Annotated in this window: 38 protein-coding genes (2 of these 38 cut by a window edge); 19 read left to right on the top strand and 19 right to left on the bottom strand. The window is 70.7% G+C overall.

Annotated elements, in window-relative coordinates; genetic code table 11:
* The 3 genes from AB0E02_RS04620 to AB0E02_RS04610 form a co-directional block, all read left to right on the top strand.
* On the top strand, nucleotides 1-11,371 hold the 3' portion of the coding sequence (locus AB0E02_RS04620) for an amino acid adenylation domain-containing protein (protein WP_362135934.1). It extends 2,318 nt beyond the left edge of the window; the window shows 11,371 of its 13,689 coding nt (coding positions 2,319-13,689); its start codon lies beyond the left edge, outside the window; its stop codon occupies nucleotides 11,369-11,371.
* Nucleotides 11,368-18,519 carry an amino acid adenylation domain-containing protein gene (locus AB0E02_RS04615; RefSeq protein ID WP_362135932.1) on the top strand — a complete coding sequence of 2,384 codons (7,152 nt, stop codon included), beginning with the start codon at nucleotides 11,368-11,370 and terminating at the stop codon, nucleotides 18,517-18,519. The genes AB0E02_RS04620 and AB0E02_RS04615 overlap by 4 nt, the downstream gene beginning before the upstream one ends.
* Before the next feature lie 76 nt (nucleotides 18,520-18,595).
* On the top strand, nucleotides 18,596-18,823 hold the full coding sequence (locus AB0E02_RS04610) for an MbtH family protein (RefSeq protein WP_362135930.1): 228 nt from the start codon (nucleotides 18,596-18,598) through the stop codon (nucleotides 18,821-18,823).
* Between the two features lie 86 nt (nucleotides 18,824-18,909).
* On the opposite strand, the gene AB0E02_RS04605 is transcribed toward AB0E02_RS04610, so the two are convergent.
* The 4 genes from AB0E02_RS04605 to AB0E02_RS04590 all read right to left on the bottom strand — a co-directional run bounded on the left by AB0E02_RS04605 (nucleotide 18,910) and on the right by AB0E02_RS04590 (nucleotide 24,932).
* Nucleotides 18,910-19,629, bottom strand: coding sequence for an aspartyl/asparaginyl beta-hydroxylase domain-containing protein (locus AB0E02_RS04605; RefSeq protein WP_362135928.1), 720 nt, complete (start codon nucleotides 19,627-19,629; stop codon nucleotides 18,910-18,912).
* A 212-nt stretch (nucleotides 19,630-19,841) separates the two neighbouring features.
* On the bottom strand, nucleotides 19,842-22,604 hold the full coding sequence (locus AB0E02_RS04600; RefSeq protein WP_362135926.1) for an alkaline phosphatase family protein: 2,763 nt from the start codon (nucleotides 22,602-22,604) through the stop codon (nucleotides 19,842-19,844).
* A 4-nt stretch (nucleotides 22,605-22,608) separates the two neighbouring features.
* A complete protein-coding gene (locus AB0E02_RS04595; protein WP_362135924.1) occupies nucleotides 22,609-23,994 on the bottom strand; it encodes an ABC transporter permease in 1,386 nt (461 codons plus the stop codon).
* Nucleotides 23,991-24,932 (bottom strand): ABC transporter ATP-binding protein, encoded by a 942-nt coding sequence (locus AB0E02_RS04590; RefSeq protein WP_362135922.1) that lies wholly within the window; start codon nucleotides 24,930-24,932, stop codon nucleotides 23,991-23,993. The genes AB0E02_RS04595 and AB0E02_RS04590 overlap by 4 nt, the downstream gene beginning before the upstream one ends.
* A gap of 467 nt (nucleotides 24,933-25,399) precedes the next feature.
* Here AB0E02_RS04590 and rph point away from each other — a divergent pair, with 467 nt between their 5' ends.
* Complete coding sequence (gene rph / locus AB0E02_RS04585; protein WP_362135920.1) at nucleotides 25,400-27,997, top strand: rifamycin-inactivating phosphotransferase; 2,598 nt, start codon at nucleotides 25,400-25,402, stop codon at nucleotides 27,995-27,997.
* Between the two features lie 126 nt (nucleotides 27,998-28,123).
* Nucleotides 28,124-28,648: a hypothetical protein gene (locus AB0E02_RS04580; protein ID WP_362135918.1), complete on the top strand. Its 525-nt coding sequence runs from the start codon at nucleotides 28,124-28,126 to the stop codon at nucleotides 28,646-28,648.
* 147 nt (nucleotides 28,649-28,795) lie between these two features.
* Here AB0E02_RS04580 and AB0E02_RS04575 read toward each other — a convergent pair whose 3' ends face one another.
* The 8 genes from AB0E02_RS04575 to AB0E02_RS04540 form a co-directional block, all read right to left on the bottom strand.
* On the bottom strand, nucleotides 28,796-29,323 hold the full coding sequence (locus tag AB0E02_RS04575) for a S26 family signal peptidase (RefSeq protein WP_362135916.1): 528 nt from the start codon (nucleotides 29,321-29,323) through the stop codon (nucleotides 28,796-28,798).
* Nucleotides 29,320-31,203, bottom strand: a complete 1,884-nt coding sequence (locus AB0E02_RS04570; RefSeq protein WP_362135914.1) for an ABC transporter ATP-binding protein — start codon at nucleotides 31,201-31,203, stop codon at nucleotides 29,320-29,322. The genes AB0E02_RS04575 and AB0E02_RS04570 overlap by 4 nt, the downstream gene beginning before the upstream one ends.
* Nucleotides 31,200-31,760, bottom strand: coding sequence for a TlpA disulfide reductase family protein (locus tag AB0E02_RS04565; RefSeq protein WP_201804465.1), 561 nt, complete (start codon nucleotides 31,758-31,760; stop codon nucleotides 31,200-31,202). Before AB0E02_RS04565 ends, AB0E02_RS04570 begins: the two co-directional genes overlap by 4 nt.
* A gap of 55 nt (nucleotides 31,761-31,815) precedes the next feature.
* Nucleotides 31,816-32,376, bottom strand: coding sequence for a MauE/DoxX family redox-associated membrane protein (locus tag AB0E02_RS04560; RefSeq protein ID WP_362135912.1), 561 nt, complete (start codon nucleotides 32,374-32,376; stop codon nucleotides 31,816-31,818).
* Between the two features lie 92 nt (nucleotides 32,377-32,468).
* Nucleotides 32,469-32,633, bottom strand: a complete 165-nt coding sequence (locus AB0E02_RS04555; protein ID WP_201804471.1) for a hypothetical protein — start codon at nucleotides 32,631-32,633, stop codon at nucleotides 32,469-32,471.
* Nucleotides 32,634-32,750: 117 nt separating this feature from the next.
* On the bottom strand, nucleotides 32,751-35,654 hold the full coding sequence (locus AB0E02_RS04550; protein WP_362135909.1) for a BTAD domain-containing putative transcriptional regulator: 2,904 nt from the start codon (nucleotides 35,652-35,654) through the stop codon (nucleotides 32,751-32,753).
* Between the two features lie 318 nt (nucleotides 35,655-35,972).
* Nucleotides 35,973-36,227, bottom strand: a complete 255-nt coding sequence (locus AB0E02_RS04545; RefSeq protein ID WP_362135907.1) for a hypothetical protein — start codon at nucleotides 36,225-36,227, stop codon at nucleotides 35,973-35,975.
* 182 nt (nucleotides 36,228-36,409) lie between these two features.
* Nucleotides 36,410-36,697, bottom strand: a complete 288-nt coding sequence (locus AB0E02_RS04540) for a hypothetical protein (RefSeq protein ID WP_362135905.1) — start codon at nucleotides 36,695-36,697, stop codon at nucleotides 36,410-36,412.
* A gap of 234 nt (nucleotides 36,698-36,931) precedes the next feature.
* Here AB0E02_RS04540 and AB0E02_RS04535 point away from each other — a divergent pair, with 234 nt between their 5' ends.
* A complete protein-coding gene (locus AB0E02_RS04535) occupies nucleotides 36,932-39,802 on the top strand; it encodes an AAA family ATPase (protein ID WP_362135903.1) in 2,871 nt (956 codons plus the stop codon).
* A gap of 133 nt (nucleotides 39,803-39,935) precedes the next feature.
* Here the strand turns inward: AB0E02_RS04535 and AB0E02_RS04530 are convergent, their stop codons facing one another.
* The 3 genes from AB0E02_RS04530 to AB0E02_RS04520 form a co-directional block, all read right to left on the bottom strand.
* The gene (locus AB0E02_RS04530; protein WP_362135901.1) at nucleotides 39,936-41,075 is read right to left on the bottom strand and encodes an RICIN domain-containing protein; all 1,140 of its coding nucleotides are present in this window, start codon (nucleotides 41,073-41,075) and stop codon (nucleotides 39,936-39,938) included.
* A 180-nt stretch (nucleotides 41,076-41,255) separates the two neighbouring features.
* Complete coding sequence (locus tag AB0E02_RS04525; protein ID WP_362135899.1) at nucleotides 41,256-41,537, bottom strand: hypothetical protein; 282 nt, start codon at nucleotides 41,535-41,537, stop codon at nucleotides 41,256-41,258.
* 164 nt (nucleotides 41,538-41,701) lie between these two features.
* Nucleotides 41,702-43,219, bottom strand: coding sequence for an FAD-dependent monooxygenase (locus tag AB0E02_RS04520; protein ID WP_362135897.1), 1,518 nt, complete (start codon nucleotides 43,217-43,219; stop codon nucleotides 41,702-41,704).
* Nucleotides 43,220-43,514: 295 nt separating this feature from the next.
* Here AB0E02_RS04520 and AB0E02_RS04515 point away from each other — a divergent pair, with 295 nt between their 5' ends.
* From AB0E02_RS04515 to AB0E02_RS04485, 7 genes are all read left to right on the top strand, one after another.
* Nucleotides 43,515-44,486, top strand: a complete 972-nt coding sequence (locus AB0E02_RS04515) for a GlxA family transcriptional regulator (protein WP_362135895.1) — start codon at nucleotides 43,515-43,517, stop codon at nucleotides 44,484-44,486.
* Complete coding sequence (locus AB0E02_RS04510) at nucleotides 44,483-45,085, top strand: DJ-1/PfpI family protein (protein ID WP_362135893.1); 603 nt, start codon at nucleotides 44,483-44,485, stop codon at nucleotides 45,083-45,085. Before AB0E02_RS04515 ends, AB0E02_RS04510 begins: the two co-directional genes overlap by 4 nt.
* 124 nt (nucleotides 45,086-45,209) lie before the next feature.
* Nucleotides 45,210-45,749, top strand: coding sequence for a 2'-5' RNA ligase family protein (locus AB0E02_RS04505; RefSeq protein WP_362135891.1), 540 nt, complete (start codon nucleotides 45,210-45,212; stop codon nucleotides 45,747-45,749).
* Between the two features lie 166 nt (nucleotides 45,750-45,915).
* Complete coding sequence (locus AB0E02_RS04500; RefSeq protein WP_362135889.1) at nucleotides 45,916-47,214, top strand: erythromycin esterase family protein; 1,299 nt, start codon at nucleotides 45,916-45,918, stop codon at nucleotides 47,212-47,214.
* Between the two features lie 275 nt (nucleotides 47,215-47,489).
* Nucleotides 47,490-48,047, top strand: coding sequence for a hypothetical protein (locus AB0E02_RS04495; RefSeq protein WP_362136118.1), 558 nt, complete (start codon nucleotides 47,490-47,492; stop codon nucleotides 48,045-48,047).
* A 277-nt stretch (nucleotides 48,048-48,324) separates the two neighbouring features.
* Entirely contained in the window at nucleotides 48,325-48,537 is a 213-nt protein-coding gene (locus AB0E02_RS04490; protein ID WP_362135887.1) for a helix-turn-helix transcriptional regulator, read from the top strand.
* Nucleotides 48,506-48,913: a hypothetical protein gene (locus AB0E02_RS04485; RefSeq protein ID WP_362135885.1), complete on the top strand. Its 408-nt coding sequence runs from the start codon at nucleotides 48,506-48,508 to the stop codon at nucleotides 48,911-48,913. Before AB0E02_RS04490 ends, AB0E02_RS04485 begins: the two co-directional genes overlap by 32 nt.
* 225 nt (nucleotides 48,914-49,138) lie before the next feature.
* Here the strand turns inward: AB0E02_RS04485 and AB0E02_RS04480 are convergent, their stop codons facing one another.
* The gene (locus tag AB0E02_RS04480; protein ID WP_362135883.1) at nucleotides 49,139-50,431 is read right to left on the bottom strand and encodes a hypothetical protein; all 1,293 of its coding nucleotides are present in this window, start codon (nucleotides 50,429-50,431) and stop codon (nucleotides 49,139-49,141) included.
* 560 nt (nucleotides 50,432-50,991) lie between these two features.
* Here AB0E02_RS04480 and AB0E02_RS04475 point away from each other — a divergent pair.
* The 3 genes from AB0E02_RS04475 (at nucleotide 50,992) to AB0E02_RS04465 (ending at nucleotide 52,448) form a co-directional block, all read left to right on the top strand.
* A complete protein-coding gene (locus AB0E02_RS04475; RefSeq protein ID WP_362135881.1) occupies nucleotides 50,992-51,342 on the top strand; it encodes a peptidoglycan-binding domain-containing protein in 351 nt (116 codons plus the stop codon).
* A 236-nt stretch (nucleotides 51,343-51,578) separates the two neighbouring features.
* Complete coding sequence (locus tag AB0E02_RS04470; RefSeq protein WP_362135879.1) at nucleotides 51,579-51,842, top strand: hypothetical protein; 264 nt, start codon at nucleotides 51,579-51,581, stop codon at nucleotides 51,840-51,842.
* A 192-nt stretch (nucleotides 51,843-52,034) separates the two neighbouring features.
* Complete coding sequence (locus AB0E02_RS04465; protein WP_362135877.1) at nucleotides 52,035-52,448, top strand: cytidine deaminase; 414 nt, start codon at nucleotides 52,035-52,037, stop codon at nucleotides 52,446-52,448.
* Between the two features lie 131 nt (nucleotides 52,449-52,579).
* Here the strand turns inward: AB0E02_RS04465 and AB0E02_RS04460 are convergent, their stop codons facing one another.
* Nucleotides 52,580-53,200, bottom strand: coding sequence for a TetR/AcrR family transcriptional regulator (locus tag AB0E02_RS04460; RefSeq protein WP_362135875.1), 621 nt, complete (start codon nucleotides 53,198-53,200; stop codon nucleotides 52,580-52,582).
* A 106-nt stretch (nucleotides 53,201-53,306) separates the two neighbouring features.
* Here AB0E02_RS04460 and AB0E02_RS04455 point away from each other — a divergent pair, with 106 nt between their 5' ends.
* Together AB0E02_RS04455 and AB0E02_RS04450 are read left to right on the top strand one after the other, a co-directional pair.
* Nucleotides 53,307-53,984, top strand: a complete 678-nt coding sequence (locus AB0E02_RS04455; protein ID WP_362135873.1) for a DUF998 domain-containing protein — start codon at nucleotides 53,307-53,309, stop codon at nucleotides 53,982-53,984.
* A gap of 91 nt (nucleotides 53,985-54,075) precedes the next feature.
* Nucleotides 54,076-54,288 carry a DUF4287 domain-containing protein gene (locus AB0E02_RS04450; protein ID WP_362135871.1) on the top strand — a complete coding sequence of 71 codons (213 nt, stop codon included), beginning with the start codon at nucleotides 54,076-54,078 and terminating at the stop codon, nucleotides 54,286-54,288.
* Nucleotides 54,289-54,549: 261 nt separating this feature from the next.
* On the opposite strand, the gene AB0E02_RS04445 is transcribed toward AB0E02_RS04450, so the two are convergent.
* Together AB0E02_RS04445 and AB0E02_RS04440 are read right to left on the bottom strand one after the other, a co-directional pair.
* Nucleotides 54,550-55,830, bottom strand: a complete 1,281-nt coding sequence (locus AB0E02_RS04445; protein WP_362135869.1) for a GNAT family N-acetyltransferase — start codon at nucleotides 55,828-55,830, stop codon at nucleotides 54,550-54,552.
* Nucleotides 55,831-56,203: 373 nt separating this feature from the next.
* Nucleotides 56,204-56,857 carry a TetR/AcrR family transcriptional regulator gene (locus tag AB0E02_RS04440; RefSeq protein ID WP_362135867.1) on the bottom strand — a complete coding sequence of 218 codons (654 nt, stop codon included), beginning with the start codon at nucleotides 56,855-56,857 and terminating at the stop codon, nucleotides 56,204-56,206.
* 129 nt (nucleotides 56,858-56,986) lie between these two features.
* Between AB0E02_RS04440 and AB0E02_RS04435 the strand changes: the two genes are divergently transcribed.
* Nucleotides 56,987-57,671, top strand: the 5' portion of a protein-coding gene (locus AB0E02_RS04435) for an alpha/beta hydrolase (RefSeq protein ID WP_362135865.1). It continues 278 nt past the right edge of the window; 685 of the gene's 963 nt are visible here — the first part of the coding sequence; it begins with the start codon at nucleotides 56,987-56,989; its stop codon lies off the right edge, out of view.

Raw genomic sequence — 57,671 nt, 5'->3', positions numbered from 1 at the left:
GGAACCGGGGAAGGTGGCGGAGTGGTTCCGACGGCACCCGGTGGATGCGCCGCGGCTGGTGAACATGTACGGCATCACCGAGACCACGGTCCATGTCACCTACGCCCCGCTCGGCGCGGACGACGTGGCGGGCGGGCCGTCCCGCAGCGTGATCGGTGAGCCGATTCCTGATCTCCGTGTCTATGTGCTGGACGCGGCGCTGCGGCCGGTACCGCCCGGCGTCACCGGAGAGCTGTACGTGGCGGGTGTGGGCCCGGCGCGCGGATATCTGAACCGCACCGCCCTGACCTCGGAACGGTTCGTGGCCGACCCCTTCGGCGGGCCGGGCTCCCGGATGTACCGCAGCGGTGACCTGGCCCGGTGGACCGCCGACGGCCGACTCGACTACGTCGGGCGCGCGGACGGCCAGGTCCAACTGCGAGGTTTCCGGGTCGAGTTGGGCGAGACAGAGGCGGTGCTGGCCGGTTGCGAGGACGTGTCCCGGGCCGTGGCCGTCGTACGGGAGGACCGTCCCGGTGACCGGCGGATCGTGGCGTACGTCGTCGGCGCAGGGGCAGCCGCACCGGACCCGGCCGCGCTGCGTCAATTCGCCGCCCGGAGCCTGCCCGCGTACATGGTTCCGTCCGCGATCGTGCCGCTCGATGCGCTGCCGCTGACGGTCAACGGCAAGCTCGACCGTGCCGCGCTGCCCGCCCCGGGCCCCGTCGCACCGGCCCCTGGCCGGGCGCCGCGCTCGACCGAGGCGGAGCTCCTGTGCGGCCTGTTCGCCGAGGTCCTCGGTGTGGACCGGGTCGGCGTCGACGACGGATTCTTCGATATCGGCGGGCATTCGCTGCTCGCCACGCGCTTGGTCAGCCGCATACGGGCCGTACTGGGGGCGGAGCTGTCGGTGCGGGATGTCTTCGAGGCGCCGACGGTGGCGGGGCTCCTGGCACGGATGGGTGACAAGGGTGAGCGGCGGCCCGCCCTGCGTCCGGCCGACCCTCGCCCGGAGGTGGTGCCGTTGTCGTTCGCGCAGCGCCGGCTGTGGTTCCTGCACCAGTTGGAGGGGCCCGGTCCGACGTACAACATGCCGTTCGTGCTGCGGCTGGCGGGGGATCTGGACGTCGGCGCGCTGCGTGCGGCCCTGAACGACGTGGTCGCCCGGCACGAGAGCCTGCGCACGGTGTTCCCGGAGGTCGGCGGGGCCCCGGGCCAGCGGGTGCTCGCACCCGACGAGGCGGTGGTGGAGCTGTTGGCCCACCAGGTGACCGAGGCCGGGCTCGGCGAGGCGCTGGGTGCCGCGGCGGCCTACCGGTTCGACCTGACCACCGAACCGCCGCTGCGTGCGGACCTGTTCGCGCTCGCCCCGGGCCGGCACGTGCTGCTGCTGGTGCTCCACCACATCGCCGGTGACGGCTGGTCGAACGTGCCGTTCGCCCGGGACCTGTCCGCCGCCTACACGGCCCGCTGCTCCGGCCGGGCCCCCGACCGGGCTCCGCTGCCGGTCCAGTACGCCGACTACGCGCTGTGGCAGCACGACCTCCTCGGCAGCGAGGACGACCCGGACAGCCTGATCTCCGCTCAGGTCGCCCATTGGACCCGCACGCTCGACGGGCTGCCCGAGCAGCTGGACCTGCCCACCGACCGGCCCCGGCCGGCCGTGCCCTCCCACCGTGGCGGCCGGGTGCTGTTCACGCTGGACGCTGACCTGCACCGGCGGCTCGCCGAACTGGCACGGGAATCCGGCGCGACCCTCTTCATGGTGCTGCAGGCCGGACTCGCCGCCCTGCTCGGCAAGGTCGGCGCGGGCACCGACATCCCGCTCGGCAGCGCCATCGCCGGCCGTACCGACGAGGCCCTCGACGACCTCGTCGGGTTCTTCGTCAATACGCTCGTGGTGCGCCTGGACACCTCCGGCGACCCGGCCTTCGCCGAACTGCTCACCCGCGTACGGGAAGCGGACCTGGCCGCCTACGCGAACCAGGACGTGCCCTTCGAGCATCTCGTCGAACTGCTCAACCCGGTCAGGTCGGCGGCCCGGCACCCGCTGTTCCAGGTGATGCTGACGCTGCAGAACAACGCCGCCCCCGAGTTCGCCATGCCCGGCCTGCGCGTGACCGCCGACAGTGCCGAGCTGGCCGCGGCCAAGTTCGACCTGTTGTTCAGCCTCACCGACCGGTACACCGACGACGGCGCCCCGGACCGGGTCGACGGAGAGCTGGAGTACAGCACCGATCTGTTCGACCGCACCACCGCCGAGGCCCTGGCGGCCCGGTTCGTGCGGCTGCTGGAGGCCGCGGCGGCCGGGCCGGACCGGCCGCTCAGCGCCTTCGACCTCACCGACGCCGACGAGCGCGAGAAGCTGCTGGTGACCTGGAACGGCGCCGAGTGCGCGTACCCCCTGACACCGCTTCCGGGGCTGTTCGAGGCACAGGTGGCGCGGACGCCGGACGCGGTCGCGGTGACCGACGGCGTCGCCGAGCTGAGCTACGCAGCACTGAACGCGCGGGCCAACCGCCTGGCGCGGCTGCTCATCGGCCGCGGCATCGGCCCGGAGCAGGTCGTGGCGGTCGCCCTGCCGCGCTCCGCCGACCTGGTCGTCGCCTTGCTGGCCGTGCTCAAGACGGGCGCGGCGTACCTGCCCGTCGAGCCGGCCCACCCGGCCGAGCGGCTCCGCTTCCTGCTCGACGACGCCCGCGCGGTCCTCGGACTCACCACGAGCGCGGTCGCCGCGGACCTGCCGACGACAGGCCTGCGCTGGATCATGCTGGACGACACCGGGACGGAGCGGGCCACCGGGGAACAGCCCGAGCGCGATCCGTCGGACACCGACCGGACGGCGGCGCTGCGGCCGGAGCATCCCGCGTACGTGATCTACACATCGGGCTCCACGGGGCGTCCCAAGGGCGTGCTCGTCGAGCACCGGGCGCTGGCGGCCTATCTGCACTTCGCCCGGGGCGCGTACCCGGGAACGGCCGGGACGGCGCTGCTGCACTCGCCGGTCTCCTTCGACCTGACCGTCACCGCGCTGTTCGCGTCGCTGACCTCGGGTGGCCGGTTGCTGGTCGGGGACCTGCCCAGCGGGACGCCGGCCCCGGGCACCTACACGTTCCTGAAGGCAACGCCGAGCCACCTTGCGCTGCTCGGTGCCGTGCCCGGTCATCAGGCGGCGGTCGCGGACCTGGTCCTGGGCGGCGAGCAACTCACCGGTGAGCAGCTCGCGCCGTGGCGCCGTGCGCAGCCGCAGGCCACGGTCGTCAACGAATACGGGCCGACCGAGAACACGGTGGGTTGCCTCACGCACCGGGTGCCGCCCGGCGCCACGACCGGGGACGGCCCCCTGCCGATCGGGCGGCCCGTCCCGAACACGCGGGCCTATGTGCTCGACGCCTGGATGCGCCTGGCGCCGCCCGGCGTGACCGGTGAGCTGTACCTGGCCGGGGCGCAGCTCGCGCGCGGCTACCTGAACCGGCCCGGGCTGACGGCGGAGCGGTTCGTGGCGGACCCGTTCGGCGGGCCGGGGACGAGGATGTACCGGACCGGGGACCTCGCCCGGTGGACCGCGGACGGATTGCTGGTCTTCGTCGGTCGCGCCGACGAGCAGGTCAAGCTCCGGGGGTACCGGATCGAGCCGGCGGAGATCGAGACCACGCTGTCCCGGCATGCGGCCGTGTCCCAGGTCGCCGTCGTCGCCCGGGAGGACCAGGCGTCCGGCACGCAGTTGGTGGCCTACGTCGTCCCGGCGGCGGACGAGCGGCGTGATGACGCAGCGGCACAGGCACAGCTGGCCGAGTGGCAGGACGTGTACGACTCGATGTACGGCGCCGGGCGCGCCGGTGTGGAGCCCGCCCCCTTCGGCGAGGACTTCACCGGCTGGACCAGCAGTTACCACGGAGGGCCGATCCCCGTCGAGCAGATGCGCCAGTGGCGCGACGCCACGGTCGCGCGGATCCGCGAGCTACGGCCGCGGCGGGTGCTGGAGATCGGCGTGGGCAGCGGCCTGTTGCTCTCGCAGCTCGCGCCGGACTGCGAGGCCTACTGGGGCACCGACATCTCGGCCGACGCGATCGAGGGGCTGCGGGCCCAGGTGGCCGGGCAGGGCCTGGCGGGGAGGGTGGAGTTGCGCGTCCAGTCCGCCTCGGACGCCGACGGTCTGCCTGCCGGCCGCTTCGACACGGTGGTCATCAACTCGGTCGCCCAGTACTTCCCGGACGCCGGCCATCTCCACGGCGTGCTCGGCACGGCGTTGGAGCTGCTGACGCCCGGCGGGGCGGTGTTCCTCGGCGATGTGCGTGACCTGCGGCTGCTGCGGTGCCTGCACACGGCGGCGCAACTGCGCCGCGCCACACCGTCCGCCGACGTCGCCGCGGTGCGCCACGCGGTGGAGCAGGCCGTGCTGCTGGAGAAGGAACTGCTGCTGGACCCTGCATTCTTCACCGCGCTCGCCACCCAGCGGGACGACGTCGCCGGCGTCGACCTGCAGGTCAAGCGCGGCGCCTACGTCAACGAGCTGAGCCGCTACCGGTACGACGTCGTGCTGCACAAGCGGCCGGCCACCCGGATTCGGTCCCTGGAGGCGGCGCCGGAGCTGCGGTGGGGCCACGACGTCCCCGGTCTCGATGCCCTGGAGCGGCAGCTGGCCGCGGCCCGGGTCCCCGCGCTGCGGCTGACCGGGGTCCCCGACGCGCGGCTGGCGGACGAGGCCGCCGCCCTGCGGGCGCTGGACGACGGACGGCCGCCGGCGGACCTGCTGTCCCTGCTCGGAGCCGCGGAGCGGTCCTCGGCCCCGGCCCTCGGGCCCGACACCTTCTGCGAACTGGGCGAGCGACTGGGCTACCGGGTGGCGGTGACGCGCTCGGGGAGCGACGCGGAGAGCCTCGATGTGCTCTTCACGGACCCGGCTTCGGCCGCGCTGAGCGGCGTCCACCGACCGGTCGCGACCGCCCCGGGGGCGTCACCGGCGGCGTTCGCGAACGACCCGGCGACCTCCCGGCGGCGCGGTGAACTCGTCGCCGCGCTCACCGCGTCGCTCCGGGAGCAATTGCCCGCGTACATGGTGCCGACCGCAGTGGTGGTTCTCGACGAGCTTCCCCTGACCGCGCACGGAAAGCTCGACCGCGCGGCGCTCCCGGCCCCGTACCTCGGGTCCGTCGCTGGCTCGCGCCTGCCGGCCTCGCCACGGGAGCAGGCGTTGTGTGACCTGTTCGCGCAGGTCCTCGGCGTGGCGGCGGTCGGTGTGGACGACAACTTCTTCGACCTGGGCGGGCATTCGCTGCTGGCGACCAGGCTGATCAGCCGCATCCGCTCCGTCCTCGGCGCCGAACTGACCGTCCGCACCGTGTTCGAGGCGCCCACCGTCGCCGGGATCGCCGAGCGGCTGAGCGATGCGGAGGCACGCCACGAGGAGCTGCGTCCGGCCCTGCGGCCCGTGCCCAGGCCCGAGGTGGTGCCGCTGTCCTTCGCGCAGCAGCGGCTGTGGTTCCTGCACCGCCTGGAGGGGCCGAGCGCGACGTACAACATGCCGGTCGCCCTGCGGCTGCGCGGTGCGGTGGACGAGTCGGCGCTGCGGGCCGCGCTGGCGGACGTCGCGGCGCGCCACGAGAGCCTGCGCACCGTGTTCCCCGTGGTGGACGGGGTGCCCCGGCAGCTCGTCCTCGGGGCGGCCGGTGTGCGCCCCGAACTGCTCGTCCGGCAGGTCGACGAGGCCGGGCTCCGCGAGGCCGTGCGAGCGGCGGCGCGCTACCCCTTCGACCTCGGGGTCGAACTGCCGTTGCGGGCCGAGCTGTTCGTCCTGGACCGGCGTGAGCACGTACTGGTGGTACTGGTGCACCACATCGCGGGCGACGGGTGGTCGATGGCTCCGCTGTCGCGGGACCTCGCGGCCGCCTATGCCGCGCGGTGCCGGGGCGAGGCTCCGTCGTGGGCGCCGCTGCCGGTCCAGTACGTGGACTACACGCTCTGGCAGCGCGCGCTGCTGGGGGACGAGGACGACCCGGACAGTCCTTTCGCCCGGCAGATCGCGTACTGGCGCGAGGCACTGGCGGACCTGCCCGAGCAGCTCGCGCTCCCGGCGGACCGCCCCCGCCCCGCCGTGTCCTCGTACCGCGGCGAGATGTTCGGCTTCGACCTGAGCCCGGAGCTGCACCGCAGGCTCGCGGGTCTGGCCCGGGCCGGCGAGGCCAGTCTGTACATGGTGCTGCACGCCGGTCTGGCCGCCCTGCTGACCAGGCTGGGCGCCGGTACGGACCTGCCGATCGGCAGCGGTATCGCCGGGCGCCGCGACGAGGTGCTCGACGACGCGATCGGGCTGTTCGTCAACACGCTGGTGATGCGTACCGACACCGCGGGCGATCCGTCGTTCGGCGAACTGCTCCGGCGCGTGCGGGAGACGGCACTGACCGCCTACGCCCATCAGGACGTGCCCTTCGAGCATCTGGTGGAGGTGCTGAATCCGGTCCGTTCCCCGAACCGCCATCCGCTGTTCCAGGTGGCATTGGTGCTGCAGAACACCCCGGAGGCGGATCTGACGCTGGCCGGGGTGGACGTGACGCTCGAACCGGCCGGTTCGGGGACCTCGCGGTTCGACCTGTTCTTCAGCGTCACCGAGCGCCCCGCGCCGCCGGGAGCGCCCAGCGGCTCCTTCGGCGGAGTGCGCGGGACGGTGGAGTACAGCACCGACCTGTTCGACCGGCCGACGGTCGAGGCCATGGTGGCGCGGTGGATCCGGCTCCTGGAGGCGGTGAGCGCTGACCCGGCACGGCGCATCGGCGAGGCCGACATCCTCACCTCGGCCGAGCGCACCCAGGTGCTGGGCGCCGCCGGTGCCCCGGTCCCGCCCGCCGTCCTCCCGACGCTGTTCGAACGCCGGGCGGCGCGTGTCCCCGGGGCACCGGCGGTGCTGTCGGAATCCGGCGTGCTGACCTACGAAGAGCTCAACGGCCGGGCGAACCGCCTGGCCCACCTGCTGATCGCGCGGGGAATCGGGCCGGAGCAGACCGTCGCACTGGCCTTCCCCCGCTCCGCGGACCTGGTCGTGGCGATGCTCGCCGTTCTCAAGGCGGGGGCGGCCTACCTCCCGCTCGACCTGGGCTACCCGGCCGAGCGCCTGGCGTTCCTGCTCGGCGACGCCCGGCCGTCGCTGCTGCTGACCGGCGGTACCGCGATCCCCGGCGCCGACGATCTGCCCACGCTGAACCTGGACGACGACGCCGACGGACACCGGGCGCGGGCCGCGGACCTGGCCGACCGGCCGGCCACCAACCCCGAAAACGCCGACCGCGTACGGCCGTTGACGCCCGCGAACCCCGCCTACGTCCTGTACACGTCCGGTTCGACCGGCACCCCCAAGGGCGTAACCGTCACCCACGCCGGAGCGGCCGCCCTGGTGGCGACGCAGACGCAGGCCTTCGGTTGCGGGCCGGGCAGCCGCGTCCTGCAGTTCGCCTCGCCCAGCTTCGACGCGGCGTTCTGGGAGCTGTGCATGGCGCTGCTGACCGGCGCGACGCTGGTGGTGGCGCCGCCCGAGCGGCTGCTGCCGGGGCCGGACCTCGCGGCGCTGGTGGCCGAGCGCGGGGTGACGCACCTGACCGTGCCGCCGGTGGCGCTCGGGGTGCTGACCCCTGACCAACTGGCGCCGGTGACCACGCTGGTGGTGGCCGGTGAGGCCTGTCCGCCGGCGACGGTGGCGGCCTGGAGCCGGGGCCGACGGATGGTCAACGCCTATGGGCCGACGGAGGCGACGGTCTGCGCGACGATGAGCCGGCCCCTGTCCGGCGGGGGCGGCGAGGACGGCGGGGACGGCAGGGAGAACGTGCCGCCGATCGGCACCCCGATCCTCGGCGCGCGGGCCTATGTGCTGGACGCCGGGCTGCGTCCGGTGCCGCCGGGCATGGTGGGCGAGCTGTACCTGGCCGGGGCGGGCCTGGCCCGCGGCTACCTGGGGCGGCCGGGCCTGACCGCCGAGCGGTTCGTGGCCTGTCCGTTCGGCGAGGTCGGATCGCGGATGTACCGCACGGGGGATCTTGCGCGGTGGAACGGCGCGGGCGAGCTGGAGTTCGCCGGGCGGGCCGATCAGCAGGTGAAGGTCCGGGGCCACCGGATCGAGCTCGGCGAGGCCGAGTCCGCGATGGCCGCCCACCCCCGGGTGGCGCAGGCGGTCGCGGCGGTCCGCGAGGACGGGCCCGGCGGGAGCCGCCTGGTGGGATACGTCGTGCCTGCGCCGGAAGACACCGCGAAGGCCACGGATCCCGCCGAGGCCACGGATCCCGCAGCCTCCACGGACCTCGACGGCACACCGGAGGAGGCGGGCCGGGTACGGGACTGGCGGCAGCTCTACGACACGCTGTACGGGCAATCGGCGCCCGCTCCGTTCGGTGCCGACTTCACCGGATGGAACAGCAGCTACGACGGGCAGCCGATCCCCGAGGGCGAGATGCGGCAGTGGCGGGACGCGACCGTCACACGGATCCGGGAACTGCGGCCCAGGCGCGTCCTGGAGATCGGGGTGGGCCGCGGCCTGATCCTGTCCCAACTGGCCGCGGAGTGTGAGCAGTACTGGGGCACCGACCTGTCCGCGGTCGTGATCGAGGCCCTGGCGGCCCAGGTGGCCGACGAGCCGGCGCTCGCCTCCCGGGTCGAGCTGCGGGCGCAGCCGGCCGACGACGTCACCGGGCTGCCGCAGGGCTTCTTCGACACCGTGGTGCTCAACTCGGTGGTCCAGTACTTCCCGCACGCCGACCACCTGACCGAGGTCATCGACAAGGCGATGGGCCTCCTCGCGCCGGGGGGTGCCCTGTTCCTCGGTGACCTCCGCAACCTGCGGTTGCTGCCCATGCTGCGGGCTGCCACCGGCAACACCGCACCGGAGCGGGAGTTGCTGGTCGACCCGGACTTCTTCCCGGCCCTGACCGGTGTGGTGCCCGGGATCGGCGCCGTGGATGTCCGCCTCAAGCGCGGGCGGTACCACAACGAACTGTCCCGCTACCGCTACGACGTTGTCCTGCACCGCGCGCCGCTGGCGTCACCGGTGCGGTCGTTCGACGAGGCACCGGTGCTGCGCTGGCCGGAGCTGGCCGGCGGAACGGAGGCCCTCGCCGCGCTGCTGGCCGAGCGCCGGCCGGACCGGCTGCGGGTCACCGGTATCCCCAATGCCCGGCTGGCGGGCGAGGCCACCCCGGCGCACGCCGTGACCGTGGACCCGGAGGACCTGTGCGAGCTGGGTGAACGGCTCGGCTTCCAGGTGGCCGTCACCTGGTCGGGCGCGGAGGGCGAGGGCGGCGAGAAAAGCGACGTCTGCTTCGACGCACTGCTCTCCGACGGCCCGGACAGCGCCGGTGCCGCCGCCACCGGGGTGTACCGGCCGGTGCTCTCCGGGGCGCCGGACCGGTCGGCACTGCGGGACTTCACCAACGCCCCGGCGGTGGTGGCCCCGCCGGTGCCCCTGGGTACCGCGGTACGTGCCTGGCTGCGGGAGAAGCTGCCGGAGTACCTGGTGCCCTCGGCCGTCGTCGCGATCGACGCCCTGCCGCTGACGCCGAACGGCAAGGTCGACCGCACGGCGCTGCCCGCGCCGGAAGCCTCCGCCACCGCGGCGCACCGACCGCCTACCACCGCGCAGGAGCGACTGCTGTGCGACATCTTCGCCGGCGTACTCGGCCTGCCGGCCGTCGGCGTCGACGACGGCTTCTTCGACATCGGCGGCGACAGCATCGTCTCCATCCAGGTGGTCAGCAGGGCCAGGGCCGCGGGGATGGCGATCACCCCGCAGGACGTGTTCCAGCACAAGACCGTGGCCGCGCTGGCGGCGGCTGCCGGCACGCTCGACGGGGCACCGGCCGAGGGCGAGGCGCCGCAGGTGGGCCTCGGCACGGTGCCGCTGACGCCGGCCCTGCACGAGCTGCGGGAGCGGGACGCGGATCCGGGCACCCGGTACGAGGCGATGGCCGTGGAAGTCCCGGCGGGCCTGGACGCGGGGCGGATCGAGGCGGCCCTGCAGGCGGTCCTGGACCACCACGACGCGCTGCGGATGCGCCTGAACCGGGTTCCCGGCCAGGCCCCTGAGACCGACCGGGACGAGTGGCTGCTGGAGGTGCTGCCCCCCGGGGCGAACCGGGCCGCGGACTGCCTCCACCGGGTCGGTGCCGCGGCGCGCGAGGATCTGCTCGCCGCGGAGGAGCGGGCCGCGTCGTCGCGCCTCGCGCCGGAGTCGGGAGTGGTGGTCCAGGCGGTCTGGTTCGACGCCGGGTCCGGCCGGCCCGGGCGCCTGCTGCTGGTGCTGCACCGGCTCGTGGCGGATGCGGAGTCCTGGCGCATCCTGCTGGAGGACGTCGCCCTCGCCTGCGAGGCGGCAGCTGACGGCCGACGGCCCGAACTCCCGGCGACCGGCACGTCGTTGCGGCGCTGGGCCCAACACCTGCGCACCCAGGCACAGGACGTCCGACGCGTCGAGGAGCTGCCACGGTGGACCGAGATCCTCGCCGGGGCGGGGGCCGGGGCCGGGGAGTCGGGCGGGGACCTGGGTGGTCGGCCGCGGGAAGTGCCTGGGGATGCGGCGGTGGCGGCAGCGGGCACGCTGACGCTCACGCTGCCCGCCGAGCGCACCGAGGCGCTGCTCACCAGCGTGCCGGAGGCCTTCCACGCCGACGTCGAGGCCGTGCTGCTGACCGCGTTCGCCCTGGCGGTGGCCGACTGGCGGCGCCGCCGGGAGGCCGCCTGCCCGGGCGGTGCGGACACGTCGAAGAATCGGTACGGCCGGGATGCCGGGGGCGACGCCGTGGTGGCCGAGGTACGGCGGTCCGGCCGGACGGGCCTCCCCGAAGGCATCGACCTGTCCCGCACCATGGGCTGCTGCACCGTCACCCATCCGGTCCGCCTGGACCTGGGTGGCGTGGACCGGCACGAGCTGTGGGAGGGCGGTGCCGCCGCCGGAGCGGCCCTGAAACGGGTCAAGGAGCAACTGAGGTCCCTGCCGGACGGTGGACGGGGCTTCGGCCTGCTGCGCCACCTCAACCCCGACACCGCCCCCACCCTGGCCGGCCTGCCTGCGCCGCAGGTCGCGTTCCAGTATCTCGGGCGGTTCCCACAGCCCCCGACCGGTTCCTGGCCGGCCGGGCCGGATATGCCGCCGAAGCACCGGATCGAGGTGAAAGTGGCTGCCGTGGACCATCCGGGCGGCCCGCGGCTGACCGCGACCTGGTGCCGGCCGCAGGGAGGGTGCGCCGAGGCCGACCTGCGCGACCTGGCCGACACCTGGGCGCGCGCACTGGAGGCACTGGCCGCCCATGCGAGGAGCCCCGCCGCGGGTGGCCTCACCCCGTCCGACGTACCGCTGGTCCGGCTGAGCCAGGACAAGCTCGAACGACTCCAGGCCGCATGGAGGAGCAAACGATGACACAGACGGAGACACAGGCGGAGCTGGAGGACATCTGGCCGCTGGCACCACTGCAGGAGGGGCTGCTCTTCCACGCGCTCTACGACGAGGCGGCGCTCGACGTCTACACGGTGCAGCAGTCCTTCGACCTGGACGGTCCCCTCGACGTCGGCGCACTTCGCGCGGCCGCGCGGGCCCTGCTCCGGCGCCATGCGAGCCTGCGGGCCGGGTTCTGGCACGAGGACCTGGAGGAGCCGGTGCAGGTCATCCCGCGCGAGGTGGCGCTGCCCTGGCAGGAGGCCGATCTCAGCGCGGTGGATCCGGGCGCGCGGGAAGCCGAGGCGGAACGGCTGGCGGCGGAGGACAGACTCCGCCGCTTCGACCCCGCCCGCCCCCCGCTGTTGCGGTTCACGCTCGTCAGGTTCGGGCCGGCACACCACCGGTTCCTCGTCACCGCCCATCACCTGGTGCTGGACGGCTGGTCCGCGCAGCTGATGTTGGCGGAGCTGTTCGAGCTGTACACGCGGGGCGGCCGGGACGAGGGGATGCCGCCGGCGGCCGGGTACCGCGACTACCTGGCCTGGTTGGCCGGTCAGGACCGGGCGGCCGCCGAGGACGTCTGGCGCGAGATGCTGAAGGGCGTCGACGAACCGACCCGGGTCGCTCCGGCCGACCCGTCCCGGGCGGCCGAGCCGCCGGGCCAGGTGCTCCGCGAGCTGCCCGACGACCTTGCCGCGGCGCTCGACGGCCTGGCCCGCCGTGCGGGCCTGACGCTGAACACGGTGTTCCTGGGGGCCTGGGCGATCGTGCTCGGCCAGTTGACCGGCCGGACCGACGTGGTGTTCGGCACGACGGTGTCCGGGCGCCCGCCCGAGGTGCCCGGGGTCGAGAGGATGGTCGGCCTGTTCGCCAACACACTGCCGGTCCGGGTCCGGCTCGATCCGGCGGAGCCGCTGGCCGGGGTGCTGGCGCGCCTGCAGGAGGACCGGACGCGCCTGATGGCCTGCCAGCACGTGGGCCTTGCCAACATCCAGCGCACGCTGGACGCCGGTGAACTCTTCGATACGACAACCGTGTTCGAGAACCTTCCGACGGACGACGCCGCGCAGGCCGCCGGCCCGCACGGCAGCGGGCTGCGGGTGGTGGCGAGCCGCAGCTACGGCGTCACTCATTACCCGCTCAACTTCATGGTGATACCGGGAAGTCCGCTGCGGCTGCGTCTGGACCACCAGGTGGGCCTGTTCGACCGGGAGGCCGCGGAGGCGATCCTGGGCCGGGTGGTCCGGGTCCTCAGGGCCGCGGTCGCGGACCCGGAACGGCGGCTCGGCGCCCTGGAGATCCTGACCCCTGCCGAGCGGGACCAGGTCCTGGTGGAGTGGAACGGCACGGTCGGCGAGCTGCCGTCCGTCCTGGTTCCCGAGGCCTTCGAGGCGCAGGCCGCGCGGACCCCGGACGCGGTGGCCGTGGTCGCCGACGGGGTGGCGCGGACGTTCGCGGAACTGCGCGCGCGGGCGGACGAGCTCGCCGGGCACCTGGCCGGCCATGGCGTCGGGCCCGATGTGCTGGTCGGTCTGTGCGTGCGCCGGTCGACCGAGATGATCGCCGCCGTCCTGGCCGTCTGGAAGGCCGGCGGAGTGTGCGTGCCGCTGGACCCCGACTATCCGGCGGAGCGCCTGGCGTTCATGCTTGCCGACGCGTCGGTACGCGTGGTGGTGACCGAGCGGGCACTGGCCGGGCGGCTGGGCGAGTGCCGGGCGCCCCTGGTGCTGCTGGACGCGGACGAGTCCCCGGCCACGGACGCGCGGACCGCCACGGGGCGGGGCGCGCCGACCGAGCAGCCGGTGGTGCGGGGGGACCAGGGCGCGTACGTGGTGTACACCTCCGGGTCGACGGGCGTGCCGAAGGGCGTGTTGGTGACGCACCTGGGCCTGGCGAACCTGTTCGCGAGCCACCGCGAGCGCGTCTTCGCCCCCGCGGCGGCCGAGGTGGCCGCGGCGGCCGGGCGGCGACTGCGGGTGGCACACACGGCGTCGCTGTCGTTCGACGCGAGCATGGGACAGCTTCTCGGCCTGGTGGCCGGGCACGAACTGCACGTGGTGGACGACCACACCCGCCGCGACGCCGCCGCGCTGCTGGCGTACGTGCGCAGCCGGGAGATCGACTACCTGGGCATCACGCCGTCGCTGCTGGGCGAGTTGACGGGCCTTGGGATGCTGGACGGCGCCGGGCACCGGCCGGGCGTGATCCTGTTGGGTGCGGAGGCCGCGGGCGCGGCGCTGTGGGAGACGCTGCGGGAGTGCCCCGGCATCGAGGTGCACAACTACTACGGACCGAGCGAGTGCACCGTGGACACCGTCGGCGCCCGGGTACGGGACAGTGCCCGGCCGGTGATCGGCGGGCCGGTCCGGAACATGCGGGTCTATGTGCTCGACGCGCGGCTGCGGCCGGTGCCGCCCGGAGTGACGGGCGAGCTCTACCTTTCCGGAGTACAGCTCGCCCGGGGGTATCTGAACCGGTCGGGTCTGACCGCGGAGCGTTTCACCGCCGACCCGTTCGGTGCGCCGGGGAGCAGGATGTACCGGAGCGGCGACCTGGCCCGCTGGACCGCGGCCGGATTGCTGGAGTTCGTGGGCCGGGCGGACGACCAGGTGAAGCTGCGCGGGTTCCGGATCGAGCTCGGCGAGGTCGAGGCGGTGCTGGCCCGGCACGCCACGGTGGGGCACGCGGTCGCGATGGTGCGTGAGGACAGGCCCGGCGACCAGCGCCTGACCGCCTACGTGGTGCCCGCGCCCGGTGCCCGGGTGCATCCGGGCGAGCTGCGGGAGTTCGCCGCCGGGAAGCTGCCCGGGTTCATGGTGCCCGCCGTGGTCGTCGTGCTCGACGCGCTGCCGCTCACCCCGAGCGGGAAGCTGGCCCGCCGCTCCCTGCCCGCCCCTGGGCCGGGGCTCCACGGGGCCGGCGGCCGGGAGCCGCGCGAGCCCGCGGAGGAGATCCTGTGCGGGCTGTTCGCGGAGGCCCTCGGGACCGGGCAGGCCGGCATCGACGACGACTTCTTCGCCCTGGGCGGGCACTCGCTGCTCGCGACCCGCCTGGTGTCGCGCATCCGTGCGGTGCTCGGTGTCGAGCTGGCCGTACGGGACGTGTTCGAGGCTCCCACGGTGGCCGGTCTGGCGGCCCGGATCGACGCGTCGGGCCGAGGGGCTTCCCGGCGTCCGGCGCTGCGGCCCGCCGACGACCGTCCGGTCGAGCTGCCGCTGTCGTTCGCCCAGCGCCGCCTGTGGTTCCTGCACCGGTTCGAGGGCCCTTCGGCCACGTACAACATGCCGTTCGCCCTGCGCCTGACCGGGGACCTCGACGTCGCCGCGCTGCACGCCGCCCTGAACGATGTGGTGGCCCGGCACGAGGCGCTGCGCACGGTCTATCCGGATGCGGCGGGCGTGCCGCGCCAGCACGTCCTCGACCCCGCCGACGCCGTCGTCGAGCTGCCCGTGGAGGCGGTCGACGAGGCCGGGCTCGCCGCTGCGGTCGCGGACGCGGCCGCGCACCCGTTCGTCCTGAAGTCCGAACCGCCCCTGCGCGCACGGCTGTTCACGCTGGGAGCCAACGAGTACGTCCTGCTGCTCGTGCTCCACCACATCGCGGGCGACGCCCTGTCCAACCGCCCGCTGACCCGCGACCTGTCCAGCGCCTACACCGCCCGGCGCGCCGGGCGGGCACCGTCCTGGGCACCGCTGCCCGTCCAGTACGCCGACTACACCCTGTGGCAGCGGCGGTTCCTCGGCGAGGCGGACGACCCGGACAGTGTGCTGTCCCGGCAGGTGGAGTACTGGCGGCGGACGCTGGCGGGCCTGCCGACCGAGCTGGAGCTGCGCCGGGACCGGCCCCGTCCAGAGGTGGCCAGTCACCGCGGCGGCACGGTGCCGCTGCGCCTGGGCCCGGACCTCCACGCCCGGCTCGCCGCGCTGGCCCAGGCGGGGCACGCGAGCCTGTTCATGGTCGTCCAGGCGGCGCTGGCGGCGCTGCTCACCCGGCACGGCGCGGGCACCGACATCCCGATCGGCACGCCGACCGCGGGGCGCACCGACGACGCGCTCGACGAGGTCGTCGGATGCTTCGTCAATACGTTGGTGCTGCGTACCGACACCGGTGGGAACCCGAGCTTCGCGGAGCTGCTGGACCGGGTGCGCGAGGCGGGCCTTGCCGCGTACGCGCACCAGGACGTGCCGTTCGAGCATCTGGTGGAGGTGCTCAATCCGTCGCGTTCGGCGGCCCGGCACCCGCTCTTCCAGGTGCTGCTGACGCTCCAGCACACCAGCGACATATCGGTGGACCTGCCGGGGCTGCACTGCCGGGCCGAGGGGACGCAGTCGCAGTCGGCCAAGTTCGACCTGCTGTTCAGGCTGGCGGAGCGCCGCACCCCGGACGGGTTGCCCGGCGGTCTGGAAGGCACCGTCGAGTACAGCACGGACCTGTTCGACCGGGGTACGGTGGCGGACCTGGTGACCCGGTTCGAGCGGCTGCTCGATGCCGCGGCCGCCGATCCCGCCGAGCGGATCTGGCGGCTGGGCACCCTGACGCCCGCCGAGCGCGGACGGGTCCTGACGGAGTGGAACGACACCGCACGGTCGCCGTCACCCTCGACGCTGCCGGAGCTGTTCGAGGCGCAGGCGGCCCGGACGCCGGATGCGATCGCCCTGTCGGCCGGGGAACTCGACCTGACCTACGCCGAGTTGAACGCGTGGGCGAACCGCCTGGCCCATGCGCTGGTCGAGCGCGGTGCCGGACCGGAACGGGTGGTGGCCGTGGCCCTGCCGCGCTCGGTCGAACTCGCCGTGGCCCTGCTGGCCGTGCTGAAGTCCGGCGCGGCCTATCTGCCCGTCGATCCGCACTACCCGGCCCAGCGGATCCGCGCCCTGCTCGACGACGCCGGGCCGGTCTGTGTCCTGGACGACCGGGACCAGGTGCGGGTTCCCGGCGACCGGCCCGCTGTGAATCCGGGGTGCGCGGCCCTCGCTACGCCGTTGACGCCCGCGCACCCCGCATACGTGCTCTACACCTCCGGCTCGACGGGCACGCCCAAGGGTGTGGTCGTCCCGCACGCCGCCGTCGTGAACCGGCTGCTGGGCATTCAGGCCGAGTTCGGACTCGAACCTTCCGACGCGGTCCTGTACAAGGCGCCGGTGTCCTTCGACGCGTCGGTGTGGGAGTTCTTCTGGCCGCTGACCACGGGAGCCCGGATCGTGGTCGCCGACCCCGACGGGCACCGGGACCCGGCCTACCTGGCCCAGGTGATCCGCGAACGCGCGGTGACCACCGTGCACTTCGTCCCGTCGATGCTGCGGATCTTCCTCGACGAACCGGCCGCGGCCGGCTGCACGAGCCTGCGGCGGGTCCTGACCGGCGGGGAGGCGCTCCCGGCGGACGTGCGGGACCGCGCACTGACCGTGCTGGACGCGGACCTGCACCACCTCTACGGCCCGACGGAAGCCACCGTCCACGCGACGTCCGGGACCTGCGAGCGCATCCCGGCCGCGGCACCGGACGGCCGCCCGGTGCCGATCGGACGCCCTGTCAGGAACATGCGTGCCTATGTGCTGGACGCGGGCCTGGGCCCGGTGCCGCCGGGCACCGTGGGAGAGCTCTACCTGGCCGGCGTACAGCTCGCCCGCGGCTACCTGAACCGTCGTGGCCTCACGGCCGAGCGGTTCGTGGCCTGCCCGTTCGGCGCGCCGGGTGAGCGGATGTACCGGACCGGGGACCTCGCCCGCTGGACCGATGACGGCGTGCTCCGATTCGCCGGCCGAACGGACGACCAGATCAAGCTGCGCGGGTTCCGCATGGAGCCCGGCGAGATCGAGGCGGTGCTGGCCCGGCACGCCACGGTCTCGCGGGCCACGGTCGTACTCCGCGAGGACCGGCCCGAACAGCGGCGGCTGGTGGCGTATGTGGTCGGGGCGCCGGGTGCCGAGCCGCAACCGGCCGAGCTGCGGGCGCACGCCGCCCAGGTGCTGCCGGAGTTCATGGTCCCGGCCGCGGTCGTCGTCCTGGACGCCCTGCCGCTGACCGACAGCGGGAAGCTGGATCGGCAGGCCCTGCCGGAGCCGGGCCCGCGCCCGGTGGTGTCCACGTGGATGGCGCGCACGCCCGAGGAGGAGGTCCTCTGCGGTCTGTTCGCGGAGTGCGTCGGTGTGGTCGGCACCGGCGTCGATGACGACTTCTTCGCACTCGGCGGTGACTCGCTGGCGGCGATCCGGCTGGTGAGCCGGATCCGGGACACGCTGGGCTTCGACCTGTCGGTCCGGGACCTGTTCGCGGCGCCCACGGTGAGCCGCCTGACGGAACGCCTCCGACTGGGCGTCCCGGGCGACGCTTTCGACGTCCTGCTGCCGCTACGGGCCTCCGGCGGGCTCCCGCCGCTGTTCTGCATCCACCCCGCCGACGGCCTGAGCTGGTGCTACACCGGGCTGCTGCGGCTGCTGGGGCAGGACCGTCCGGTGTACGGGCTGCAGTCGCGCGGCATGGCGCGGCCGGAGGCGTACCCGGAGACGATGGACCAGTTGGTCACCGATTACGTCGCGCAGATCCGTTCGGTCCAGGCCGGCGGCCCCTACCATCTGCTGGGCTGGTCGTTCGGCGGCGTCGCGGCCCACGCGGTCGCGGTCCGCCTCCAGGCCGAAGGCGAAGAGGTGGCTCTGCTCGCCCTCCTCGACGCCTACCCCCGGGACCCCGAGAGGGCGGTTCCGCTTCCGGACGAGCAGCAAGTCCTCTCGGCCCTGCTCGACTTCGCGGGCCACGCCGAGGACGGCGTACCGCTGCGGATCTCCGACGTCATGGACGTTCTGCGGAGCGGCGGCGGGCCCCTGGCGGACCTGGAGGAGCGCCGCGTGGTGGCCATGACCGAGATCTTCGTGAACAACGCACGCCTCGCTGCGGCGCATGTGCCCGGTCGGTTCGACGGGAGCCTCCTGCACTTCACGGCGACCGCCGGACGCCCCCCGGAGCTGCCGACCGCGGCCGACTGGGAGCCCGCCGTCACCGGTCGCGTGGAGCGGTACGCCGTGGACTGCACCCACCAGGAGATGTGCAAGCCCGTGCCGCTGGGCCAGATCGGGCGCGTGGTGGCCGAAAGGCTGGGTGACGCCGCGGCATCGGCCTACCGCAGCCGATAGCCGGAAACCGAGAATAAGCCGGAAAGCCGGGACCCCGGAAAGCGCAGAATCCGGAAGAGGAAGAAGGAAGCACACCATGACCAACCCCTTCGAGAACCCCGAGAGCACATACCTGGTGCTGGTCAACGACGAGGGTCAGCATTCCCTGTGGCCGTCCTTCGTGGAGGTTCCGGCCGGATGGGAGGTCGCCCACGGGGAGGACTCCCGGGAGGCCTGCCTCGCCTATGTCGAGGAGCACTGGACCGATATGCGCCCGAAGAGTCTCGTCGAGGCCATGGACGGGGCCGGCGGGGCTGATTCCTGACCTGTCGGTGACCGTCACACCAGATCCTGGGAGGCGCCACGCCGGATTCCGTCCCGGCGGGCAGTGATGACTGCCCGCCGGGGCGGCTACTTGCGTGGGAGCAACTGCGCGAAGCGCTGCTCCCAGGCGTCTTGATTTCCCCTGGCGTCCTGAACGAACCGGCTCCGAGCGATTCCTTTGATCACCATGTCGTTGAGCAGGGAGTACGGAAAGGCCATCGGCCGTACGACATCCAGGAACAGCACGGCACGGTCCTCATCGGTCCCGTTCCACGCCTCGTGTTCGTAGGTGTCGTCGAAGAACATCCCGGCCCCCTCACGCCAGTGCTCCTCCTGTCCGCCGACGCGAATGCCGCAGGAGTCCTCGGGAGACGGGATCTTCAGCCCGAGGTGATAGCGGACCACGCCCTTGTAGGGGCCACGGTGCGGTGGCACGTGTTTGTGGGGGCCGAGGATCGAGAAGAAGGCCGTTTTCAGACCGGGGATGTGGGCCAGCAGTTCAGCTGTCCGCGGGCACCGCTCACAGTTGGGCTCGAACCGGTAACCGTAACCGTAGAAGAAAAAGGTCTTCCATTGGTTGTCGTCGGTGATGTGGCGTTGGGCGGTCGAGATGTCCTGAAAATTGGGCAGCGCGTCGCGGTGTTCCAGCAGGGTGTCGAGTTCGGCTCTGATGTCACGCCAGTTGTCTTCGAGCCCTCGACTCCAGGGGAACGCTGATGCCGAGATGAACGGGCTGTCGTCGAAGCGGGAGTGGTGGACCATCTGCTTTTCGATCCACTTCACCAGTGCGGGAAGAAAACTCGGCACGTGCGTTCCCTCAGGTTAATTGCTCATTGCAGCAAATGGCGGGTGGGCTGCCAGCTTCGAATGCTCAGAAGTTCGCGTCAAGGTCATGATCCGGACGATCCTGGCCGGAATGCACTGACGGCGGTGCCGCCCTCTACCCAAAAGCGGTGCGGCCCGGACCGATAAGGTCCGGGCCGCGGTGAAGCCGGTCGTCGCTCAGCCTCCGGCAGACATCAGCCGTCGTTCTCCGAGGAAGGAAGGTACGCCCCCGGCACATCCTGCGGCGCGAAGATCTTCTTCTCGCCCGGGTACGGCTTGTTCCAGTTGTGCGTCTCGTACCAGGTGAGGTGGTTCAGCTGGGCGGGGTTGGCGTAGTCGGGGACGGCGTGGGGGCCGGTCAGTCGCTGCTTGGACTTCCACTTGTCCCAGATCGCTGCCAGGTCCTGCTTGTCCGCGGGGACCTTCGCGGGCGCGACGGCCGCTGCGTCGGGGCTCTGCGGTGCCGGGGTGTCCGGGCCGCAGGGCGGCTGGGTCTTCAGGCCGTCGGTGAGTGCGACGCGGTTGGGCTGCGCCGTGAACGGGGTGGTGTCCGGGAGGCGGGTGAAGGCGCCGCTCATCGGGCTGGCCGCGCTGTCCTTCTGGTTCATCGGGTGGATCCCCAGGATCTGCTCGATGGTCCGGATCACCGTGATCTGGGTGTAGTAGTGGCTGTCGGTCTTGCCGCGCTGTGCCCAGGGGCTGATGATCTGGATCGGGGCCCGGTGCCCGTCGACGTGGTCGAGGCCCGCCTGGGAGTCGTCCTCGACGACGAAGACGGCCGAGTTCTTCCAGTACTTGCTGTGCGAGATCTTGTCGACCATCCTGCCGACCGCGAGGTCGTTGTCCGCGACCTGGGCGGACGGGCTCGCGGGACCACCGGTGTGGTCGTTGGAGAACCAGAACATGTTCAGGTTCGCCGGCCCGTTCTTCTCGAAGTCCTGCTTCCAGATCTGGTACTTGTAGACGTCCGGGACGTCGAGGTCGAACATCGGGAAGCCGGGCACCGACACGTCGTTGAGCGAGGGGATCGCCGACCCGACGTTGATGGGGTACGCCGTGGGCTGCCCGGTTGCGTCCATGGTCTTGGCGTCGCAGTACAGGTTCTGCCAGGACGCTCCGGACGGCTTGCTCTCCACCGACTGGAACTCACCGAAGTCCTTGACGGACTTGCGCGCCGCCTGCGCACCGGTCCACAGAAAACCGGACCTCTGGTGGCCGAGAGCGTCGTTCTCGGTGTCGTAGCTGCGCTGGTACTCACCGGCCGAGGACTCGGTGTACTCCGGATTGTCGCTCTGCATCAGCCAGTTGTGGCCCTCGGCGGAGTTCGTGCCGATGTCGTAGGTGTTGTCGTACAGCCCGAACTGCTTGGCCATCGCATGCTGGTTGGGCGTCACGTTCTCGCCGAACTGCGCCAGCTTCGCATCGCCGTTGCCCTGCGGGAGGTCGCCGAAGACCTGGTCGTAGGTCCGGTTCTCCTTGACGATCAGAAAGACGTGCTTGATCGGCGAGGGGTCACCGAGTCGCTGCGGGACCGGAGTCGGCTTCGTGTTGCTGTTGCCGTCGGCCTTCTTGACGGAGTGGCCCAGCCAGCCGTTCTGCTTGAAGACCTTGGCCGTCTGGGCCCTGATGGCGCTGTCGTCGGGCAGCGTGAAGCGCTGCAGGCTGGAGGTGGTGTCGTGGGTGCCGTGCGCGCCGCTGGGGTTGGGGCGACGGGCGTCGATACCACGGGTGTTGGAGACCAGCACCTGGTTGCCGACGGTGGCGATCTCCGAGGGGAAGTAGTCCGTGGGGAGCAGGCCGACGTAGCTGACCGGCTCCTGCGGGCTCTTGTACTTGTACACGGCGACCGCGTTGGCGCGGCCGAGCGTCACCAGCAGATGCCCGTCGTCGGTGAGCGTCACCGCGTTGGGCTCGTAACCCACCGACGCCTCCGGCCACGGACGGGTGGCGATGGTCTGCACGACCTTGTCGCGGGCGGTGCTGATGACCGACACGTCGTTGGTTGCGGTGTTGGTGACGAACAGAGCCCCGCCTTTGGCGTACAGGGCGGTCGGGTGCAGACCGACGACGATGCTCCCCACGGCGGCATCCGGATTCGCCAGGTCGATGACGCTGACCGTGCCGGTGGTGGTGGCACCGGTCTTCGGGTTCGCCGGCACCTGGGTGTTGTAGGAGTTGATCGTGGTGTCGCCGGGCCTGGCCGGGCGGCCGCCCTCGTTGCTGACGTAGAGCTTGTCGCCGACCTTGACCATGTCACGCGGGGCGTTGCCCACGTCCCAGCTGTGCTTGACGGCCCCGGTCGCCGCGTCGAGGGCGACCACTCTGTTCTGGCCGTTGACCGCGGCGTACACGGTGGAGCCGTCGGGCGAGAACACCGGCTCCCCCACCAGCGCCCGCTTGGCGCCGTCCGCCGGGATCTTGAGGAACGTCGGGTTGCTGACGCTGCCGTCCGGGTTCACGGTGAGCCTGGTGTAGCCGTCGGTCTGGCCCAGCCACAGCTGCTTGCCGTCGGGCGAGTACGTGGGGCCTTCCTGGCCCACGGAGTTGCTGCTGATGCGCGGGTTGGACGATGCGGAGGCGCTGACGAGCTGCTGCACCTTCCAGTTCTTGCGGTCGACGATGGCCAGCGCCGCGCCGCCGTCGGTCAGCGAGGCCGCGATGTGGGTGCCGTCCGGGCTGACCGAGGACGACATGATCTTGCCGTTGTCGATGACGAGGCGGTCGCCGTACGGGGCGATGTACTGGTCACTGGAGACGACCTGGCCGTTCGCGGTCTGCTGCCCGACCTGGTCGGTGCCGAACTGGTGGGTCTGGGCATAACCGATGCCGGCCGTGGCGGCGAGGACGACCGCGGTGGCGGTTGCCAGGGCACTGCGGCGGCTGAAGCGGCCGAAGCGTCTGTCGAGACGGCCGGAACGATCGTCCTCGTCATGTCGACGGCGGCGTATGACCTGCATGGAGTCATCCCTTCGAGGTGGAGAGAAGTTCGACATCGCCGTCGAACTGCCACAGCGGGTTCGGTGCGTCCCCCTCCGGGGTCCGGACCAGGAAGTAGCCGTTGACTTCCTTCGGCCCATCGCCATCGGCCATGTACCGCCCGTCCGGGGTCACATCGAGCTGATAGATGGCCTGCCCCACGGCCTGGACGCCGGGGAGGTGCCAGGAGACGACACAGCGCCAGTCGTTGCCCGGCCCCTGCGCGGCGACCTGGAGGCTGCCCTTGTTGCACGTCGCCGTGGCTCTCAACTGCGCCTCGGTGACGGCGGGCCGGTGGAGCTGCTCGGTCTGCATGCGGTACAGGTGGGCGAATGCCGTGGCGACCGAGCTTTGCACCTTCTCCTGCCCGATCCCGGAGCCGGTCGCCGAGGCCGTGCTCGACGTGGTGAGGACCGCCACCGTCATGGCGACCAGCCCGATCAGCGGCAGCACTCCGACCGTGACCGCGCGGCGCCCCGAGCCGTCATGGCTCAGGTTCGTGAAGTCGCGCCGCAGGAACAGCAGGTAGGCCAGCGCCGTCGCCAGTACGGCCCACGCCAGGCTGACACCGATGCCGATCAGGAGCGGGGCGAGCTGGGCCGGGTCGGTGAACAGACCGTTCCAGGCGATGAAGGCGTAGCTGGGCAGGGCGAGGCGTACGGCGACGGGCAGTGGCATCATCTGCGCGAGCTGCATCGCGAGGGCGAAGAGCACGGGCAGCAGCAGTCCCATCGGGGAGCGCCCCAGCGCGACGGACCCGAGCAACCCGATCCCGGCGAGGGCCAGGGTCGGAGCGAGGACGCAGACCCAGGCGAGCAGGACCTTCACGGCGGCGTCCGCCGGCGTCAGCAGATGACCGTCGAGGCCGACCAGCGGCTGGTTGCCGACCGCCACGACCCCACCGGCCGCGCTGGAACAGGCCAGCCCGGCCACGAGCAGCAGCAGGACGGTGAGGCTGGCGAACGCCTTCGCGGCGAAGATCCGCCTGGGCGACCGGACCGCCACGAGCAGATGGCGCCAGGTGCCGAGCCGGTCCTCGGCGGCGAACACATCACCGGCGACCACCGAGGTCAGCAGCGGCAGCGCCCAGGTGCCCGCGAAACCGAGCAGCACCAGCGGTCCGGCCCATCCCGTGGCGTGCATCCAGCGGCCGAAAAGGGTGTCGACGGGGAGCGTGCTCTGTTGGCTCACCGCGGCGACGAAGAGCGCCGGCGCGATCCAGCAGGCAAGAACCAGCAGGCGGATCCGCCACTGCGAGACCAGCTTGACCAGCTCGAAGCGGTAGCACCGCGCCACCGAGGCACGGCGGGCACCGGCAACGTGCGCCTGGGCCTGGTTCTGGACCTGGGCGTCGGTGAGGGGCACGGTCATCGTCCGGCCTCCGCAGGCTCGGTGAGGGCGAGGAACGCTGCTTCGAGCGGCGACACCAGGGGGGAGAGCTCGCGTACCGCGATGCCCGCCTGCACCAGCCGCACCACCAGTTCGTCGAGGGCAGGCGCCAGCGCGCGTACGACGAGCACCTGCGCGTCGTGCCGTACCCCGGCGTCCTCGACGAGGCGTACCCCGGCCGTTGCGGTGGCCAGTTGGCGGGCGGCGGGTGCGTCGGAGGTGCGTACGCGATAGTCGAGCTCCTGCTCCTCGGCGGCCAGCTTGCTCAGCGGTCCGGAGAAGACGACCCGCCCGGTGGCGAGGAGGGTGACGTCGGAGCACAGGGCCTCGACGTCGTCCATGCGGTGACTGGAGAGCACGACGCTGGTGCCCTCCGTCGCGAGCCGGGCCAGGACACCATGTACGTGCTTTTTGCCGGCCGGGTCCAGACCGTTGGACGGCTCGTCGAGGACCAGCAGCCGGGGCTTGGTGAGCAGCGCCGCGGCCAGCCCCAGCCGTTGTCGCATGCCGAGGGAGAAGCCGCGGGTCCGTTCGTCGGCGACATCGGTGAGCCCGACCTGCGCAAGCGCGTCGTCGATCACCGTCGTCCGCGCGTCGTCACCGCGGAGAGCGGCCAGTGCGGCGAGGTTCTGCCGAGCGGTGAGCGAGGGGTAGAGACCGGGCCCGTCCACGAAGCCCGCGACACCGTCGGGAGCGTCGAGCGTCCGCCCGACCGGTGTACCCAGGATGTCCAGGCTGCCGCTGTCGGCGACGGCCAGACCCAACAGGAGGCCGAGCAAGGTCGTCTTGCCGGCGCCGTTCGGTCCGACCAGACCGTGAATCTGACCCTGCGTCACATCCAGGTCGACGCCGTCGAGCGCGACGACATCGCCGAACGACTTGGTGATCCCGCGAGCCCGGACTGCGAGGAGTGCGTCCATGAGTCCCTTCCTTCGAGAGCCTCAAGGAACGTAGAGGCAGTCCTCAACGATGGCCAGGAGCAGTCAGTTGAATGCTCATGGAACGGTTGACGACCGGCATGCACCACGACGATGCCCGGGCGGGCGCCGAGAAGTGCCGGGGGGGGGCCGGGGTGCCGGTGCGCGGTCGACGGCGCGAGCGTGGACGAACTGGCCGGGACGACAAGGCCCCAGCGGACGAGGGGCAAAGGGAAAGGCAAGGAGAGTTCTCTCCTTGCCACTCTCAACGTATAGCGCACTGGGGGGCTTGCGGCAAGACCCGGGGCACAGCGCAGAATCGTCGGCCGAGGCCACACAACCTGCGGAAATGAGGGGCACGACGTGCGTGTGTTGTTGTCGACGTACGGGGGACGCGGTGACGTCGAACCGGTGGGGGGACCGGCAGCGCGGTTGCGGTTGCGGGTGCACGGCGCGGAGGAGGTAGCCCGATGACTGAGCAGTACGTGCGGGATCTTCAGGAGATCGACGAGACACAGGTCGCGGTCGTGGGCGGCAAGGGCGCGCATCTGGGCGGGCTGTCGAGGATCGAAGGCATCCGCGTGCCGGGTGGCTTCTGCGTGACGACGGACGCCTTCCGGCGGATCATGGCGGAAGCACCGTCGGTCCACAGTCAGCTCGACCAGTTGGCGCGCACCCACCCGGACGACCGGGAGGCGATCCGCACGCTCAGCGCGCAGATTCGCCGCACCATCGAAGGGATTGCCGTTCCGGGCGATATCGCGGCGGCGATCACCCGCGCGCTCGCCCCGTTCGGCGAGCAAGTCGCCTACGCCGTCCGGTCCAGCGCGACGGCGGAGGACCTGCCGACGGCCTCCTTCGCCGGTCAGCAGGACACGTACCTGAACGTCGTGGGGCCGACGGCGGTCCTCCGGCACGTCAGCCGGTGCTGGGCCTCGCTGTTCACCGAGCGGGCCGTGACCTACCGCCAGCAGAACGGCATCGACCACCGTACGGTCCACATGGCCGTGGTCGTACAGCAAATGGTCTTCCCGCAGGCGGCCGGCATCCTGTTCACGGCCGACCCCGTCACGGGCAACCGGAAGGTCGCCACCGTGGACGCCGGCTTCGGCCTCGGCGAGGCCCTGGTCTCCGGACTGGTGAACCCGGACGTCTTCAAAGTGCGACACGGCGAAGTCATCGCCAAGACGATCGCCGCCAAACAGCGTGCGGTTCACGCCCTGCCGGCCGGCGGTACGCAGGAAGTGGCGATCGACGCGCAGCGGCAGGAGCAGCCGGCACTGACGGATGCGCAGGTGGTGCGGCTCGTGGAGCTCGGGCGCCGGATCGAAGCGCACTTCGGCCGCCCGCAGGACATCGAATGGTGCCTGGTCGATGGGGACTTCCGGATCGTTCAGAGCCGGCCGATCACGACGCTGTTCCCCCTCCCCGAGGCGGGCGACCAGGAGAATCACGTCTATGTCTCCGTCGGCCATCAGCAGATGATGACCGACCCCATGAAGCCCCTGGGGCTGTCCTTGTGGCAGCTGACGGCCATGGCGCCGATGCACCAGGCCGGCGGGAGGCTGTTCGTCGACGTCACCCGGCGGCTGGCCTCGCCCGCGAGCCGCGCGGGCCTCCTGGAGCTCATCGGGAGAGGTGATCCGCTGGTCAGGGACGCGCTGGAGACCGTCCTCGACCGCGAGGACTTCGTCCCCTCGCTCCCGGACACGGGTCCTGGCGGGCCGCCGGCCGGCGGTGCGTCCGCCCCGGTCGAGACCGATCCGGCCATCGTCACCAAGCTGATCGAGCGCAGCCAGGCGTCCATCGCCGCCCTGGAGCGCGAGATCCGGACGAAGACCGGACCGGCGTTGTTCGACTTCCTGCTGGAGGCCTTCGAGGAGCACAAGCGGGTCCTCAGTGATCCGCTGAGCCTTCAGGTGATCATGGCGGGGATGGAGGCCACGTGGTGGCTCAACGACAAGCTGCAGGAGTGGCTGGGCGAGAAGAACGCGGCCGACACGCTCACGCTGTCCGCCCCCGACAACATCACGTCGGAAATGGGACTGGCGCTGCTCGACGTCGCGGACGTGATCCGCCGGCAGCCGGAGGTGGTGGCGTTCCTGCCGGGCGTCGAGGACGAGGGTTTCCTGGACGAGCTGGCGAAGCTCGCGGGCGGGACCGAAGCGCGCGACGCCATCGAGGCCTATCTCGACCGGTACGGCATGCGCTGCGTCGGCGAGATCGACATCACGAGGCCGCGTTGGCGCGAGCGCCCCACCACGCTCGTGCCCGTGATCCTCGACAACGTCAGGAACTTCGCACCGGGCGCCGCCGAGCGGCGGTTCGAGGAAGGCCGGCAGAAGGCGCAGAAGAAGGAACAGGACGTGCTGTCCCGCTTGCGGGCCCTGCCGGACGGGGACCGGAAAGCCGACGAGACCAAGCGGATGATCGACCGGGTCCGCACCTTCATCGGGTACCGGGAGTACCCCAAGTACGGCATCGTCACCCGCTACTTCGTCTACAAGCAGGCCCTGCTGCAGGAGGCCGAGCGCCTCGTGCAGGCCAACGTGCTTGCCGAGCAGGAGGACGTCTTCTACCTCACGTTCCAGGAGTTCCGTGACGCCGTGCGCTCGCACCAGGTGGATGACCAGCTCATCCAGCAGCGCAAGGACGCGTTCCGGTCGTATCAGGCGCTCACCCCGCCCCGGGTGCTCACGTCGGAGGGTGAGGCCGTCACCGGGGCGTACCGGCGCGACGACGTGCCGGCCGGCGCCCTGATCGGCCTACCGGTGTCCGCCGGGACCATCGAGGGAAGGGCCCGGGTCATCCTCGACATCGCGGAGGCCGATCTCGAAGCGGGCGACATCCTGGTCACGACGTTCACGGATCCCAGCTGGTCGCCGCTGTTCGTCGGGATCACGGGCCTGGTGACGGAGGTGGGCGGCCTGATGACCCACGGCGCGGTGATCGCCCGGGAGTACGGCCTGCCGGCCGTCGTGGGCGTGGCGCAGGCCACCCGGCTGATCCGGGACGGGCAGCGGATCCGCGTGCACGGAACGGACGGGTACGTCGAGATCCTGTCTTGACCGTCCGCACCGGGAACGCGTCGCCGCACAGCGCGCGGTGAGGTCACGGCCGGCTTGCCCGTGGTCGCCGGTGCCTCGATCCGGCGTGAGTCGGCCGGGGAGGGCGAGAAACTAGGATCGCCTCTCATGCGGATCGTCCGGATCGCGCTCCTGGTGGTGGGAGCGCTCGTCGCGCCCTTCTTGGGGTTCGTGCTCGGCGCGTTGGCCGCTGCCGTCCTCACAAGGCCGCTGACCGGTGACCCGGCCATCGTGGACACGGCGATCCCGCTGGTGGGCATCGCCGGGGCTGCTGCCGCCGTCATCGGCTGGACCAGGTTGCTGCGCCTCGCGCACTACCGGCACCTGCGGCGGCTGCGTCGCGGGGGCCCGGCCCTGCAGGGCCGGGTCGTCGCGGCGGACACCTCGTTTGCCAAGAACCCACGGGGTCCGGGGCACTGGACGGTGCGGATCGAGGTGGCCTGGACGGACCCCCTCAACGGACGCACGCACAAGGCGAGCAGGGCCTTTCGGTTCGCCGAGCGGAACGGCGAAGGCGCCCGCGACTTCCGGCGTCGCCACCGCGCCGAGTCGGCGATCGGCGTGCTGCCCGGTCGGCGAGGTGGGTTCTTGCTCGACGTCCCGGAACTGCCCGCCTGGTGGGATCGCTGGTAGCACCCGTTCCGGCGTGGTCGTGCTCAGTGCCGCGTTCGGGAACGGCAGGTGCCGGGAGGAGCAGGGGCGGACGACCGTCCGAGGACCTCGCGGCAGCTGCCGCCAGGTGCAGCCCGACATGGCCAGGAACACGCTCGCCGCAAGGACTCAGCGATCACCGTACCGATGACGGCTGCCGCCCTGCGGCCGTGTCGGTGCGGGCAGCGAGCGCCACACCGTTCCCACGACCTGCGCGGCCGCGAAGTAGCCCCGGTGGCGGGAGTCGTAGCTGGCCGCCGGGTTGTCGCCGAGCAGGACGAGTTGTCCGTGGGGCACGTACCGCTCGGGAACACCGGCCAGCGCGGCGACCCGGTCGCGGGGCACGGGGTCCCCGGGCACCGCGGCCACGCGCTTGATCAGCAGCGCCGGGCCCGGCACCGCGCGGGCCGTCGCGGCGGGTGGCAGGGCGGTGGCCGGGCCGGTGGTCGGGAGGTCCCTCACCACGACCACCTGGCCCGGTGCGGGCAGACGTCCGCGGCGTACGAGGACCCGGTCGCCGTCCCGGTAGGCCGGTTCCATGCTCGCACCGCGAACGGTGATCGCGACCAGCCGCCGCCGGAACGCGGCAGCGGTCAGGACGAGGGCGACCGCCAGTGTCGGAACGCCCGTCGCCAGAGCCCATGACGCTGCGGTCATGGCGCCGCCGCACCCGGCTCGGCGCCCACCGGCTCGCCGTCCGTCCGGTAACCGGTCGCCTGCAGGGTGAACAGGCGGGCGTACTCGCCGTCCAGCGCCATCAGCGCGTCATGGCTGCCTTGTTCGGCGATGAGGCCGTCCTTGAGCACGACGATCCGGTCCGCGTCGCGTACCGCGCTGAGCCGGTGGGAGATCAGCAGACCGGTGCGGTCGCCCCGGTGGCCGCACAGGGCCGCGTGGATCTCGTGCTCGGCCGCGGCGTCGAGCCCCGCCGAGGGTTCGTCCAGGATCATCAGGTCCCGCCCCTCGCGCAGGAACGCGCGGGCCAGCGCCAGCCGTTGCCACTGTCCGCCGGAGAGCATCACCCCGCTCTGTGCCCCGTCGCCCTCGGGGTGGGTGAAGAAGATCCGCGACAGGAGAGTGCGGTAGCCGTGCGGCAGGCCTGCCAGTTTCTGGTGGATGCCGGCCCGTTCGGCGGCGGTGCTGAGACGCTGGTCGTCGTGGAGCGCGTCCAGGTCCCCGAGGGCGATGTTCTCCGCCGCCGTCATGTCGTAGTGCATATAGTCCTGGAACACCACGCTGAGGCGTCGACGGTAGGCGGTGACGTCCACCTCGCGCAGGTCCACCCCGTCCCACAGGATCGCTCCGCGGGTGGGGTCGTAGAACCGGCACAGCAGCTTCACCAGCGTGGACTTCCCGGCTCCGTTGAGCCCGACGAGCGCCAGTGCCTGGCCGTGGGGGATGCGCAGGCTGACCCCGCGCAGGATCCACGGATGCGCGGCGGAGTATCGGAACCACACGTCGCGCAGTTCGATTCCGCCGCTCAGGGCGGGGAGCGGCCGGGGCTCCGCCGCGAGCGGCAGATCGGGGCCGGCGGTGGTCACCGCCAGGTAGTGGTCGAGCAGCAGCAGCGCCTGGTGCGTACGGGCGACCTCCAGCGCGAGCGTGGCGAGCGCACCCTGCACACCGGCCACCGCGGCCACGAACAGGGTGACGTCACCGGCCGACAGGTCGCCGGACCGCGCCGCACCCACCGCCCATACGAGCCCGCAGCCGGAGATCAGCGCGGCGAGCAGCCCGAGAGCTGCCTGGGCGCGGACCTCCCGCCGGTCCACCGCTCGCTTGGCGGCGTCGGACGTGCGCCGCTCGGCCAGCATCCGCCCGCGCAGAAAGCCCCCGATGCCGAACAGCCGCACCTCCTTGGCGGCTTCCATGCTGGAGAGCAGATCGTTGTAGAACAGCTCCCGCCGTTCGGCGGGGCCGATGTCCCACACCATCCGCGCCCGCCGTCGCGACAGCGCGATCTCGGCGCACAGCACCGGCACTCCGGCCACCAGCACCAGCCCGGTAAGGACCGGACTGAGCACCAGCAGCGAGCCGATGAAACCGGTGAGGGTGACGGCGGCCCGGACGAGGCCCAGGGCGCCGGAGACGGTTTCGTTGGGGGTGCCGCCGGCGGTCTGCTGGGCCAGTCGCAGCCGGTCCAGGAAGCGGGGGTTCTCGAACCGTTCCAGTCCGACGAACCCGTCCACGGCGGTGAACAGCCGGTCCTGCATGAGCAGTCCGACCCGGCGGTCGAGCTCCGCGCGCAGATACTGGCCGATCTGCGGCGCCGCTCCGGTCACGACGCCGACCGCGGCCAGACACAGCCCCAGCCCGGTCAGGGCCCCGGTCGAGGCTCCGGCGACCAGGTGGTCCAGTATCAGTTTGGTCAGCAGCGCCGTGGCGACCGGCAGCCCGCCGGTCGCCAGCGTCAGCAGTACATAGGCGACAAGGGTGCCGGGCGCGGCCTTGGCGGCGAGCGACCACGCCGTGGTGACCCGGGCCCCCGTGCCCCTGATCCCCCGGTGTCCGCGCGGTGTGACGTCCGTGTCCGTCATCGCGCCGCGGTGACCGGTCGGTCCAGTGCTATGCGGTTGGCGGTGACCAGGACCCGGCCGTCGCCGTGCGGGGACACCCGCAGCAATGTGGGGAACGATCGCGCCCGGAACGCGGCGCTCAGCGGTTCGTCGGGCCCCTCCTCGACGACCACGCGGGCCACCGGGGACAGCTCGGTCACGAACGCGGCGGCCTCGGCGGGATCGCCGACCACGACGGCCACCACCTGCGCCCGCCCACCGGGCAGGGCCCGTGCGTGGTCCACGAACGCCGGCATCTTCTCCCGGCACGGCTGGCAACCGGGGGCGAAGAACGCCACCAGCGTGTCCGCGGCGAGCATGCCGCGGGTCAGCCGTTCGCCGTCGACGGTGGACGTGGCGAACTCCCCCACCTCCTCCCCCACGGCCATGTCGAGGGTGTCGAACCGGCTGCCGGGGCCGCTCGTCCCGGACAGCCGCTCGGAGTGTTCCCGCAGCCGCTTGATCACCCCCAGGGTGAGGACCAGGTCCAGCGTGCACAGCATTCCGACGAACACCACTGCCGCAATCAGGAAGGACATTGCCCAACTCCTCTTGTCCGTACGGCCCCTGCGGTGCCGGGCCGGTGTTGATCCCTCAGTCGCGGGCGGGTTCCGGCCGGGCCGGCAGCGACGGGCGGAACAGTGCTGCGAGGTCTTCGAGCCTGGTCACCAGCGCCCCGACGACGGCCCCGCCGGCCACCGCCACCGCCCCGTACGCGGGTGCGACCGCTTGGATGCCGCTGCTTCCCAGCACTCCCGCCGCCGCGATCAGCGTCAGCACACCGTTGCGCAGCACATGAAGCCGGCCCATCGGGGTGCCGGAGGCCCCGAAGCAGCGGCACACCGCACGTACGCCTCGGGCGACCATGAGCGCGGCGCCCGCGGTGAACGCCAGCAGCAGTCCGGCGGCGAGGAGGAACCCCACGGGGCCCGCAGGCGCCGCCAACGGGCTTGCCAGCAGCAGGAGGAGCACCACCACCTCGCTCGCCGCCACGATCACGGCGCAGGGGCGCACCCAGCCGGCCGGCAGCAGGTCCCAGGTGGTCAGCGACTGCGCGAACCGGGAGAACGCGGCCCGGCCGCGGAGCTTGCCCAGCGCGGCCGCCCCGAAGACCACGGCGAGGCAGGACGCGCAGGCTACGGCGAGTATGTCCACGGTACGGATACCCCTTCATGCGCCGGAGCCGGCCGGGCGGCGCGGCAGAGCGCGACCCGGCCGGACGGCGATGACCTGTGAAAACGGCGCCGTCAGAAGCAGCCGCAGCGGATGAACGTGTTCGTGCACTGGTCCTTGACCCAGGTGTGGTTCCACCGCGCGCAGCCGGAGCCCGGCCCGCCCTGGACGCACACGTAGCAGCCGGCGGCGGAGGCCTCGGCCTTGGGCACGAACCGTTCCAGGAGCCTGCTCCCCATTGCTTCGATCTTCCGGTACATGTCCCCACTCCCTACTCGTTCCGGGTGCCGTATTGGCGCCTCTCACGATGCTCGGGCGGCCCTGGACAAACCTTGTCCATCTCTTGAATGGGCTGGTCAGGAGGGGTTTTGGAGTTTGCCGCAGAGCCGGTGGAGATCGGCCTCGTGGTGTCCCATGGCGTGCAGCAGGTCCGCCGCCCGCTGCCAGGCCACGCGGGCCGCCGCGGTGTCACCGCCGGCTTCGTGGGTGTCGCCGAGATGCTCCAGCGTCTCGGCCTGGTTGTACTGGTGCCCGAGTTCCTCGTTCAGGTGCAGGCTCCGCAGGAAGCAGTCGGCCGCCTGCCGGTGGTCGCCGAGGTGCTGGAGCGCGTAGCCGAGGCTGTCCCAGGTGTTCGCCTCGCCGCGGCGGTCGCCCAGATGCTGCTGCAGGGCGAGCGCCTCCCGGCAGAAGTCGGCGGCTTCCTCGAATTTGCCGAGCTGCGCATGGTCCCAGCCGGCGGCGTTGAGGGCCCTGGCCCGGCCGGTCTCGTGGCCCGCGGCCTCGAAGCGGTCCAGTGCGAGCAGATCGTGTTCCAGGCCCTTTTGCTGATCTCCCCGGCGCTCCCACAGCCAGCCGAGGTTGAGGTGGGTGTGGGCCTGGCCGACCGTGTCGCCCAGCTCCCGATACAGGCCGAGGGCCTGGACCAGGTGGGCGTGCGCATCGTCGAAGCGGCCGGTTTCGCAGCAGGAGTTGCCCAGTTCGCGGTGGATGCGTGCCTGGTACGAGCGATCGGCGAGGGCGGTCGCCGCTTCCAGCCCGGCGTACTGCGTCGCGGTGAGTTCGTCCCACAGGCCGCGTCGTGCCAGGAACGTCGGCAGAACGGCTGCCAACTGCCAGGTTTTGACGTGCAGTTCGGCGTGGTGGGTCTGTGCCACGAGGGAGGTCAGCACGGCACGTTCGGCGGTGAACCACGCCAGGGCGGCCTGGTGGTCGGCCGGCTGGACGGGCGCCGCGCCGGGCAGGGCCGGTGTCAGGGCGATCGGCTCGCCGTGGGGAGACAGCAGCCGGTCGGCGGCGTGGGCGGTGTGCAGATAGTGGTCGACCAGGCGCTCGAAGGCGGATCGGCTCGCCGGGTCCGCCGCGGCCAGTTCCGCGGCGTAGGCGCGCAGCAGATCGTGCATCGAGTAGCGGTCGGGTCGGTGGGCGGTCACCAGGTGCGAGCGGACCAGTTCGGTCAGGGCCCGGCTGACCTGACGGGGCTCGGCCCCGGCCAGGGCGGCCGCCGCGGCCAGGCCGATGTCGGGGCCGGCGGGCAGGCCGAGCAGGGGGAAGATCCGGCGTGCGGGTTCGCTGAGCGCGCCGTAGGACGAGGCGAAGACGGCCCGCAGGTCGGCGGAGTCGTCCCCCGCGTCGAGGGTGTCGAGGGCGCCGCCCGCCCCGTGCAGATCGCGGATGAGCCCCCGCAGCGGGAACGTCGGGTGGACGGTGGCGCGGGCGGCGATGATGCTGATGGCCAGCGGCAACCCGCCGCACAGCTGGAGCAGACCGGAGGCCGCGGCGGGTTCCTTGCGCACCCGGTCCCGGCCGAGCCGACGGGTGAGCAGTGACGCGGCGTCGGCGGTGGACAGCGGGCCGAGCGTGAGGAGGCGGGCGCCGTGCGTGGTGACCAGGCCGGCCAGGTGGTGGCGGCTGGTGACGATCACGACGCAGGTGGGGCTGCCGGGGAGCAGCGGCCTTACCTGTTCGGCGTCGCGTGCGTTGTCCAGGATCACCAGGATGCGGCGTCCCTGGATGAGGCTGCGGTAGAGCCCCATCCGGGCGTCGAGTCCGGTGGGGACGGAGCCCTCGGGTGCGCCCAGGCTGTCGAGCAGGTCGCGCAGGGCCGAGGCGACGGTCGTCGGCGTCCCGGACGGTTCGAAGCCGCGCAGGTTGAGGTAGAGCTGTCCCTCGGGGAACTGGTCCAGCCGCTGGTGCGCCCAGTGCAGGGCGAGGCAGGTCTTGCCGATGCCGCCGGATCCGCCGATGCCCGCGATCGGCACCGTACCGCCGTGGGCGGACGGCGGTTCCAGGAGCCGGTCGAGCTCCGCCATGGCGCGCCCCCTTCCGGTGAACACCGGTGGGGGCGGCGGTAATTGACGCGGCACCGGCATTCGCGCGGCTGCGGTGGCCGCCACCGTCGACGGGCCGGGCCCCACATCGGAGCCGGAGCCGGAGTCGGAGCCGGGGCCAGAGCCGGAGTCGGAACCGGAGTCGGAGCCGGAGTCGGGGGGCAGGTCGTCGAGCGGCCCACCCAGACTGTCGACGCGCAGGAGTGGCGCGCCGACCAGGATGTCCTGGTGCAGTTGCCGGAGCGAGGGGCTCGGGGCGAGGCCCAGCTCCACGTCCAGGAGTCGCGTGATGCCCCGATAGACCTCCAGCGCCTGCGGGGTGCGGCCCTGCCGGTGCAGGGCGAGCATCAGTTGCGCGGCGATCCGCTCGTCGAGGGGGTGTGCCTGGGCCAGCAGGCGCAGCGGGCCCGGCAGCTCGGATTCCCGGCCCTGCCGCAGCAGCAGGTCATTGAGGTCCAACTCGGCGGCCAGGCGCTCTCCTTCGAGGGTGTCGCGCAGCGCGTTGAACCACGGGGTGTCCGGCTCGGCCGATGCCTCGCCGTGCCACAGCCGCAGCGCTTCGGTGAGCAACCGTGCGGCGCGGTCATCGTCCCCGACGGAACGGGCTCGTGCGACCAGGTCGCGGAAACGGTGCAGGTCGACCGCTTGCGGGTCCACCTCGCACAGATAGCCGTGCGGTTGGCGGCTGATCGACGCGCCGAGCGGCTCGATGACGCGGCGCAGCCGCGACACATAGCTGTAGAGCGTCGTCGCGGCGCGCTGCGGCGGGCGTTCGCCCCACAGTCGGTCGATCAACCGCTCCACGGATACGGGGCGATTGGCGTCGACGAGGAGAGCCGCGAGCACCTGGCGCTGGCGCAGATGCCCCAGATCCACCTCCCGGCCGTCCACCCGCGCACTGATCGTGTGGAGCAAGCAGATTTCGACGGCCACCCCGTACCCCTTCCCCCTACAGGTCAGTGTTCGAGGACCGGACAGGGGAAGCAAGGGATATGCAGGACATTCTCCCCCCGAACCGGGCCGGTGGTGACGGTGCAACACTCGGCCGGCGGCCCGGCAGCGCTTCGCCACGGGACCGAGGCAACCAGAAGGCGCGTGCCTCACACAGGGGCACGCGCCAACCGGAAGTTCACGTCACATCAGTTGCTCAGTTGCCGAGTTGCTGAGTTGCTCAGTTGCTCAGTTGCTCAGTTGCCGAGTTGCTCAGGCACTCAGGCACTCAGGCACTCAGGCACTCAGGCACTCAGGCACTCAGTTGTAGACATAGAGGTCGAACTTGCCGTCCGGCCGGGGCACGCATGTCCACTGCTGGGCCGAGTTCCGGCCGTCCGCCTTGCAGGCCGACAGGGTGCGGTAGGTACCGACGTAGATCCCGCCCGCGGCCGACGTGCTCACTGTCGTGCCGTTCGACGCGGACGTGGGTGCTGCCTGCGCGGTGGCGGCGGCTCCGCCGATCAGCAGGGTGGCTCCCATCGCGGCACTGGTGATCCATATTCGGGTACGCATGATGTCCCCTCACGGTCGAAGTGTTCTGGGCAGTCGTCATCCTCATCAGGGCAGGCAGGACGAGGGAACGCTTTGACCGTCCGGGACATGTCCGGGGCCTGTCCGGGACAGCCCGACCACTGTCCGGCCTGGTCAGCGGGGCGCCTGGGCGTGTCACGGACAGCGGCCGTTATTGCCGTCGGTCAGGAGGCGGAGGCCACGACCTCTCCGGCCGAGACCTGGGGCCGATTGGGAAGCAGTGTCGCGAGGTTGTCACGCACGAAATCCGCTGCCTTGGAGACCGATTGTTCGGCGCCTGCCTGGTCGCGGAAGATGCTGGTCGAGACCATCACTCCGTTCCCCGCGTCGATCCAGTAGTAGGCCACGAAGCCGGGGATTTGCCGCATGAGCGGTACGAACCCTTCATTGACCCGGCGTGCTGCCTCGCCTGGATCGGTCACCCCTTCGTACCGTCGGACTGCTGCGTACATGGCCGATCTCCTCGTGGGGTTCAAGGGGCGTGCTTGCTGCAACGCCGTACCCCTTGCGGCGGCCACCTCCTCGTAAGCGGTCCGAAAGATCACCTGAAGGGCCGCCCTCGGTGATCCGAACGGACGGCTTCCCACCAGCCGTGGGCGTGGGCGTAAGCCTCCGGACGATCCGTCCAGAGAGTGGTCCTTTACCAGGCATATCCAAGCCGTGTGCTATGAAATCCCTGACATTGCATGGCGGGTGGGGGTTGCATGACATCTTTTGAAGGTCGTCTTCTGGGTCGTGCGGCTGAGTTGGCGAGGCTTTCCAGGTTGGCGGAGTCCACGCTCGCGGGGGAAGGGCAGGCCGGCTTCGTGGTGGGTGAGGCCGGTCTTGGGAAGACCGCGGTGCTGGAGCAGGCCGCGGCGGACGCACGGCGCATGGGCCTACGGGTGCTGCACGGCCGTGCCCAGAGCCCGGCCCAGCCCTGCCCGTTCGCCTTCATCTCCAGTTGCTTGAGGATCGAGGAGTCCCCCTCGGACGACCGGCGGGCGCGGGCCGCCGAGGTCCTGCGCGGCGATGCCCGCTATGGTCTGCCGGGCGCCAGGAGCGAGGCGGCGGGAGCGGATGCCGCGACGATCGAGGCGCTGGTCGGGCTGGTCGAGGACTTGTGCGCGCAGGGCCCTCTGGCGCTGTTCCTCGACGACCTCCAGTGGGCCGATTCGGCGAGTGTGGCGGTGCTGCACAAGCTGGTGCGGTCGGTGCACCAACTGCCGCTGCTGGTGGTGGGCGCCCACCGGCCGCTGCCCGGAGCGGGGGACGTCGACCGCCTGTCACGGAACCGGATCACCGGCAACCACACCCTGCTGGAACTGGCACCCCTGGATGCGCAAGCCGTGGCGGCCCTGCTGACCGAGCTGTGCGGCCGGGAGGCCGGCCCGCGACTGCGGCGCATGGCCGAGGGAGCTGCCGGAAACCCGTTGTACATCAGGGAGTTGATCGCCGCGTTGCAGCGCGAGCACGCCATCGAGACCGGCGACGACTCCACGGCGGACATCGCGGCCGGCTGTTCGCTGCCGCCGCTGACCGCTCTGGTGACGCACCGGCTTCGGTACCTGCGTGAGGACGTGCTGCAGATGCTGCGCATCGTCTCCGTACTGGGCGCCAGTTGCACCACGGCCGAACTCGCAGCGGTCGCGGACATCCCGATACGCGATCTGCTGACCATCATGGCGGAGGCCGAGGCGTCCGGGGTGCTGACGGACTCCGGCCCCTTCCTGGGCTTCCGCCACGAAATGATCCGGCACGCGCTGCACGACGCCGTGCCGGGGCCGCTGCGGGCCATGCTGCACACGCGAGCGGCGCAGTGTCTGGCCGAGTCCGGGGCGGCGCCCGAACGCGTTGCCGAGCACCTGCTCAACGGGGTGCCGAGCCCGGATTTCCTGATCACGTGGCTGGAGGGAGCCGCGGCACGGCTCACCACCCGGGCGCCGGCCATGGCGCTGCGGCTGGTCACGAGGGCGCTGGAACTCGGCGACCCCACGGATGCCGGGTACGGCAATCTCCCACTGCACCACGCCATTGCGCAGCTCTCCTCCGGCCACCTCGCCGAAGCGGAGGAAAGTGCCCGCTCCGCCCTGGCCAAGGCACCGCAACCCGGTCTGGAATGCCTGCTGCGCTGGATCGTCATCCAGGCAGCGTTCGCCCGCGGCCGCCCCGACCTGGCACTGGCAGAGGCACGGGCCGGATGCCGGAGCCCGGGCATCCCGGCGATCGAGAGGGTCCGGCTCCAGGCGTTCAGCGCGGTGTGTCTCTTCGCGCTGGGTGACCTCACCGAAGCCGGGGCGGTCGCCTCACGTGCCCGGTCCGTCGCCGACGAGGCCGATGACGGTTTCGCCCTGGCCAGCGCCCTGCACGTCCTGGCAGCCAAGCGTTTCCTCGAAACGCCGGACGCGGAAGCGGTCGAACTGGCGCGGCAGGCCACCCGCCTCACACCCGACACGATGCACCCGGCCCAGTGGCTGGGGCTGCAACTCTCCCTGGGCAACTGCTACATCGACCTCGACCTCGGACAGGAGGCCCGGCAGACGCTCGCCGCCGTACGAAGACCGGCGGAGCGCACCGGAGGGGTTTTCCTGCCCTGGTACCACCTGTCCTGCGCGCTGCTCGCGTTCCACTCGGGGCACTGGGACGATGCGCTGGCGGAGGTCGCAGCAGGTCTCGATCACGGCGGCCAGGTCGCCTCGATGAGCCGGGCACTGCGGGCGGTGGCAGCGGTGATCGCCGTGCACAGAGGCCGGCGCCCCGATGCCGAAGCACACCTGAAGGCCACGCCGCCCGAGAGCGACAACGTCACGGTCGCCGCCTTCTACGAGTATCTGCCACTGTGCGCGGGCGCCCTTCTGGACGAGGCGCAGGGCGATGCCGAGCGCGCCTACGTCCGGCTTGCCGAGGCGTTCGACGAGGGCATCGGCCACCTGCCGGGCCGGCTGATCCTGGGCTTCCTGACACCTGATCTGGTCCGACTGGCCCTGACCCGGGGCCATCACGAGAACGCACGACGATACGCCGCCGCCGCGCAGCAGCGGGCCGAGCACAGCGGCGGCCTCTACCACCTCGGTGACGCCTACCGTTGCCAAGGCCTGCTGAATGAGGACCCCGACCTGCTCATGGAAGCGATCCGCTGCTATCGCAACGCTCCGCGGCCGCTCAACGCGGCACACACCTGTACCGATGCGGCGGAAATACTGGCCCGCCGAGGGCGACAGGACGAGGCCCGTCTCCTGCTCGACCAGGCGCTGGACACGTACACGCGGCTGGGCGCGGTCTGGGACGTGGCACAGGCGACGTCCCGGCTGCGAGCGGTCGCCGTCCGCCGGGGCTCCCACCGGGCCCGGACCGGCGTTCGCGACGGCTGGCGAGCACTCACCCACACGGAACGCCTGGTTGCGGAGCATGTGGCCGAAGGGTGTTCCAATCCCGAGATCGCGGCTCGGCTGTCCATTGCCCGAAGCACCGTCAGCACCCATGTGTCCAGCATCCTCAGGAAGCTGGCGATGACCTCACGGGTCGAGATCGCCGCGGAGGTGACCCGTCGGCAGAATTCCGGCCAGTCACCCATGTAGGCGCCTGCTGCTGACCGGTGCCGGGGGCGGCGGACCAACGCGTTGTTCCCCGGCTCCGTTGGCGGAGGCCGGGGAACTGTCCGACGGCGTGCCGTCGGACATCGAGGTGCAACGCTCTGCAGCTCTGCGCTGGTTACCGGTTGTCGACGCACTCCTTGGCGAGGCTGTCGCTCGTGCACAGCACCAGGTTGCTGCTGAGACCGTCGGTGCCGTCGACGGCGGGAACGGTGGCGGTGCCCTCGCCGGACCAGGTGTCACCGAGGTCATTGGTGAACTTCCACTTACCCGTCACCGTCTTCATCAGCTGGCCTCGCATCGCCCAGCTGTAGTTGTTCGGCTTCACGGATATCTTGTTGGCATCGCTCACCGTGTCGGTCTGCGTCCAGGAATGCTCGTAGCGTGCGCTGATCGCGGTGCTGACCTTGGCGGTGACGATCTCGACGTTGATCCCGACCTCGCTGGTGACGGTGAGGGAGGTGCCCACCGTGTTGGTCTGGGACGAGGTCTGCGTCCAGGTGATGGTCCGGTCCGCGGGATCGGTGCTGTTGTTCCACACGTTGGAGCTGACCCGATGCAGGTTTCCCACGGACGCCACGCTGTCGCCGGTGATGTCGTAATCACACGACTTGATGATGCTGGAGCCGTTGCTGCACTGCTTCAGCGCGTACGCGGTGGCCAGATCCGAAAGGGTGGGGCCCGTGTAGCCCGGGCTGGGCGTCGGGCCGATGGTCCACTCCTGGTTGCTGCCACGGTTGCAGCCGGAGATGCCGACCGTGGTGCCGTCGTTGCTGCTTCCGCCGAACACATCCATGCACTTGTCGGTGTTGACGTTGCGGATCAGGTAGTAGCCCCCACCACCGGGTGCGGGCTGTAGGTACCAGTTCTGCTTGGTGTTGGTCTGGTCGCAGTAGACCGGCTCGACGAGGTGATTGTTGTCGGTGTTGAAGTCGAGGCACTTCTGTGTCTTGTCGTTGCGGATCAGGAAGCTGCCGTCACCGTTGGGCACGATGCTCCAGGTCGCGATCGGCGACTTGTTGATGACGATTTCGGTTCCGTAGTCCGACGAGTCCTTCGCCAGGTCCAAGGACGCCGCAAGGCCGTCCGACTGGGGCAGGCGAGGTGACAGGGACAGGCCCGCCAGGGTGGGGGTGTCCGCGTGGGCCGTTCCGGTCGTGAGCGGCGACACTGAGGTGGCGAGCGTGGCGAGGGCGACCGCGGCGAATGCGGCCATCGTCCGCCGCACCGACCCGTGGGGGGTCGACTCGGTGATCATGGTTGGTCTGTTCTCCTTCGGCAGTTCTTGCCTGTGAGGCGGGTTCGATGACCAGCCTTTTCGCCACAGCAAAGCCTTCCGGACAGGAGAGGAATCCCCCGTAGGTGGCTGAAGCTCGCTGCGGCGGTGCCAACGTACGGGGGGCCAGGCGGCGTTACATCCTTCAACTGACGGAGGTTTTCAAAACCGGCGGCAGGCGAGGGGCGGCATACGCTTCACGCTTGCGGCTGATCGCGAGTTCGTGCCCGCCCCGGCGAGGGGTGCGAGCAGGCGGTCGTAACCCGCTTCGAACTCCTCCACCCGGATCACGCGCACCTTCGGGTCCAGCGTGTGCCAGCCCATGTCGTTGACCCCGACGAGGATCGACACCACGTCCGGGCACGCGTCGAGTACGTCTGTCTGCCAGCGGGCTTCGAGATCCCTCACCTTGTCGCCCGCGTTCGCGGTGTTCAGCCAGGTCACCGGCCGGTCCCGGTGCCGGAGTCCCCACTCCCCCGCGACGCGCAGTGGGAAGCCGAACCCAAGACCGTCTTCGCTCTCCAGCCGTTGGCAGGACGAGGGAAAACGGGAACGGGGTACCCACTGAGGGGAACGGGGTAGCCGCTGAAGAGAATGGAGTGGCTGCTTCAGATTTCCGGAGCACCGAACCAGTGACTGGCAGCCCGCTCAAACCCTGCACGATCAGGGGTGCGCTCACCGGCCCAGGCGACTACGCCGTCGGGCCGGACAAGCACGGCACCCAATCCGAGGTCGTTTCTCGCCGGACCGGCTACATACCGCATCCGGCCCTCCCAGCCCATCGCTGACTCGTGCAGGGACCGGTCGGTGCTGAATTCGAGCGCGACGCCCCGTCCGTCCCGCATCAGGTCGCCGAGCCGAGTGCCGTTCTCCAGGCGAAGGTCCGGGGCGTTGCGGCCGACCAGGGGATGCTCGCTGCCAAGGTCGTAATGGATCGACGAACCCGACATCCTCTCGAACATGTAGGTCGTTCCGTCCCGGGTCCCGATCAGGTCGCGGACCACTTTTCGGACCGCCTGCCCATGCGGGTCCGGCCGCATGACCGCCACCTGGGCGCGCGACCAGTCGAGCACCGCCGCGCCGATCGGATGGCGTTCGCGGGTGTAGGTGTCGAGCAGCCCGTCCGGCGCGTACCCGTGCACGGTCGCCGCGAGCTTCCACCCCAGGTTCATGGCGTCGCCGAGGCCGGCGTTGAGTCCCTGCCCACCGAGGGGCGAGTGGATGTGAGCGGCGTCGCCCGCGAGCAGGACGCGTCCCCGTCGGTAGGTCGTCGTCTGCATGGCCCGATCGGTGAAGCTCGATGCGAGATGCACCTCGCTCAGCGTCACGTCGGTGCCGGATACCCGGCGCAGCACCGCCTGGAGATGGTCACGGGTCGGCTGCTGCGAGCGATCGAACGCGCCGCCGTCGAAGTCCATCATGCCGACGTGCCCTTCCGCGAGCCGGAGGTACATGCCCGTCGGCGTCAGGTTGATCCCGGAGCGCAACTTCTCGGAATCGGCGACGGTGGCGTGCATGGTGTAACCGGTGAACTGCGGCTCGGTGCCGACGAATTCGAATCCCGCGAGCCCACGCACCGCACTGCGGCCGCCATCACAGCCGACGAGCCAACGCGCCGCGTATTCCTGCCCGCCGGCTTGGGCGACCGCGCTCTCATCGTTCTGGGCGATGGCTGAGACCGTGACGCCGTGCCTGATTTCCACGCCGAGCCGGGAGGCCTGCTCGGACAGCAGCGTCTCGACCGCTTCGAGGTAGGTCAGCATGCCCTCCGTCGCCGGGCTGGGAAGCCGGTACGGCAGGGCGGCGACGTCGACCTGGGCCGGATCGAGCACCATGCCCGCGAAATGGCCCACGCCACGAGGGGGTGACGGCTCGTGCGCATCGGGATCCGCGCCGGCATCGTCGTGGACGCCCGATGCCGTCCTCAGCTGGTGCAGCATTCCGCGGCGGTAGAACGCCTCCACCGACGCGGCGGACAGGCCCCGCATCCCGAGCGGTTTCGCCCTGAACGGGGAGTGGCCCTCCGGCTCCCGCTCAAGCACCAGGACAGAGCAGCCGGCGAGGCCAAGCTCGCAGGCAAGGAACAGACCAACCGGGCCGGCGCCCACGATCACTACGTCATGCACGAGAGTTACCTTTCCCAAACCCACAGCCGGATGGGGCACCCGGCAGGACCTCTCGAAAGGTGCCAGTGCGCACCGACATCGGCCCGACAGCCCCCGATATCCCACCAACACGGGACCGACAGCCCCGATATGCCGCCGACCTCAGAAGACCCACCGCAACACCAAGTCTTCGGTGCCGTGCCCGCAGAGTCGTCAAGCACCCGGCCGCCGCCCACGTCGCCTGCCCCCGGGCGATGGCACGAATGGTGGGATACACGTCGTTGACGCCATCCCCGGCGGCCAGCAGGCTGAAGACGTGCAACAACGTCGCATCGTCTTCGTCATCTTCGACGGGTTCCAGTCACTGGATCTGGTCGGCCCGCACGAGGTGTTCCAGTACGCGGGGACGCTCTCGGGCGGTTACGACTGTCAGGTCCTGGCGCCCACCGCCGGCCTGGTCCGGTCGACCAGTGGCCTGCCCGTACAGGCCGGACACGGTGTGGCCGATCTCGACCCGCGCGGTATCGACACCCTGGTGGCGGTGGGCGGCGACCACGTCGACCAAGCGGCGCAGGACAGCGCGCTGACCGGGTGGATCGCCGCGGCCGGGGCATCCGCCCGCCGCGTGACCTCGGTGTGCAGCGGGGTGTTCCTGCTGGCGGCCGCCGGACTCGTCGAGGGCCGCCGGGTCACCACCCACTGGTCCCGTGCGGGCCAGCTCGCCCGGCAGCATCCGGAGCTGCGGGTGGACTGCGAACCGATCTTCATCAGGGACGGGCGGGTGTGGACCTCGGCCGGTGTGACCGCCGGTATGGACCTCGCGCTCGCCCTGGTGGAGGACGACCTGGGCCGGGACATCGCCCATGCCGTCGCGCAGGAGCTGGTGCTCTTCCTGCGCCGGCCCGGCGGCCAGTCGCAGTTCAGCGTGCCGCTGTGGTCGCGCCAGCCGTCCAGCGATCCGATCCGGAACACGGTGTCGGCGATCCACACGGATCCCGGCGCCCGGCACGGCATCGCCGATCTGGCCGCTCAGGCGGGCCTGAGTCCCCGTCATCTACAGCGCCGGTTCACCGCCGAACTCGGCACACCGCCGGCGGCGTACGTGGAGAGGGTGCGGGTGGAGGCGGCGCGCCGGGCCCTGGTCGAAGGCGACGATCCCATCGAGGCCATCGCCCACCGGTACGGCTTCGGTACCGCGGAGACGCTGCGGCGCTCCTTCCACCGTCAGGTCGGCATCGCGCCGTCCGAGTACCGGGACAGATTCCGATCCAACAAGGAGTACGCATGACGGCCTATGGGCTGCTGTTGTTCGAGGGGGCCGAGGAACTGGACTTCGTCGGTCCCTGGGAGGTGTTCACCTCCTCCGCCATGATCCGGGAGCACGACGACACCACCGTGCTGATCGCGGAGCGACGGGACGTTGTCCGTTGCAACAAGGGCATGCGGGTGCTGCCCGACCACACCTTCGACGATCACCCGCCGCTCGACGTGCTGCTCGTGCCCGGCGGGAACGGAACCCGCACCGAGGTGACCAACGCCGTCCTCATCGAGTGGATCCGCAAAGCCTCCGACCAGGCCGCCTGGACCACCAGTGTCTGCACCGGAGCCCTGCTGCTGCACGAGGCGGGCGCGGCCCGCGGCCGCCGGGTGGCCACACACCACGCCTTTGAGGACACCCTTCAGGCACGCGGGAACATCACGGTGGTCCGCGACGCACGCTATGTGGTCGACGGTGACCTGGTCACCAGCCAGGGCGTGTCCGCAGGCATCGACATGGCCCTCTGGCTGGTCGGTCATCTGCACGGCCGCGATCACGCCCGTGCGGTGCGCCGTTACATCCAGTACGAGCCGGCCCCGCCCTACCTCGCCGACGAACCGGCCCACTGAGAATCAGGGAGGCGCCGCGGCCGGCCCGATCGGGGGACGGGCCGACCCCGACGCACACACCAGGCACAGCGCAGCTGGCTCGTAAGTGCCGTCGCCAGGCTCTGAGGTGGCAGCATGCCGTGGCATGGCAGACGACAGCACGAGCAGGTTTCAGGCGGGGCAGACGGGACTCATCGTCAGGATCCCGGAAGCAGAGCCGGCCGTCCGCGCATGGCGTGAACGGTTCGATCCGTCAGCCCGAGCCGGGGTTCCAGCACACATCACGGTGCTCTTCCCGTTCCTCGACGAGAGCCGAATAGATCAGGGTGTCTGCTCGGCTCTCACTGACGTGCTCGGCAGTCATCATGCCTTTGACCTGCGTTTTGAAAGCTGCGGGCGGTTTCCGGGTGTGCTGTTTCTCCGTCCTGAGCCAGACACGCAGTTGCGGCGGCTCACCGCGGTGCTCACGGACCGGTGGCCCGAAGTCCCTCCCTACGGCGGCAAGTTCACCAAGGTCGTGCCCCATCTGACCATCGTCGACGGCCAGGACGACGCTGTCCTGGAGGAGATCGAGGCCGACCTCCTCAGCAAACCGCCCTTCACGTCCCGGGTCTCGTCAGTTGACCTCCTGGTACATGACGGTGCGAAGTGGCAGGACCGGACCTCGTTCGCGCTCCATGGCTGAAACGTCTGCGCGTACCGTCGCCGGCACCGCCCTGACAGGGATCTCACTGCACCCCAAACTCAGCCTTGCACCCGCCAGTTGCTGTCCCTACACGCTGCAGTCCTGACTGCCGCCTTACCAACGATCCCGGCTCCCAGCCTGAGCGCCGACTGCTAGGGTCGCGATCATGGGCACCAGTCATCCACTCACCCTCACTGAATGGACAACCCGCAACGCAGTCCGTCTCACCGCCGACGATCCCAACGCCCCGTTCGACGACCTGGCGGTGCTGCACCGACTCGTCGGCGATGCGCGAGTGGTCGCTCTCGGCGAGAATTCCCACCAGATACGCGAGTTCGGGCTGCTGCGCGCACGCATACTGCGCTTCCTGGTCCAGGAATGCGGATTCACCGTCTACGCCGTCGAGTTCGGCGCTGCCTCCGGACGGGCCGTCGATGCCTGGGTGCAGGGTGGTAACGGCGACCTCGACAGGTTGCTCATGCCTCATCCGGACGGCTACCCGGGCCAGTCGGCCGAGGGGCGCGACGCCATACGGTGGCTGCGCTCCCACAACGTCACGGCACCGCACCCGGTCCGCTTCGCCGGACTCGACATCCCGGCAGCCGGCGGCTCGCTGACGCCCGCCCTGGAGCCGGTCGCCGGTTACCTGACCGACGTCGACCCCGGCGCGGCACACTATGCCCGTACCGCCCTCAAACTGGCAGAGCCGCTCACGGGCGGCTCGGGCCTCGTCTCCGCCCACGCCCGCCTCGCCCTCGGCCCCGAGCCGCAGGACCAACTCTCGGCAACGCTCGGCCGGCTCCTCAACCGCGTCACGGCCATGCGCGAGATCTACGTCCAGCGCAGCGGACACCACGCCTACGAACGCGCTCTGTCGGACGTCTGGGCAGCCTGGCGCACCGACCAGATGCAGCGCGCGATGTCCGAACTGCTCAGCGGCGCACCGGACGCCGCCGATCTCGCCGCCCGCGACCGCTACCTGGCCGACAGTCTGCTGGAGCTGCTCGACCGGTCCGCACCGGGCACCCGCATCGTGGTCGCCGCGCACAACGCCCACATCCAGCGCACCGCAAGCCCCGAAGGCAGTCCGCTTCCCCGTATCCCCATGGGGCACGCCCTCGCCCAGCAACTCGGAACGGATTACGTGTCCGTGGCCCTGACCAGCGGCGGCGGCCGGACCGTGCGCAACGTGCCCGATCCGACGCATCCCGCCGGGATGCGCCAGTCCGCAGCCGACGCCCCGGCGGCGACCCCCGACAGCCTGGAGGCCCTGTTCTCGGGGGTGCCGGAGGCACCAGCGCTGGTGGACGTCCGCGCACTGCGCGCACACTCCAGGGACCACGACCTGCCGGAGCCCACCTGCACCCGCATGGACGACGGCTTCCTTCCCGTTCCCGCCCTGGACGCCTACGACGCGGTGGTCAGCGTGCCCCGCACCACCCTCACAACGGACCTCGGCGAGTAGCCCCGACGCCGGCCCGGCCCACTCGGGCGCGGCAACGGCTCTTCCCAGACCATGGGGCCCGGGCCGCCGTCCAGCAGCGATGATCCACCAGCCCGGATGGCTGGCCTCGGCGAGCCTGGTGTGCAGCGAACCATGCGTCCGTGGTCCCGAGTCCATCGTCTCGCAGCATGACGGCGGTTCCCCCGCGCGGCTGATCACGTCGTCCAGGTCTCGTACCAGGTGGCTACCTGAGACAGCCACGCAGGACGATGGAACGCTCTGCGGAGCGCATGAAGATGGCTCTCATGAGCATTCAGCCGAACCCGTCCACTGTTGTCATCTCCGCAGCGCCAGCTCCTCGTTGGGCGGTGTGGGCCGCGCATGTGACGACGTTGGTGGTCCTGCCGAGCAGCCTGTGGCGCATCGTTCTGGTGCTCGGATACCCGGCCGGATACAGCGATGCAGGCTTCGCCGGCTTCGAGACGGTGGGGGCGAAGGTGTGGATGCTGACACTCAGCGTGCTCTGCGAGCTGGGCGCCTTCCTGACGCTCGGTCTGGTACGGCCGTGGGGCGAGGTCGTGCCTGGCTGGGTACCGTTCATCGGAGGGCGAAGCGTCCGTCCCCTGGCCGCCGTCGTCCCCGCCGCTTTCGGCGCGGTCGCGCTCACCCTGCTCTGGGCCAATGTCCCGTGGTGGTGGACCTACCCGCACTCTGACATGACGCCTGCCGGGAACCTCGTCGTCGGCATTCTCTACCAACCCTTGGTCCTCTGGGGCCCGCTACTTGCCGCCGTCACCCTCTCCTACTACCGCCGCCACCACTCCCCGCGTCGCCGGGCAATCACTGCTGAGTGAGTGCCTGGCTTTGCGGAGGGCAACTGGATTCGGTGATGCGTGGGCTGGATTCGGTGGCAGCGGACGGGAGTCGTCGAGGGGCGACTCCTATTGCCGTGCACCCGGGTACGGCACTACGCCCTGGCATTTCGGTTCTGCCTGGGGCAGGTGAGGGATTCTGGTCCGCGCGATGCACTCCCCACTGGCGGACACAGGCGCGACCTGGCACCGCTCTGAGCCCTACCCTCCTGTAAAGCATCCTTGACAGTCGCCGATGGGTGACAAGTAAGCTTTACATGTGCGGAACAGCGTCAGAGAACTGCGGTCGTCACGAGGGCTCTCGCAGGGCCAGCTAGGCACAGCCCTCGGGGTCTCACGGCAAACGATCAACGCCATCGAGACCGAGCGGTACACACCTTCCCTGCCGCTCGCCTTGTCCATGGCCACGTTCTTCAAGGTCAGCGTTGAGGAGATGTTTCATGCCAATGAAGGCCCAGCAGAGGACCGGTAACGCAGCCAGGCGGTCCGTCCCCGGCTTATTCCTCGCCGTCGGTGTCGCCTGCCTCGTGGCCGCGACTGTCGGCGGCAACCTCGCTCTCGGCCTGGTGACGTTCGGGATCCTGGCCGTCTGCAGTCTTGCCTTAGTGCTGCTGGGACGCCGCAGCGAGACCTATCAGGGCCTCACCGCGAAGGCTCCCGACGAGCGCTTCGCCCGGATCGGGGGGTGGGCCTGGGCCGGCACGGGCATCGTGCTTACCGTAGGGAATCTCAGCGCCTTCATCGGTGAACTGGCATCCGGAAGAAGCGGCGATCCGTACTTCTGGTTCGTGGCCACCGCCGCCATCACCTACATCACGTTCGTCGCCCTCTTGTCTCGGCGTACCTGAGAAGCCATCACCTCGAACGACTCGTCACCGCATGTCCGACCAGGCAACGCCATCGATCTGGTCACCGGAGGTCGGTGCCGGGCGAGGTTGAGCGGGCGCGGGCAATGGCACATGAGTCCGTGGGCCGCTTCCTGGGCGGCGGCTCGGGAATGCCCGCGCGATGCACCTGAACGCCGTACGACCATCGCTTCCTGCTCTCCGTCCTGTTCGGGCCGGCGCTCGGCGTCACACCAGGTCCGGCTTCCAGATGACCCGGTCGGGATGGACATGGGCGGTGGGAGAGAGCTCGTAGGAGCCCGCAGTAGCTCCTTCAGGGAGTACCCAGCCAACCCCCTGGTAGGCGAAAGGCGTCTGATTCCGGGGCGCAGTGCACTGCCTGGGATCAGTGATGAGGGTCTTACCTGCCGGGACGCTGAGCTGCTGGGGGTGGGGCGCGTTCGGGCACCGGTGGAACTTGGTGGCTTGTGCGTACTCCAGATGGGCCTTGACCGTGGCCTCTGCCCGACTGTGGTTGGTGATCTTCAAGGCGAAGGAGACGCGGTCGCTCTCGACACGTGTGCACACCCGCCACGTGATCGCATTCGGGCCCTGAAAGGGTGCACTGCACCGACTGTCCTCACCCAGGGCTCCCTTCTCCATGCCGGGGGGCGACATGCTGGCTTCCGCAAGAGTTCCCTGGGCGGGCGGGGCCGAGCCGGTTGGCCGCAGCCTGTGCGGGGCGTCGCTTTCGACACCTGATTCAGTGCCCACGTCCTCGTTGGACGTCGCCACTACGAGGGCAGTGATGAGGGCCGCAGCGGTGACGACAACAGCAACGGCACTGCCCAAAGCCTTGTCCCAACTGCGCTGTTCGCGTCGTGACCACTGCCTCCCGTCAGGTGGGGGCGCGCCGTGCGAGTTGCCACTGGTGGTCAGCGGCGGCGAGGGGGAAGCATCCTGCCCCATCGTGCCCGTGGACGACACGATCTGCGTGACATAACCAGTGCGTGTCTGGGGAGAGCTGGGAGTTCCTTGACATTCTGCGGCTGCCGAAGGCACCGCCATTGAGGTTGGGCTGCTATCCGGTTCCCTGTTCCCGCTCGGGCCGGCCCCGCGTGTGAGGCTCGCAAGGACCTCGTCTCGCCACCGAATTCCGCCTTCGTTTTTGAGGCGACGCGAAAGGTCGGCGATTTCGGTGCTGATCCGCGGTAGTTGCGCGGCGCTGCGACACGCCTTTTCCGAAAGAACGCGGGCGATGGCCGCGCTGTCCTCTTCGCTGGGAAGCCTGTTCCTCTTTCTGCCCACGAGCAGCTGATCACGGCCCTTGAGCCAGTATGCCAGCAAAGGCTCATCGATCTTCTTTCGGTTCTGGCCCAGGCCCTCCAGTTCTCTTCTGCCCCTCTCCAGTTCCGCGATCAGGCCTGCGCGTGTGGGCCGCTTGTCGATGTCGGTCGCTTGCCCGACCGTTGCTGCCCATGCGTCCAGAGCCTGGACTAAAGCACGTGCCAGCTCCGTGAAGAGCTCGGTCGGTTCACCCACAAAAGCCTCCGGCTGGTGAGTTCTCGTTGCGGTGCAACAGAAGGAGCAGCAGGTTACGGCGGTGCAAGTTGCAGTGCAAAAAGTGTCGCTGTTGAAGCCCTGACCCGGACCTTCGCACGGGGCAAGGTGTCTTTCGGCGGTACGGGCCGGCAGCACCGGCCTCGCCAGAACACTGAGCGGCGCTCGTACCGGAGGGCCCGGTTGCCTCCCGACCTCCCGCGGCCGCTCAGGGTCACGATCACGGTCACAGTACGAACCCATCAGAAAGGAACTGACCATGTGGAACAAGTGCCAGCGCTGTAAGGGAGATGGGAAGTGCACCACCTGTGACGGCTCCGGCTACCGGGGCGTGTGGAAGTGCGACAGCTGTCGCGGAAGCGGCGACTGCAAGGCATGTGATGGCCGCGGCTGAACGAGTCGTAGCACTCCGCCATCCCCGCAATTACATCTCGGCCACCGGCGCGCAGCCGTGGCCACCGTCCTCCCTCACCGGAGGGGATTTCCTGGGTTGGCGACTCGACCGACCAACGCATTGCCCCCTCAACTTGAAAGGAACACACATGAGAAAGCTTATGGCAACCTCTCTGAGCATCGCCGCGCTCACGGCATCGCTGGCTTTCGGAGCAGCACCGAACGCCTTTGCCGCACCCTCCTACGCCTGCCATTACGCCAGCACTGAGCCCGTGCTTTCGCGTGGTGATACGGGTGCCGTCGTAAAGCAGCTCCAGTGCGAGCTCAACAACTCGATTCTGGGTGGACGTCTGGCGGTCGACGGCAACTTCGGCAGCGGTACCGAAGCCAAGGTGAAGTACTTTCAGAGGTGCCAGGGCCTCAGGGCCGACGGCATCGTCGGCCACAAGACATGGGCCCGACTCAACCACTGGACGTCGTCCGGCGGATTCGGCTGCTAGACGCCCCCACAGCAGCTCCGGGCGGCGATGCCGCCCGGAGCCATCGGGCCGAGTGTGTTCGCGGGGGATGTGAACACCCCCTTCCACGGCGAAGCAACCATATGCGCACTGCCAGCCTGCGGGCACGGTGACCGGACGGTCACGCTGTCGGCCCTCTCAGTCCCCTGCTCGTCCGCAAGAGAAATGACCGTCTGAGGCTCGCCTATGACGGCCAAGCCGATGGCCGTACCGGGGGGGTGGCAGCCGCCATCGACCTGGACGCCTCCTGCGAGCACCCTCAGCATCCCTGGTCTGCCGCCGACTCCACCACCGATGACCGGTACCGCGCGGTGGTCCACCTGTATGCCCCGGAGGACCACCCGGACACTCCCGTGCCCTCCGGGCTCTCGGTCCGCGAACTGTGGGAGTGCCCGGTGCAATATGCCGAATTGGCTCGCAAGGGACTTGAGAACCTCGAAGACTGGCGCGTCATGCGTGGCGGCGAGGACTGGGAGGACTGAGCGCCTATCGAGGCCCAGTTCACCGCCCTGCGCTGCTTCTCGCTGGGCGGGACGGACCACGCATGCCTCAAGCAACAAGGCAGCACCATCCGCCGCCACATCACCTGGTGGAAAACTCACACCGTAGATATCCGGTTGCGCACCCTCGTCCCACGCGCCAACGTCACCTGACACCCAACGAAGGCGGAGAAGATGACCACCCAGACCCAGCACGTCGACCACGAACTCATCCAGGCTGCGGCTGAAGTCGCACGCACGCGCTGCCGGGGCGACAACCACACCATGGCGGCCGCAGCCCGTGCCCGGGACGGCCGGATCGTCACCGCGGTGAACGCCTATCACTTCACAGGAGGCCCCTGCGCTGAGCTGGTTCTCATCGGTGCGGCAGCCGCCCAGGGAGCCTACGAGCTGGACACCATCGTCGCCGTGGGCGACCGCGACCGCGGGGTTGTTCCCCCTTGCGGTCGGTGCCGCCAGGTCCTTCTCGACTACTTCCCCGCCCTCAAGGTCATCGTCGGCGAAGGTGACCGCATCCGAGCAGTCCCTGTCACCGACTTGCTGCCCGAAAGCTATGTCTGGGCCGACCACCAGCTCAAGGCCGAGTAAACCGCATCACTCAGCACGGGCTGATCCGCGTGAGAAAGGGTCGACGGCTGGTCAGCCCATGACGTGTCATGTCGGATGTCGGGTCATGTCCACAGCCACGCGAGGGGCAGCCCGTTTGGGAAGCGCTGCGGTCAGCGGTAGGCGGCGAGGAAGGCTTGGACGCCGGCGGTCGCGTAGCGGTCGAGTTCGACCTGGGTGTGCTGCGGGCTTCCGTGGAACATGGCCTTGTTCACGGGGATCCAGAGCAGCAGGCCGGAGAAGTGGTTGGCGGCCAGGTGGGGGTCGGGGATGCGGAGGAGTCCGTGGTCGTCGAGCCGTTGGAAGGTAGTGGCGAGAGTGGCCAGGATGCGTTCGAAGCCCTGCTCGTACCAGGCGGCGCCGAGTTGGGGGAACGTGTCGGCGTTGGCGATGATCAGGCGCCGTAGCTGGAGTACTTCGGGCTGGGTGAGGGCGGTCAGGAACTGGTGGGCCAGGCGGGTGAGGTTGTCCTCAAGGGCGTCGGCGTCGGCCGGGATGTCGGCCACCAGGTCGACCATGGCGTCGACGCGGTCAGTGGTGGCAAGGACGATCTCGGTGAACAGCTTCTCCTTGTCGGTGAAGTGCTTGTAGACGGTCTGCTTGGAGACCGCGGCGAGCTTGGCGATGTCGTCCATGCTGGTTCCGGCGTAGCCATTGGCCATGAACGCCCTGGTCGCCGCGTTCATGATCGCCGTGTGCTTGCGTGCCGACCGGCCTTCTTCGCTCGCAGCCATGACCCATCCTTCTCGTAAGTACTGGACAGTCTAGTTTTCTCATGGCTACTCTAGCGCCCGGCTCCGTGTGAATACCACACCGTCTAGTTCTACTCAGGGGGATTCCATGACTCAGGCCATCGACGCTCCGGCCGCTGCCGCCTTCGCATCGGCGAGACGGCCGAAGACGCGGGCACTGCTTGCGGGTGGGATCGCGGCCGGTCCGCTGTTCCTGGGTGCCGGCGCAGTTCAGGGACTTACGCGCGACGGCTTCGACTTCACGCGTAACGCGATCAGTCAGCTCAGCCTGGGCGACCTGGGATGGATCCAGGTCACGAGCTTCCTGCTCACCGGCGCGTTGGCCATCGCCGGTGCCGCCGGAATCCGCCGCACGCTGGCCGGCACGACCGAAGGACGCTGGGCGCCGCGGCTGGTCCGCGTGTTCGGCGCCTCGTTCCTCCTCGCCGCGGTATTCACCGCCGACCCGGGCGCGGGATTCCCCGCCGGCAGCCCCGATGCCCCGGCCGCCTCCCTCAGTTGGCACGGCGGGCTGCACATGCTCAGTGCCATGGTGGGCTTCCTCGCCCTGTGCGCATCCTTTCTGATGCTGGCCCGCCACTTCGCCGCCCGGCGACAGCGCGGCTGGGCCGTGGGTTCCCGCCTGGTGCCGCTCGGCATCCTCGCGGGGTTCGCCGGGTCCTCCGCCACCGTGCTGGCCTTCACTGCCGGAGCCGCCCTCGGCCTGCTGTGGCTGACCGCGACCACCGTCCGACTGGCCACCGCGACCCCGATCGCACAGAACTAGCCGTATTCGTGCGGCTGTTGAACACAAAGACAAGTTGAACGCAAAGACAACCAGCGTGAGCTCTCCGAAACGAAGAGGTAGGACAACGCCCATGACGACACCGGTGAAGGGCCCCGCCAGCTACTTCCCCTCGATCGAGAAGAAGTACGGCCGGCCGATCGCGGAGTGGAAGGAACTCATCCGCACCTCTCCCCTGACCAAGCACATGGAGCTCGTCGCCTGGCTCAAGGCCGAGCATGGACTCGGCCACGGCCACGCCAACGCACTCGTCGCCCACACCCTCGCCGAAGGCAGCGGCAAGTAGCCGTTGCATCTACGCCGCGGGACCTCTTCGGGTCCCGCGGCACGCATGCTCGGTCCCGGTGCTGTTCTTCTCTCTCCTGACCTCTCGCGTGGACTCTCTCCTGGCCACGCCCACTCCCCCCTTCGCGTGCCAGGAGCCTCCGCCCCGACGGGTGACCAGGGCCGATCCCCCACCGCACAGGAAGCAAGCACCGCTGAGGCCCCTTGCAGCCCTGTCGTAGCCCTACCAACAAGACCCGTGGCGAGGTGGGCGAGCGCGTGGTCAGAACCAGTGCAGGCAGTGCGGAGGGCGCTCGGCGCGGAAGAGGGCGTCGGCGAGGGTGGCGGCGCCCGGGCTGTGGGCCCGGATGTGTCCGGCACGTACGAGGGTGCTGGGGGTGGTGCCGCCGAGGTAGACCGAACCCAGGTCGCTGATGTCCAGGGACAGGTCGGGCGCCCGGTCCGTCGGGACGCAGTCGGCCTTGCCGTCGCGGACGGTCAGCAGGTAGCGGTCGCGCTCGCCGAGGAACGGGTCGTCGACGTCGAGGACGAGCTCGCCGTCGGTGGACCAGCCGCGCGCGGTCAGCGCACGCGGGACGTCCAGCAGCCGTACCCAGAGCCAGTCGGTGTCGTCGCTCACCTGGCCGGCACGGAAGTCCGCGAACTGCCAGCGCAGCGGGTGCTCGGGCGGGACGTGCTTGAACACGACCTGAGTGACCAGGTCGTGTCCGAGCACGAACCGGGCCAGGGCCGTGAAGACGGTGTCGTCGGTGGCGATGGTCTCGTCGACCGTCAGGGTGCTGGACTCGACCGAGTAACTGGCGTAGCCGTCCGGGATGCCGTCGGCGTCCCGGTGGACGGCGACGTAGCGCGGCGCCGAAGAGACCGGCGGCTGGCCCGCGCCCAACGCCCACCAGCGGTGCGGCCTGGAGAGCGCACCGGGCTGGGCGCGGCGGTACCGGTCGTAGACCTGCTCCAGGATCTCGCCGCACTCGGCACGCCGCAGCAGCTCGACCGAGCCGGTGTCCGAGCCCATGCCTGAACCCATGCCTGAGCCTATGTCTGAGCCCGTGTCCGATCCGGGCGCTGGGGTGCCGGCCGTTCCGCGCGCCCGGGTCGGGGCGAAGGCGGCCTGGTGGCGCGGCACAGTCAGCTGCTGCGTGTAGGTCGCCGGTCCGTAGCCGAACCTGCGGTAGATCAAGGCCTCGGAGGCCAGCAGTACGGAGAGGAACTCCCCTCGGGCCCGGAGCTCGGTGAGTTGATGCCGCATCATCGCGCTGAGCACGCCCTGGCGTCGGTGCGAGGGCAGAACGCCGACGGCGGTCACCCCGGCGGCCGGGGCGAGGATCTCACCGGGCAGCGTGAGCTCGAAGGAGTACGCCCCGGCGGTGCCCACGGGCCGCCCGTCCGCCGTCATGGCGAGCAGGTTGCGGTCCATTTCGAGCGCCGACCACCAGAGTCCGCCGCCGCCCTCGGTCGGGGTTTCCGGGAAGCGTCCGAACGCGGCATGGACTGTGTCGACGAAGAGGTCGAGGTCCTGGTCAGTCGTAGGACGGATCTCCATTGCTGCTGCAGCCTCCCCGGGTGCCGGCACCACGCCTCGTGGTGTCCCGCCACAGTGCAACGTTGACCCTTTGGCCAGGTCAAACGAATTACGGCGGGGCCCGCGGACCGGTCACAACACAACCCGGTCACAGCGCAACCCGGTCAGGCCGGTTTCAGCACAGCCCGGTCACAGCACAATCCGGCCAGGCCGGTTTCAGCACAGCCCGGTCACAACCCAGCCCCGAAGGTGAGTTGGGTCGCCGGCGGTCGGCGGCGGTGATCCCAGGCATGAGCGAAGGCTCGGCCATCCGGGCGGCCACCCGGCAAGCGCCAGGCAGGCCACCCGGCAAGCGCCAGGCCCGCATCGTCACCCCAGCCGGCCGTCAGGGCCGTCAGGGGATCTGTGCCTCGATGTGGGCGAGTTGGGCGGCGAGGATCTCCTCGAATGCGGCGCGGCGGTCCGCGCCGAGGGGGCGGATGTCGCGGGCGAAGTGGGCCAGGGCGGGGAAGCGTTCGGGGTCGGCGCCGAGCACCGCGACGCGGAACTGCTCCATGCCCTGTTCGTACTCCTTGGGGGTAACGGTGCTGATGCCGGCCTCGGAGGAGATCAGCGCGGCGAGGAGGATCACGATGCGGTGGTAGCGCGCCGGGATCTCCTGGTCGGGCAGGCCGGATGTGCGCAGGGCCTGTAGCACCTCCTCCATGACCAACCGGGATCCGGTGCCGCCGGACCCGTAGCGTCCCCAGATCGCGGCGAGTTGGGGTTGCTCGCCGAAGGCCTCGCGCAGGCACAGGGCCAGGGCGGTGACGCGCTGCTTCCAGTCACCCTCGGGGCGGTAGCCGTCCATGGCGGCCAGCAGGATCCGGTCGGCGACCGCGCGCAGCAGTTCGGTCTTGTTGCGGAAGTGCCGGTAGAGGCTGGAGGAGTCGGTCCCGAGCGCGGCGGCGAGCTTGCGCACGCTGAACGACTCGGCGTCGCTCGTGCGCAGCAGTTCTGCCGCCGTTTCCAGGATCTCCTCGGTCGACCATCGCCTTCGGCCTGTCATTTCGCCCCTCTCGTCGGTACTCAGCCTAACTCATGCACTTGCTGATGCACGCACCGCGTGCATAATGAGGACAACCTGCTGCCGACCGCACCGACACACCTGGCCTCAGGCCGGGAGGGAGAAGGAGACATGAACGAGATCACCACCGCGAAGCGGCCGCCGGAGCCGGACTTCTCGGCGATAACGACCGAGGAGCTGATGGCCTACCGCGAAGCGGAGAACCGCTTCCGGGCATCCAACGCGGCCCGGGCGATCACCGGGGAGCCGGACCCCGGCGCCGCGATCGATTGGCAGGAGATCGCGCTGCCCGGCCGCGACCTCCCGGTCCGGGTGTACCGGCCGGCGCCGACGGGCGACGACGAAGCCGCCACCCGAACCGATCTGCCACTTGTGGTCCATGTCCACGGAGGCGGCTTCGTGGGCACGGCGGTGCAGTGCGACTGGACCAACAGCCACCTCGCCGCCCAACTACCCGCGCTCGTCGTCTCGGTGGAGCACCGCCTCCTCGCCCCCGGCAGCCCGCTCGCGGACGCCGCCGACGACGGCTGGGAGGTACTTGACCACGTGCTGCGGCACGCCGCGCAGTGGGGCGTCGACCCGGCCCGCACGGCCGTCTTCGGCGAGAGCTGCGGCGCGCTGATCAGCGCCCTGACAGCCATCCGGGCCAAGGAGGCCGGCCTGGAGCTCCAGGCGCAGGTACTGGTCAACCCCGCAGTCGACGTGACCGAGACGATGTTCGACTACGCGTCGATCGCCGAGTACGCCTACAGCCCGACCCTGGCCCTGCCGCAGCTGCGGCTCGTCCAGCGGCTCG

This window comes from Streptomyces sp. NPDC048196 (assembly GCF_040652715.1).
GTDB lineage: Bacteria > Actinomycetota > Actinomycetes > Streptomycetales > Streptomycetaceae > Streptomyces > Streptomyces siderophoricus.
Note: the sequence above shows the minus strand (reverse complement) of the source record. Positions and strands in the feature narration are given on the sequence as shown.

Excerpts from the sequence above, each read along its gene's own strand:
- AB0E02_RS04615 (WP_362135932.1), top strand. The coding sequence starts at position 11,368 with ATGACACAGACGGAGACACAGGCGGAGCTGGAGGACATCTGGCCGCTG.
- AB0E02_RS04610 (WP_362135930.1), top strand. The coding sequence starts at position 18,596 with ATGACCAACCCCTTCGAGAACCCCGAGAGCACATACCTGGTGCTGGTC.
- AB0E02_RS04600 (WP_362135926.1), bottom strand. The coding sequence starts at position 22,604 with ATGCAGGTCATACGCCGCCGTCGACATGACGAGGACGATCGTTCCGGC.
- AB0E02_RS04595 (WP_362135924.1), bottom strand. The coding sequence starts at position 23,994 with ATGACCGTGCCCCTCACCGACGCCCAGGTCCAGAACCAGGCCCAGGCG.
- AB0E02_RS04590 (WP_362135922.1), bottom strand. The coding sequence starts at position 24,932 with ATGGACGCACTCCTCGCAGTCCGGGCTCGCGGGATCACCAAGTCGTTC.
- rph (WP_362135920.1), top strand. The coding sequence starts at position 25,400 with ATGACTGAGCAGTACGTGCGGGATCTTCAGGAGATCGACGAGACACAG.
- AB0E02_RS04580 (WP_362135918.1), top strand. The coding sequence starts at position 28,124 with ATGCGGATCGTCCGGATCGCGCTCCTGGTGGTGGGAGCGCTCGTCGCG.
- AB0E02_RS04575 (WP_362135916.1), bottom strand. The coding sequence starts at position 29,323 with ATGACCGCAGCGTCATGGGCTCTGGCGACGGGCGTTCCGACACTGGCG.
- AB0E02_RS04570 (WP_362135914.1), bottom strand. The coding sequence starts at position 31,203 with ATGACGGACACGGACGTCACACCGCGCGGACACCGGGGGATCAGGGGC.
- AB0E02_RS04565 (WP_201804465.1), bottom strand. The coding sequence starts at position 31,760 with ATGTCCTTCCTGATTGCGGCAGTGGTGTTCGTCGGAATGCTGTGCACG.
- AB0E02_RS04555 (WP_201804471.1), bottom strand. The coding sequence starts at position 32,633 with ATGGGGAGCAGGCTCCTGGAACGGTTCGTGCCCAAGGCCGAGGCCTCC.
- AB0E02_RS04545 (WP_362135907.1), bottom strand. The coding sequence starts at position 36,227 with ATGCGTACCCGAATATGGATCACCAGTGCCGCGATGGGAGCCACCCTG.
- AB0E02_RS04540 (WP_362135905.1), bottom strand. The coding sequence starts at position 36,697 with ATGTACGCAGCAGTCCGACGGTACGAAGGGGTGACCGATCCAGGCGAG.
- AB0E02_RS04535 (WP_362135903.1), top strand. The coding sequence starts at position 36,932 with ATGGCGGGTGGGGGTTGCATGACATCTTTTGAAGGTCGTCTTCTGGGT.
- AB0E02_RS04530 (WP_362135901.1), bottom strand. The coding sequence starts at position 41,075 with ATGATCACCGAGTCGACCCCCCACGGGTCGGTGCGGCGGACGATGGCC.
- AB0E02_RS04510 (WP_362135893.1), top strand. The coding sequence starts at position 44,483 with ATGACGGCCTATGGGCTGCTGTTGTTCGAGGGGGCCGAGGAACTGGAC.
- AB0E02_RS04505 (WP_362135891.1), top strand. The coding sequence starts at position 45,210 with ATGGCAGACGACAGCACGAGCAGGTTTCAGGCGGGGCAGACGGGACTC.
- AB0E02_RS04500 (WP_362135889.1), top strand. The coding sequence starts at position 45,916 with ATGGGCACCAGTCATCCACTCACCCTCACTGAATGGACAACCCGCAAC.
- AB0E02_RS04495 (WP_362136118.1), top strand. The coding sequence starts at position 47,490 with ATGGCTCTCATGAGCATTCAGCCGAACCCGTCCACTGTTGTCATCTCC.
- AB0E02_RS04485 (WP_362135885.1), top strand. The coding sequence starts at position 48,506 with ATGCCAATGAAGGCCCAGCAGAGGACCGGTAACGCAGCCAGGCGGTCC.
- AB0E02_RS04475 (WP_362135881.1), top strand. The coding sequence starts at position 50,992 with ATGAGAAAGCTTATGGCAACCTCTCTGAGCATCGCCGCGCTCACGGCA.
- AB0E02_RS04465 (WP_362135877.1), top strand. The coding sequence starts at position 52,035 with ATGACCACCCAGACCCAGCACGTCGACCACGAACTCATCCAGGCTGCG.
- AB0E02_RS04460 (WP_362135875.1), bottom strand. The coding sequence starts at position 53,200 with ATGGCTGCGAGCGAAGAAGGCCGGTCGGCACGCAAGCACACGGCGATC.
- AB0E02_RS04455 (WP_362135873.1), top strand. The coding sequence starts at position 53,307 with ATGACTCAGGCCATCGACGCTCCGGCCGCTGCCGCCTTCGCATCGGCG.
- AB0E02_RS04450 (WP_362135871.1), top strand. The coding sequence starts at position 54,076 with ATGACGACACCGGTGAAGGGCCCCGCCAGCTACTTCCCCTCGATCGAG.
- AB0E02_RS04445 (WP_362135869.1), bottom strand. The coding sequence starts at position 55,830 with ATGGAGATCCGTCCTACGACTGACCAGGACCTCGACCTCTTCGTCGAC.
- AB0E02_RS04440 (WP_362135867.1), bottom strand. The coding sequence starts at position 56,857 with ATGACAGGCCGAAGGCGATGGTCGACCGAGGAGATCCTGGAAACGGCG.